This window comes from Tautonia marina (assembly GCF_009177065.1).
Classification (GTDB): Bacteria; Planctomycetota; Planctomycetia; order Isosphaerales; family Isosphaeraceae; genus Tautonia; species Tautonia marina.
On record NZ_WEZF01000001.1, the window covers coordinates 575,209 to 632,879 of the forward strand.

Consider the following 57,671-nt stretch of genomic DNA (forward strand, 5'->3'; position numbering starts at 1 on the left):
GCCGGACCACTGGCACGCGATCCCGACGATTGCCGCGGCGCACGCCGGGAAGGATATTTACTGCGAGAAGCCCTTGACGAATACCGTGGCCGAAGGGCGGGCGATCGTCGATGCGGTGGATCGCCACCAGCGGATTCTTCAGGTCGGCAGCCACGAACGATCAGGCGACAATGCGCGGTTCGCCTGCGAATTGGTGCAGAATGGTCGAATTGGCCGATTGCATACGGTACGGATCAACCTGCCCGACACCGACAATCACCACCAGGAGGCCAAGGCCCTGGCCGAGGTTCCTGGCCCGGAGCCGATTCCCGACGGGTTCGACTACGATTTCTGGCTCGGCCACACCCCTCGGGTACCGTATGCCGAGGCCCGATGCCACTTCTGGTGGCGGTTCAACCTGGCCTACGGCGGCGGTGAGATGACCGACCGAGGCGCCCATGTGATCGACATCGCCCAGCTTGGCCTGGGCACGGATCACACCGGGCCGGTCCACTTCGAGGCCAAGGGCCGACGGGGCGAAGGCTTGTATGATGTCTTCTGGGATTATGAATTCACCAATACTTACGCCGACGGAACGAGACTCATCGGCTCGACCGAAGGCCCCCGCGGCCTGAAGTTCGAAGGGGAAGACGGCTGGATCTTCATCGAGATCCACGGCGGTCGGCTGGAAGCCTCCAGCCCGTCGCTGCTGGAGGAAACGATCGGGCCGGATGAGGTCCACCTCGGCCGCAGCCCTGGCCACCAGCGAAACTTCCTCGACTCGGTCCGCAGCCGACAACGCCCGGTCGCCCCTGCCGAGGTCGGCCACCGCACCGCCACCATCTGCCACCTGAACACCCTCGCCATGCTCACCGGCCGCCCCCTCACCTGGGACCCCGAGGCCGAACAGGTCACCAACTGCGAGGAGGCCAATCGCCTGCTCTCTCCCATGATGCGCAAGCCCTGGTCCCTTTGATCTCTGCTCATGCTCGGCGTCGCCCGTTCCTTTCTGCGACGCCGGGCTTCCTTCCCTGCGTGCGAGTGCCCCGGGCACGTCTCCACCTTCTTGACCCGGCCACCCTCGCGGATTACCATGCCTGAAGATGATTGGTCGGAGCCGATTGCCAGGTTCATTCATTTCCCGCTCCTCAGCATCAATCATTCCACAGCGGGCGTAATTCAGTGGTAGAATGCCAGCTTCCCAAGCTGGACGTCAGGGGTTCGAATCCCCTCGCCCGCTCTGACTTTGGACTCCAGTGTGAATTAGGTTCTGCTGACAATCACGCCAAGAGGACCATGAGGAACGCAAACTGGCAGAAGGCCAGTTTTTTTCGCGATGTCTTCGCGTAGCGGGTCGCCTCGTGTCGGCACTCTTTCAGTCGGCCAAAGGGCGGGTCGACCTGGTCCGTTCCCGGTAGAGGTGGGTGTCCAATTCTCGGGGTTCACGCCGGTTGGACCGCGAGGGAATGACCACCTTCGCCCCGGCCGCCACGATCCTCGGGACGAAGGGGCTGGCCGCTGTTTTGCCCCTGATCCGCGATGACATGTTCGGATTCGAGCCCATCGATCAAGACTCGGGCCCGGAATCTGTCGTGCGCCTGGCCGCCGGTAAGGATCAACCGCTCGGGATTGCGTTCGGTCTGCGCCGTGACCTCGGAACTCCGAGCTTGATCGCCCGGGACCAATGAGGGCAAGGTGAGAGGAGTCAAGATCGTCTTGGACTGCGGGATGCCCGGTTTCTCTGAAAGCCGAACCTGCACGTGGCTGGCTCTCCGGATCGACCAGGCGTATGCTTGCGTCGAGGAAACAGATTGATGCGTTCACCCGCTCCTCGTCCTCTGTCCGCTCCCAGCTTCAGGAGAGCGCACGATGAGCAGAGCAAGGCTGACGACCGGAGTTGCGATCACCCTGCTGCTCGGTGCCATTGCCCCCGCGGTCATCATCTGGCTGGCCGATCTTCGCTTCGCAGACCGGCGGTGGGTTCACGTCCCGTTCCATTCCGTCGTCGAGGCGTTGGGGGCGTTCGCCGGGCTCACGCTGGCGGTCGTGCTCCGCTTCCTGTGGCTGAATAAGGCCCGCTCGGCGCATTACCTCTGGACCTCGAATGCCCTGATCGGCATGGGGGTGCTGGACGGATTTCATGCCGCCGTGGAGCCCGGCGAATCGTTTGTCTGGTTGCGGAGCACCGCGACCCTGGTGGGGGGATTCCTGCACCTGCTGGTCTGGTTGCCAGAGCGGGCCACCCGAACCGGGGCGGTTGCCGCCCTGTCAGGCCTGATTCTGGTCGTGACGGTGCTCTTCGGCGTCCTCGCGATCACCACTCCCGGCATGATCCCCCTAATGGTTGAGGTCGACGGGGGAGCGTTCACGGCCACCGCCAAGACGATCAACGTGTTGGGAGGCCTGTGCTTCGTCGTCGCGGCGGCGCGATTCCTGATTTTCTACTGGCGGACGGGCCATTCGGATGAACTGCTCTTCGCCAATTTACTGTTGCTGTTCGGTGTGGCGGGCCTGGTGTTTCCGTTCTCCCGGATCTGGGAGTCTGACTGGTGGTGGTGGCACCTGCTCCGCCTGTTGGCCTACGTCATTGTGCTTGGGAATACGTTCCAGATTTATCGCCGGGCCGAGGATCAGCTCCGGACGGTCAACCTGATGCTGGAACAACGCGTGGCCGAACGCAGCGCGGCCGCCGAACAACGGTCGCAGGAGCTTGCCGACACCGTCAACACCCTGCAACGGGAGATCGCCGAGCGCCGGCGGGCAGAGGGAGAGTTGCTCAAGGTCTCCCGCGCCGTCGAACAGAGTGCCAACCTCGTGGTGATCACCGACGGTCAGGGCCAGATCGAGTACGTGAATCCCGCTTTTGCGCGGGTCACCGGCTACTCGATGACCGAGGTTCTCGGCAAAAATCCTCGGATCTTGAAATCGGGGCGCACCCCGCCCGAGGACTATCGTCGGCTCTGGCAGACGATCACCTCCGGCCAGGAGTGGCGGGGGGAATTTCATAATCGGAAGAAGGATGGCCAACTCTACTGGGCATCGGCCTCCATCTCCCCTATCCGGAATCCCCAGGGGGGCATTACGCATTACGTCGCGATCGAGGAGGACATCACCGAGCTGAAGCGGGTCGAGGAGGGCTTGCGGGCCTCGGAGCAACGCTACCGACAGCTCACGGAGGGGACCCAGGATGCGATCGTCGTGGCCGACCAGCAGGGGTGCATCACCCTCTTCAATACGGCCGCCCAGCAGACCTTCGGCTACACGGAGCGGGAGGTCGTGGGGCAGCCGCTCACCCTGCTGATGCCGGAGGAATCGCGCGACGCCCACCAGCAGGGCTTGCAACGCTACCTCGAGACCCGAGAACCACGGGTCATCGGCCGCACGGTCGAATTGCGAGGCCAGCGCAAAAGTGGAGAAACCTTCCCTCTGGAACTCTCGTTGTCGGTCCTCGAACTCCCCGAAGGGCTCGCCTTCCTGGGAGCGATCCGCGACGTGACCGAGCGCCAGCAAATGCACGCTCGGGTCGTCCAGTCGGAGAAGCTGGCCTCGCTCGGCCTGCTCAGCGCCGGGGTCGCGCACGAGATCAACAACCCCCTGGCCTACGTGGCCAATAATCTGGCCGTGATCGAGCGGGATCTGCGGGGGCTGATCACCCTGGCAGAGGTCTGCGAGACGATCCGACCGGAACTGGAAGCGAACCAGCCAGAGATCGCCGCGGAATTGCTCGACCTCGCCGAGACGATCGACCTGCCATACCTGCGTGAGAACCTCGGCCCGATCCTGGTCAGCACTCGCCAGGGGGTTAAGCGGGTCGCCGACATCGTGCAGAACCTGCGCGGCTTTGCCCGGCTCGATCAGGCGGCCGTCGACCGGGTGGATCTTCACGAGGCGATCACCAGCAGTTTGGAACTGATCCGGGGCCGGCTGAGCCGGCGACACATCCAGGTGGACCAGGATCTCGGCGAGCTCCCCCCGGTGGTCTGCGCTCCAGCCCAGGTCAATCAGGTGATCCTGAACCTGCTGGTCAATGCCCTGCAGGCGATTGAGGCGACCGACCGGGGGGAAGGCCGGATCGAGATCCGCACCCGGGTGGCCGACGACGGGGTCGTTCTCGAGATTGCCGACGACGGCTGCGGCATCCCGGCCGAGAACCTCGCGCGGATCTTCGACCCCTTCTTCACGACCAAGCCGGTCGGGCAGGGGACCGGCCTGGGGCTGGCGATCAGCCACGGGATCATTCAGGACCACGGCGGCCGCATCGAGGTCCAGAGTACCCCCGGCCAGGGAAGCCGGTTCCGGGTGATCTTACCTCTCGAAGGAAAGGGACAACACGATGACCGCACCGCACAAGCCCTGCCTGCTGGTCGTCGATGACGAACCGGAGGTCTGCAACTCGGTCTCTCACCTGCTGCGTCACAAGTACCACGTCCTGCGTGCCCACAGCGCCGCCGAGGCGATCGAGCTGATGGCCCAGCATGAGGTCGAGATCATCATGACCGACCAGCGGATGCCCGAGGTCTCCGGGGTCGAAATGCTCCAGAAGGTCAAGAGCCGCTACCCCGAGGCCATCCGCATGCTGTTCACCGGCTATGCCGACATCAACTCGGTCATCGCGGCGATCAATCAAGGGCACGTCTACCGATATCTGAGTAAGCCCTGGCAGCCCGAGGAGCTCGAGGCGGCAGTGGATGATGCTGCCGCCGAGTATCGTAGACTCGTCGAGTGGACCGAGGAATTGGTGCACTGTCAGGAACGGATCGCTGACCTGGAGCAGGAGAACCAGCAGCTCCGTGCGTTGCTGAAGGATCGTCCTTGATCGCGTGTGTGGGATGCACCGTTACGAAGGGTAAAGACGTCGAAAACTTCTTGGAAATTGTTGCGACGTCAGTCGGACCATCGTCTTGCTCCTCTCGGTCGTCCGCTCATCATCCCGGTCCAGGTGTCGGTGCGGGACAACCGACCGACGGCCGCCTTTTATGCTACGTTGGTCCAGTTCCATCGTAACCGCGGGAAGCTGCCCCGGGCCTGCTCCGGCAGCGAGTCGATCTCGTCGCGGTCCTGCGACTGGAATGGCGTTGCTTCAGGATCGGGAGCAGTTGCGAAGAGGCGAGGTCGCGAATCATCCCCAACACGATTCGAAAGTCTTTGTGTAATCCTCTGGACGTGATCCCAAACCACCAAGCACGGAACCCCTTATTTTTTTTGCTGATTCGGAAAAATGATTTGCGTCTACCAGTAGACTTTTATAAATTCGTGAGAAATCAGTATAAGAGTATAGTACGAATAAAAATTTGTCCATAATGTTTGCGGTGTCCTTCTGGGCTTCGCTCCAGATAATCTGCGCCTTGGCATTGGAACAATCGATCCCGGTGGCGTGCCAAGACACGCACGATTCGAAGTTGTTTGATTCTCTGCTCTGTGTCACTCGTAGTGCATTTTATTCACAAACTCTTGTCTCGGAGGAAAATCGACCGCTGATCAATTGGCTTGTGTTGATAGGAAAGTGAATTGTGTTGGACGCGACTCCCACGATCTCAGGGAGTTGCAGGAGACAGGATGAACCATCCACGCACGTGCATAAGGAACTCGGAACGGAGTCGGATTCGGGGGGATGAAGGATGGTGGGCAGGCTGCCCGCAGGACTATCCATTCGCCCCGGTTGAACCACCTCGTCGCACGATCATTATATTTTGATGATCTCAAGACAGTTTCGTGCCTTGATAGGTCTGTCTCGTTGGTTCTTTTCCCAGGATCGCGCTTCGCTCACAACGTGAATTCACCCCCTCGGTTGCACATCTCTTGCGAGGAAGGAACGGACGATGAAGCGTTTCTGGAACCGTCGTGTCACTCGTGGTCAGGATGTTCGGGGAGCCAGGGGAACCAAGGCCGTGAAGCCGGCCCAACATCTCCGGAATCCTGAGGAATTCCACGTGGAAGCCCTGGAGCAGCGCGTTCTGCTCAACGGTGATCTTCCGTTCCCGGCCAGCCAGGTGCAGGCGTTGCGCTCGGGGCTGGACACGATCGCGTCCTGGGCCGATTCCATCGACCAGTTCGAGAACCTCGCGCAACAGCTCCCATTCGTCGGAACGACTCTGGGAGAAAGCCTCGACATCGGCGGGTTGCTCCGCAGCCAGATCGTCACCCCTGCACAGACCTATCTCGACTCGATCGACCCGACGCCGAACGGGCTGCGAGACCTGCTCAACTCGCTCGGGCTTGGTGAGGTCAATCAGCTTCTCGACGACGAGGTTTTGACCTACTCGCTGGCCTTCTCACCAAGCCGCTCCGAGGTTCTGCCGATCAATCTGGGCGAGAATGACTTTGGGTTCGATCCGGGAGCCCTACCGTCGGCGGCGTTCGAGACCTCGCTCACGTTGGACTTCACGTTCGGGCTGGATCTCACAGAGGGCCTCGCAAATTCTGAGGCGTTCTTTGTGGTCGTCGACGCCTTCTCGGCGGGCGGCTCCGTGTCGGCGGCCGACCTGGCGTTCGACGCGAACCTCGGTTTCCTGGCGACGACGATCAGCGACGGTGAGGCCGAACTGGCGGCCAGCGTCGAACTGACGCTCAACGACCCCGACGCCAACGGCCGCATCACGCTCAGCGAGCTGGTCGGTACGTCGCTCGACGAGCTGGTGGACCTCTCGCCAGCGGGGACGCTGGCCGTGAGTCTTCCTGTGGCCGCGACCATCGGTACCTTCAACCTCGACGGCACGTTGCTGCTCAACGACAGTGACCTGTTCGATGCCACGCCCCCGCAGTTCTCACAGACGGGCCTCGACGACGGGTTGAACTTCAACCAGCTGACCCCGGAGAGCATCCTGGGGGCGGTTCAGTCGATCCGCGAGAAGCTCGAATCCCTGCGCAATTCGAGCCTCTTCAACTCGCCGATCCCACTGACCTCGGGTACGACGCTCGGCAGCCTCCTCCCGCTCGAGAGCATCCTGGAAAGCGAGCTGATCGACCGGATCACGAATTCGCCGACACCGAACTTCGCCACGCTTCAGCAACTCGTCGAGAATCTCGTCGATGTCCTCGCGCCCGGAACGGGCCTCGACTACAACCCGATCACCAACGAGCTGTCGATCGCCTTCGACTTTAACCACGTGCTCGACACCCAGACCGTACCGATCAACCTGGACCTCAGCCTCGGCTCGCTTGGGGAGTTCAGCACGTCAAGTACGATCGAGGTTGACGCGGATCTTGATCTGGCCTTTACGGTGATCATCGACCTCACGCCGTTTACCGATGAGTATCCGGTGCCGGATGAGGATGACCCACTGAGCCTTGGCCTGTACCTGCTTGAGCGGCTCTCGCTCGACAACGTGTCGTTTGCCGCCAACCTCGCCATTGCCGCGGTAGATCTTGCGGCCACCGCCCAGTTCGGGTTCCTCGGTCTGGAGCTGACCGAGGGAGCAGCAGCGGCGAGCCTGGCCGCCAGCCTGGCGCTGCACAAGCCGAATCAGCCCGGGGTTTCGCGGCTCACACTCAACGAGCTGACAAGCGGCATCGTGGTCAACCCCGCCAGTCTGGGGGCGTTCGACATCAACGGCAGCGGAAGCCTTAGCTTGCCGCAAATCACCATCGCGGACAACGTCATCCCACTCAACAGCTCGCCCTCGGCCAGCTTCGAGTTCCCGGATCTCACGAACCTGGCAAACTTTACCCCGACGTTTACCAATTTTGACGAACTGCTCAACTTCGAGAACGTCGGCTTTAGCACCTTTGTTAACGCCTTCAAGGCGCTGACGAGCTATCTCGACAGCGTGCAGAGCTTCTCGTTCCTGTCCTACAAACTTCCCCTAGTCGATCAGAGCATCAGTGAACTGGTCAGCTTCGTCGACCAGTTCGACAGCTTCGTGACGGCGCTCGAATCGGGGCCGTCGGCCGGCACGCTGCAGGTTCTCGCCGATCGGCTCGAAACGGCGCTTGGGGTCGCACCCGGTACGATCGTCCTGGTGCTCGATGGCCCCGACGTCCTGCGGTTCGACCTGAACCTCGAAGCGGTCTCCGACAGCGGTCCGATCCCGTTCAATCTGGATCTGGACGCCATCGCCGGTGGCAATCCGTTGCTGGCGGGGATCACCTCGCTGATCGACGTCAGCGGCTCGGGTCTGATCCAGGTGGAAGCGGGGGCGACTTTGGCCCTGCATTTCGGACTGGATCTATCGAATCCCCTCACGCCCGCGCCGTTCATCGAAGACACGACCGGGCTGGAGCTGACGGCCCGGCTGGTCGCGGAGGATCTGGATTTTTCCGTCGCGATCGGACCGCTTGGCGCGTTTGTCGTGGACGGTGTCGCGGTGCTCGATGCCGACGGTGATCTCGCGACCACCGATCCGGCGGCCTTCACGGTCGATCTGAATTCCGTCACCGGTGGCCGGTACTTCCTGCCGGATCTCGACACCAGCATCGTCAATGTGACGCTCCAGGGAGGTGCGGAGGTCTCCCTGCCGCTGTTCTTCCCGGACCAGGGCACCCCGCTCGGTGGAACGACCAACGATGAGGACAGCAACGGCGTGCCGGACAACGTGCTCGCCATCACGGTCAGCGACATCACGGACCTGGGCAGCGCCTCCGTCATCACGCCCGACATCGCCAGTGCAGTGACGGATTTCCTGGGCAACCTGGATCTACTCAACCAGCTTGGCCTGCTCATCGACGGGCTGGACCTGTTGCTGGGAACGATCGAGGACGGACTCAAGAGCCGCGTGTTCAACGTCTCGATCCCGCTGATCGGCACCAACTTCAAGGATGCAGCCACGTTCATCAGCGAGATCCGGAGCAATGTGATCCAGAAGCTGAAGGATGCTCCCGACCAGGCCTTGCTCACCGTGCAGACGGCGATCTTCGAGGCGCTCGGCCCTCCGGGCCTCGACATTCTCCAGCTCGATCCCGAGACGGGTGGGGACCCGAACGCGATCGATCCCGAGGACGTGCCCTACGAACTGGACAGCGACCAGATTCTTTTCCCGTTCCTGTTCCAGAAGACCTCGACGGTGCTCAGCGAGTCGTTCGCGTTCGACATCGGCCTGCCTGGGCTGGGCTTGCAGGCCGCGCCGGGGTCCACGGTTCAGGTTGAGCTGGGGTACACGTTCCAGTTTGGCGTCGGTGTGAGCAAGACGCACGGTTTCTTCTTCGACACGTCGGCGATGAACGAGCTGGAGGTTGAGCTGGCGTTGAGTGTTCCCGGCATGGACCTGAGCGGCTCGCTCGGATTCCTGACGCTCCAGCTCAAGGATGCCGACGGCAGCGATCCGGCACGGCCGCCGAGCGAGGTGTCCGGTTCGTTCACCATCGACCTGCTCGACCCGAGCAACGACGGCCGCTTGACCTTCACCGAAATCGCCTCGGCGGCGTCGAACCTGGGGAGTCTTGTCGACGCCGGGTTCGAAGCCAGCGTCGACATTAACCTCGATGCCCGGGTGAGCTTCGCCGGTTCGGCCGTGTTCCCCTCGCTGCTCTCCGACATTGACCTGACCTGGTCGATGAGCGGCAACACCGCCGAGAGTTCCGAAACCTTCGGTGGCGGCGCGCCGGATCTCGCGTTCAACAACGTGCGACTCGACCTCGGCTCGTTCTTCTCCGATTTCGTTGGGCCCATCCTGGGAACGATTGACCAGATCATCGAGCCGATCCGGCCGGTCCTCGAAGTGATTAACGCCCGATTGCCCGTCTTCTCCGACGTCGGGCCGCTCCGAGACCTGATCATTGCCGCAGGAGGGGACTCGACGCCCGTCGACGAGATCAGCCTGCTCGATCTGGCCCTGGCCTTCCCCTCGGAGGTCGCGCCTCAGGTCGGAGCCATCGCCAGCGCGATCGAGATCATCAATCTGATCGACCGGGTCGCTTCGCAGGTTTCGACCATGTCGGGCTCCGACAACATCTTCATCCCATTGGGGAACTTTGAACTCGGCGTCGGCACCGATATCCGAGCGGCGGGCTTCAGCCTCTCGACGATCGACCCGAACGTGGTCGGTGGTCTCGCCGACAGCGCGCTCGACTATCTGGCAGGACTGGCGGGAGATTCGGTGGCCGACGAGGCTCGGAGCCTGATCGAACAGTTCGCGGGCGACGCAATCGGCGGCGCCGGCAATGCGCTCTCGTTCCCGATCCTCGACGACCCAACGATCGCCTTCAAGCTCCTCCTGGGCCAGGATGTCGAGCTGATGGCCTTCGACATGCCTCGCCTGAGTCTCGACTTCACGACCGAAATCTTCTTCCCGATCCTCGGCCCGCTCGGTGTGCAGTTGAACGGAGCGGTGAGTGCCGCCGTCGATTTCGTCTTCGGTTATGACACCCGAGGCCTTCGCCTCTTCGCCGATAGCGGGTTCGACGACCCGGAGAAGATTTTCTACGGATTCTACGTGAGTGACACCGCCAACGCCTTCGGCACCGGTCCCGATATTCCCGAGGTCGAGCTCAGGGCCAGTATCGAGGCGTTCGGCGCGATCAACGTCGTCATCGCCTCGGCGGGCGTGGGTGGCGGTCTATACGCCGAGATCGACGGGAACCTCAACGATCCCAACAGTGACGGCAAGGTGCATCTCGATGAGCTGATCGAGAACTTCCCGCTTTGCATCTTCGACATTGATGGTCGGCTCACGGTCGGGCTCTCCGCGTTTGTGAAGGTCGGGTTCGGGCCGTTCAGCGTCAAGAAGACGTTTGAGATCGCAACCGCCACGCTCCTCGATTTCAGCTACAGTTGTGAAGAGCCCAGCTTGTACACGATCGAAGGCGATACGCTGATCCTGAACATGGGGCCTCGCGCTGGAGACCGTGAAGAAGGCGCAGTGGACGACGACGAGTTCTTCACGATCACGCATGTCAGCGGATCGGCGGGCAGTGAGGTCATCACGATCTCGGCCTTCGGGATCACGGAAACCGTCAATGGCGGCTTCTCGAAGATCGAGGGCGAAGGCGGCGCGGGGAACGATAACGTCGTGCTCAACGGCGTGCTCACCGCGACGGAGATCTGGGGCGATTTCCGCAGCGGCGAGACCGCTCAGGACGGCAACGACATTCTGCTCGTTGAGGGGGCCAATGTCGGGCCGGTCACGCTGCGCGGCGGTGGCGGCAACGACGAACTTCAGGGCGGCGACAACGACGACGAGATTCACGGAGGCTCCGGCGACGACACGATTCAGGGCGCCTTCGGGAACGACTCCCTTTACGGTGGCGCGGGGATCGACCGCATTCAAGGCGGCGAGGGGAACGATTCTCTCGACGGAGGCGATCAGGAGGATGTGCTGATCGGTGGCGAAGGCAACGATACCATCCACGGCGGCGCAGGCCACGACGAGATCGATGGCGGCGAGGGAGACGACGAGATCCACGGCGGTTCCGGCAACGACACCATCTTCGGGGGCGCAGGTCACGATGAGATCCACGGCGACGACGGCCACGATGAGATCTACGGCGAGGCCGGCAACGATACGATCTTCGGCGAGGACGGGGATGACGAAATCCACGGCCAGGAGGGGGACGACGAGATCGATGGCGGCCTCGGCAACGACACCATCTTCGGTGAGGATGGTCATGACCTGCTGTTCGGTGACGTCGGCAACGACTCGATCCTCGGCGGCCTCGGCAACGACACGATCCAGGGCGGCGCGGATACCGACACCCTTCGTGGCGAGGACGGCGATGATCTGATTGAGGGTGGCACCGGCAATGATCTGATCTTTGGCGGTCTCGGCAACGACCGTCTGATCGGCGGCAGCTCCGACCCAGCCGATCTCCCGGACGGGAACGACACCATTCACGGTGACGCCGGCAACGACACGATCCTCGGTGGGAACGGCATCATCGGCTCGATCACCCTGATCGGCGGCGCGGGTGACGATCAGATCTTCGGCGGAGCCGGGAATGACCTGATCTACGGCCAGGCCGGGTACGACACCATCGAGGGCGGCACAGGCGACGACACCCTCTTCGGCAACGCCGGCAACGACGTCATTTACGGCCAGCAAGACAACGACCTGGTCGAGGGTGGCGCGGGGAACGACACGATTCTCGGCGGGACGGGTGGTGATGTTCTGATCGGGGGTTCCTCCGTGGTGGTCGGTGATCTGATTGATGGCGGACTCGATGGGGCCGACTCGATCGTCGGCGACGCCGGTGACGACTGGATTCTCGGCGACAATGGCACCATCAATCGAGCCGCCGGCCTCCTGGTCACGAACCCGAGCGGCGGCTCGGGCAACGACACCGCCTTCGGCGGGCTGGGGGACGATGTCATCTTCGGCGGCGGTGGCGCGGACCATCTCGTGGGCGACGCCGCCGGTGGTACGGGGCGTGATCTGATTGTCGGCGACCAGGGCAGCCGATCCAACACGCAGTATGTCTCCTTGTCTACCACTGGAGTCGGCTCCTTCGGGAACGACACCCTCTTCGGCAGTGGTGGCGACGATACCTTGATGGGTGGACCCGGCGACGATTCCATTTTCGGCGATCTCGGCAACGACATCATCTTCGGCGATCAGGCCACGATCACGTTCGTTGCCGGGGTAATCCAACGCCTGTTCACGTCTCAACCCGAGTTTGGCGGCAACGACACGATTCAAGGGGGCGCGGGCCACGACACCATCTTCGGAGGCCGGGGCGACGACTCGATCCTCGGCGGCACCGGCAACGATATCCTCCTTGGCGATCACGGCGTCGTGGTGCTGGCCGACGGCTCGCTCGAGGAGCACGACATCTTCACTACCGATCCCCAGTACGGCGGCAAGGACACGATCGAGGGTGGTGACGGCGACGATACGATCCTCGGCGGCACCGGCGACGACGACTGGCATGGAATCGGTGGCGACAGCCTGAGCGGCGGCTTGGGCAACGACATCATCATCGCCGACCACGGCATCATCGTGCGGAATGAGTCCCTCAACGTCCTCCGAATCGAGACGACCGAGACAACCATCGGTGGCGATGACGTTGCGTTTGGTGACGGAGGAGGGCGAGATACCCTGTTCGGCGGCTTCGGCGACGATTCACTGGTCGGCGGATCGCTGAATGACATCATCTTCGGCGACAACGGCGCGGTTGTGTTCGATGACGGCAGCCCCGAGGCGTTCCGGGTCTTCACCACCGCCCCGGCGGACGGCGGCCAGGATACGATTGAGGGTGGCTCGGGCGACGATATCCTCATCGGTGGCACCGATGCCGATTTGATCTCCGGCGACAACGACGCGGATGTCATTCTCGGCGACCACGCGCTCATCATCCGAAACGCGACCGACGAAATCCTCCGGATTCAGACGATTGAGCCGACCGACGGCGGCAACGACACGATCCAGGGTGGCGACCAACCCGACACGGTCTTCGGCGGCTTCGGCGATGATGTGATCTTCGGGGGCGAGGATGAGAGCACCGATGTCCTCTTCGGGGATCATGGTGTGGCCGTCCGGTCCGATGGGTCCGCCGACGCCAACGACCTGTTCTCGACCGACCCCGATTACGGTGGCAAGGACACCATTGACGGGAGCGGGGGGCACGACATCCTCATCGGCGGTTCGGGTGGAAACGACACAACCGGCGTCGGCGGCGACCTGCTGCTCGGTGGGCTCGGTCATGACGTCATCCTCGGAGACAATGGCTGGATCACCCGCAATGCCTCCAACGTCATCGAGCGCATCGAGACGATCGCGCCGCAGTACGGCGGCGATGACTCGGCGCAGGGCGGCGACGGAAACGACTCGATCCTCGGCGGATACGGAGAAGATTCCCTGGAAGGCAACGACGGGAACGACATCCTGCTGGGCGACAACGGGGCGCTGGAGTTCAACGACGATGCCGACCTCACCACCCTGGACTTCATCACCACGACCGACCCGCTGTTCGGCCACAACGACACGATCGAGGGCGGCAATGGCGACGACATCGCCCTCGGCGGCACGGCGGATGACTTGATCGCGGGGAACGATGGCAACGACATCCTGCTCGGTGATCATGGCCGCATTGACCTGCAGAACAACATCATCTTCCTGGTCCAGACGATCGATCCCGGCCTCGGTGGGCGGGATCTGATCTTCGGGAACGACGGCGACGACATCGTGCTGGGCGGCTTCGAGGGCGACACCCTCGACGGCGGTCTCGGCGACGACGTTCTACTCGGCGACAACGGACGGCTCGAATGGCTCTCCTCCGGTCGACTGGAGGACATCACCGGCATCGACGTCGCGGTCGAGAACCCGGCGCTCGCCGCGGCCTTCGCCGTCCCGGACACCGACATCAGCACGCTGGACCTGATCACCACGACCGACCCCACCCTGGGCGGACGCGATCTGATCGTCGGTGGCAACGACCGGGATGTCGTCTTTGGCGGGACGGATGCCGACCTCATCCACGGCGACGATGGCGACGGCATCGGCGATCCGGGCAATCACGACGTCCTGTTCGGCGACCACGGCCGGATCTATCCCCAGTTCAGCTCCCTGGCTGGCTTCAACGCCCGGAACTTCTTCTCGATCGACACCGGGGCCGGCGATGGCGGTGAAGGGGACCGGATCGTCGGCGAGGAAGGTGACGACATCCTCATCGGTGGTCAGGGCGACGATCGCCTCTTCGGCAGCGATGGCGACGACGACATGACCGGCGGCCACAATGTCATCGGCGGCGTCGATGAGCTCATCGCTCCGGCGATCCACGCAATGCTCACACCGATCGGCCCCGTCAACGATCTTATGGACGGCGGCGCAGGCAACGATGTCCTGGCGGGCGACAACGCGATCATCTGGCGGCGCGGCGACGACCTCAGCCCGCGGTTCCGGTTGCTCGCCACCGCAACGATCTACACCACGACCCATGAGACGATCACCACGAACGTCGGGGCGGACCCGCAGCGCGATCCGGCGGGATCGGTCGGCCGCGATGTCCGGCTCCTCGATCACGACGAGGCGATCGAGACCAATCCGCAAGGCCGCTTCGGCAGCGACGTCATGGCCGGCGGTCCCGACAACGACCTCATGTTCGGCCAGCTGGGCGATGACCTGATGCAGGGCGACGGCGCCATCGCCCCCGACGACGGTGATCCGGACACCCTGAGCCACGCGCTCCAGGTTTCCGATAGCGGCTCCAACCCGAACACCGCCGAGTTACTCGCCTTCAACATCGCCGAGGCCTCGACCGACGGCGACGACGCGATGGAAGGCAACGGCGGCAACGACCTCATGTACGGCGGGCTCGGCCAGGACGACATGATCGGCGGCAGCTCGTCCCTGTACGGGCTGACCACCACGACGCAGCGGCCCGACGGCTCCGACACCATCTTCGGCGGCGCGGGGAACCGGATCAGCCGCAATGACGTGGGCGATCCTGAGTCGCTTGGCCCGGCGCGCGATGCCGATGTGATCATGGGCGACAACGCGAATCTCTTCCGGCTTGTTGCCGGGGGATCGAATCCGCAATTTCTGACGTTTGTATACGACAGTGCGTTCGACGCACGGATCATCCCTCGCGCCGTGCAGCAGCTCGACTACACGCTCGGCGGCGCGGATTATCAGGGCGATACTTGGGAATACGTCAACGGCGTTGCCCGCAGCAAGGACGGCTCGGTCTACGACCAGGGCGCGCCCGACATGATCCACGGCGAAGACGGCAACGACTCGATCTTCGGCATGACCGGCAGCGACGTGCTGTTTGGCAATGCCCAGGACGACGACCTCATCGGCGGCTACGGGCACGACTGGATCTCCGGTGGGACCGGCAATGACGGCGTCATCGGCGACGACGGCCTGATCTCCACCAGCCGCAACGGCAGTGCCGAGCCGCTTTATGGCATCGCCGCGACGACCGAGCAAACCATCAGCACCCCGGGGCAGATTCAGTACGCCGTGATCAACCCCACCGGTGCGATCAAGAAGACGGTCGACCTCACTCCGTTCAGTGTCGACCCGAACTGGATCGGCCTCGACGACGAGTTCCCCGACGCCCTCGGCAACGGCCCCATTCCGTTCGCTGATGACATCATCTTCGGCGGCCTGGGCAACGACTCGCTCCACGGGGGCTCCGGCGACGACGCGATCTCCGGGGCCGAGGTGCTCAGCAACGCTTCTGTGCCGACTTATGATGATCAGGGGAACCCGACCGGGCTGCTCAACCTGGGGTATGACGCGGTGACTCTCGTGAATCTCAACCCCGGTAATGTGCTGGCGTTCAATCCGGTCGATGTTGACGCCCGTCAGACCAACAACCGCCTCCGCGCCGGCGAGTTTGCTCTGTATGACGAGTATGATCCGCTCCGCAAGATCGTCCTCAACGCCGACGGCTCGCTGAACAAAGGGGAGCCGGGTCCGGTGCATCCGTTCCTCTTGAACTTCGAGAAGACCGAGGGCCCGGAACAGCCGGGCGGCACCACGGGCGGCCCCAAGGGCACGTCGTATGGCCCGGTCAAGAGTGACGGCGACGATGCGATCTTCGGCGGCACCGGTAACGACTGGCTCGGCGGCGGCACCGGCCGCGACAACGTCTACGGTGGCTGGGGTAATGACCTGATCAATCTCGATGACGATCAGGACACCAACGGCGGCCTGAACGACCAGCCCGACACGCACCCGACCTACGAGGACCGCGGGTACGGTGGCGCGGGCCGCGACATCCTGATCGGCAACACCGGCGGCGATCGCCTGATCGACTGGGTGGGCGAGTACAACAGCTACCTCGTTCCGTTCGCCCCCTTCGGCATGGCGACCGTCAGCCGCACGCTCCAGCCGCAGTTGGCCGAGTTCCTCTACGCCCTGTCGGCGGCGGACGGAGCCGACCCCACCCGCGCAAGCGATACCGGGGCCGACCCCGCCCGCAACGGCGAGCCGTTCGGCGAGCTGGGCCTGGTGCTCCAAAAGGACGCCGCTTGGCGAGACCAGACCGGACCCCCCGCCGATCCGCAGGCCGGCAACATCCCGGGCGGCAAGCGCGACGTGCTCCGCTCCGCCGACTTCAACAACGGCCAGGCCCAGGGCTTCGCGGTCGATGTCGGCACCTGGTCCTTCAAGGGCGGACGCTACGAGGTCGCCCCCTCGGAAGCGGGCGGGGACGCGGTGAGCGTTTTCTATGTAGACGACTACATTCCTAGCTATTTCGAGACGATGGCGGTTATCAATACCGTCAAGCCCACCCGCGGCTACAACGCCAATGCCTATCTGGTCTTCGACTACCAATCGCCGACCGACTTCAAGTTCGCGGGTGTGAACATCTCTACAAACAAGCTGGAGATCGGCCATCGAACCGCGCAGGGCTGGACAACACTCGTGCAGGAAAGTGTGCAAGGTGGTCTGAAGGACGGCGCGGATTACACGGTCTTCCTCGCCGTGAACGGCTCGGCGGTCACGCTGGTCGTGAATAACCTCTTCACCCTCAGCCATGCGTTCACACCCCGCGTCGACGAGACGGGCCTTACCTATGCCATCAACACGGGCCTGGTCGGACTGGGTGCCCGCAATGCCCGCGCCCAGATCGACAACGTCGTCGTCCAGCGCGTCCCTCCCGTCGTAACCCTGAACGAGACGCTCGACTTCGATGCGCCTTCCGCGCTGCTCGATGCCCCGCTGACAGGCCATTGGGACTTCGTCGAAGGGGATTACATCGGCACGGCCGACGGAGCAGAGGCCGCGCTCAACACGCTGACCCTGCGGGTTGGCCCCAACGCCATGCTCGACCTGTCGAGTAACCTCCGCCCGACCGGTGCGGGTGGGCTCGCGTTCGATGTCTACAGTGCCGATGACTACAAGGTTGTAAGTTTCGATCGTTCAACCCGGCAGCTTTCCCTGAGCCACCGCTCGGCACGCGGCTGGTTCGTGGACGCCTCGACCACGGTCGCGGCTTCCGACACCCTCACGCTCGGCCTGGTGCTCAAAGGCACCACCGCCAGCGTGACGCTCAATGGCTCGCCGATCCTAAGCAAGGTCTACAACGCAGTGATCACCGATGGCGGCTTCGGCCTCTGGAGCCGATCGGGATCGACTGCGTTCGAGACCTTCACGGTCAAGACCGATGACTCCAGGGTTCTCGGTGGCGGCCAGAACCAGCTCGCCGTGTCGGGCTCCAGCGACCCAGCGACGGCGGTCGTACCCCTCGGCGTGGCCGACCTCACGCCGATGCTCACGGAAGCGATCCGACGTTGGTCCGAGTTCGCCCCGGATGCCGACCGGCTCTCCCGCGTGCCGGTCTGGATTCAGGACCTCCCCGGCGATCACCTCGCGTATGTCGTCGACGGCGCGATGCTCATCGATCCAACGGCGGCCGGACAGGGCTGGTTCCTCGACGCGACTCCTCATCTCGACGAGGAATTCGGACCAACCCACGCCGATCGGCCGACCCCTCAGGGTGTCGACCTTCTGTCCGTGCTGATGCACGAGTTTGGGCACGTTCTGGGGCTGCCTGATCTTGACGTCGATCAGCACGGGGATGATCTGATGGCAGAGCTTCGTTCGGCGGGTGTCCGTCACACGCCTCGTGATGCCTCGGGCCTCCCAACGCCGGACGCGGTCGCAATCGACCTGGCTGACACGGTGTCCGGCGCGTCAACAAGCACTCGGGTGGCCCTCCGAGGCACCTCGGCAGGCCGTCCGCCGCTCTGGATTCCCCTCGCGGAGAGTGGGCGTCCCGGCGCCCCAGGGGCCGGATCGATGGTGTCTCCATTCGCCTCGCGAACCTATCAGGAACTGGTTGAGGACATCCTACCGTTGCGGCTCCGCCGCCGCCGTTGACCAGTTCCACCTTGCCATCTCCCCAAAACCGGCGAGCATGGACGCTCGCCGGCTGCCACGCGGGGGAGGGCACTCGACCCATGCGACCCTTGAACGGGGCGCTGGGAGCGTGGGTACTGTCCTCGAGCGATTCTCGGCGTCGTTGGGCGAGATTCGCCGGTGTCATGCGGTGAGCAACTGATGCACATTCTCTTCGTTCATCAGAACTTTCCAGCCCAGTTTGGCCATGTCGCGACCCACCTGGCCCGGCAACGGGGCGTCCGTTGCACCTTCGTCTCGGAGAGGGCTCCGGGGCAGTCCGGCGGCATCGAGCGCATCCAGTATCGGGTCCGCGGCGGCGCGATCCCCAGAAATCACTACTGCAGCCGAACCTTCGAAAACGCCGTCTGGCATACGCACGCCGTCTACGAGGCGTTGAAGGGCCGGCCCGATCTCCGCCCGGATCTGATCGTGGGCCATTCCGGCTTCGGTTCCACGCTCTTCCTGCGAGAGCTCTACGGTGACGTGCCGATCGTCAACTATTTCGAATATTTTTACCAGCCGCACGACTCGGACATGGACTTCCGGCCCGATTTCCCTTCGACGGAGCTTAACCGCCTGCGGGCAAGGGCCCGTAACGCGATGATTCTGCTGGACCTCGAGAACTGCGACGTCGGCTACAGCCCAACCCACTGGCAGCGCGATCGGCTCCCGACCGCCTACCGCGACAAGGTCCAAGTCGTTTTCGATGGCGTTGACACCACGATCTGGCGCCCGATGCCCATCCCCGATCGTCGACTCAACGGCATCGATCTCCCCAAGGACGCGAAGCTCCTGACCTACGCGGCTCGGGGTATGGAATCCATGCGTGGATTCGATGTCTTCATGAAAGTCGCCAAACGGCTTTGCGAGCGCCGCGACGATCTCCACGTCGTCATTGCGGGCGAGGACCGCGTTTGCTACGGGGGCGATCACATGGTGACCGGCGGCGCATCGTTCAAGCAATGGGTCCTGGCCGCCGACGACTACGACCTCTCGCGTTTTCATTTCCTTGGACTGATCCCGCCGGCCGATCTGGCCCGGCTGTTCAACCTGTCCGACCTGCACATCTACCTGACCGTCCCCTTCGTCCTGTCGTGGTCACTGATGAACGCCCTGGCCTGCGGGGCCACCGTCCTGGCGTCGGACACGGCCCCGGTACGTGAGGTGATTCAGCACGGGAAGAACGGCCTGCTGGCCGGCTTTTTCGACATCGAAGGCATGGCCGACCTGGCCGATCGTGTGCTCAATGATCCTGGCGGGTACGCCCACCTCGGAGATGCCGGTGTCGCGATGATCCGCGATCGCTTCAGCATGGAAGTTTGTCTGCCGCGACTCCTGTCTCTCTACGAGCGAGCTATGGCGAACAGGAGAGATGAAATTGCGTAGATGTTTGTTATCAGTGAATGGTCCTGCCACTGTCCGGGGCCACGGGCCGCTTCCGCCTGCGACCTCGGTCGGGTCATGGGATGAGGCGTACGAGGGGAATCCGCCCAGCTTGGTCACGGGATGGGACCGACGGTCGTTCGCATGATGCCGGAGTCGTTCAATCGGAGGTTTCTACCGTCGCGTCAACCTCGCTGGGATCGTGGAGCGCTTCAGCGAGGCGATCGGCGCCGCCGACGACCGGAAGTTCCAGTGAGGTGGCGTTGAGATCGATGGTCAGCTCGGTCCCGGGCTCGGGCCAGAGTGTGAAGTCGCGGTCGCTGGAGAAAATCATCAGGGCGATTTGCTGCCCGGGGGGGATGATCTGGTCGTCCGGCTGGAGGTCGAAGCTGAGCTCGACGAACTCGCCCGGCGTCAGAGGCTCGCTCTCGGTGAGTGATCGGGAGTTCTGAGGGTCGGCCCAGCCGCGGGTGATGATGTTCTCGGTGATTCTCGACCGCGGACCGGACTCCCAGGGCAGGGCGACGAGCCAGACGGAGAGGTTCGCCGCCGGCTTGTTCGCGGTCAGTCGGATGGTGAGCCGAGGCGTGCCCGAGAGGTGAACCTCGCGGCTCAAGGGGGGGGTGGCGTAGAGCAGGCGATGATTGGTCCATTCGGCCTTCGCGAGCGTGGCGCCGTCGAACGAGACGTTGTCGACGAGCGTCTCGGTTCCCCGAGCGGCCTTGGGAGCGTCGAGGACGAGCCCCCCGGACTTCGGCGCGCCGGCGGTCGGGTGCAGGGCAACCGGTTCGGCGTCCGGGTGCGGATAGTCGGGATACGCGGTCGGCTGGGTGCGATCGTCCTGCTCCCGCACGATCCAGGCCAGGGGTTCCTGTTCCACGCCGTTTTCGATGCCGAGCAGGTATCGGGTGAACCATCGGTTCACCTGATCCGGGGGCGGCCCGCCGCCGTGCCCGCCTTGATGGAAGTAGATCTGCGCCGGGACGCCCTTGGCCTTGATCGCCTGGTAGATCCGAACGCTGTGCTCGGGCATGACGTTCCAGTCGTTGAAGGCGTGGGACATGAGGGTCGCGGCCTTCAGCGGGCCGAGGTCGTTGAGGTAGTCGCGGCCGGCCCAGAAGGCGTTGAAGTCACCGGTCAGGCGGTCCATCTGCCCGGTCATCTCGGTGTCGCGGACGGTGCAATCGCAGTGGGGCCGTCGTTCGGGGTTGCCGCTGCGGACGAAGTCGTAGAGAACGTCGATGTCCTCGCCGAGATACCCGCCCGGCGAGCGGATCAGGCCGTGGGATCGATAATAGTGGTAGTAGGACGTGTTCGGCGCGATCGGAATGATTGCCTCCAGACCGTCGACGCCGGTCGTCGCCGCGGCCAGGGCGAGCGTGCCGTTGTAAGACGTGCCGGTCATCCCGACCTTCCCCGTGCACCAGTCGGCCGAGACGGTCTCGTCGCCGTCGGGGGAGGTGAAGCCCCGAGCCCGGCCGTTGAGCCAGTCGATGACCGCCTTCGGCGCGAGTGACTCGTTGTCGCCGCCGATCGTCACGCAGCCCTGCGAGAGGCCGGTGCCCGGCGATGACGAATGCACAACCGCGAACCCGCGAGGTAGCCAGGTCTCGACCTCCGTGTTCGAGATGATGGGGCGGTTCTCGCGGAGGTGGATTTCAGGTGGCTCGGGACGTGCGGGCGGCTCGTCGCCTAGTTCGTGCCGGACATCCCACATGAGCGACTGCGCCGAGCCCGCCGTCCCGGCGAAGTAGGGGCTGGAGACATAGATGGCCGGCACCTTGAGGCCCTCCGTCTCGGTCTGCTTCGGCCGTGTGACGCCGACGTGCATCCGATCCGGCTTCCCGTCGTCGTCGGAGTCGAACTCCGTCTCGACCCATAGGTCGTGCCGAACCCAGAGCTCCGGGTCGCTGAAGGCCGGCACGTCCTGCGCCATGCCGTCCTCGATCTGATGGGTCGCTTCGGGCGTTGCTTCGCCGGTGGCCAGGCTTCCGAACCCGAGCAGCATCGCCAGAGCGAGGCCGAATGCCCGACGCCTGAAGTCCGGCCCATTGCTTGAGAACCATCGGAAGCGGATCGGCTTGTCGCCGGATTCGTCCTGAAACGCGAACATGAGTCCTCCGGGCATCTCGTCGGGAGTTGGGTTCATGGGGGGCCGTCGGAGTCAACAGATTGAGAGAACGGACCGATGGGGCAGACCTCGCCGCTTCCGGTCAGGTTTCGATTGTAACGCTCGTGGGGTCGAATATGGGGACCGATGCTTCGTCTGACCACCTGGAGTTTGCGTCGAGGAGCGGGAGTTCGACAGGGCTGGCGGAGTCTTTGGTCGGATCGCAACGGGATGGGCCGCTGGTTGTTCCGCGATTCGTTCGGTGAGGGCGGTTGAGCCTCGAATCTGGAGAGAGCCGGATCGTAAACCCGGCCCTCGCCGGTTGCAAGGAGCTTCGGGGCCATGCCCTGCTTGCGGCCTCGCCAGTGCCCGACGACTCTGGCGAAGCCCCTGCGGGTCGGTCAAGGGGAGCGATAGGGAGAGTCGGTCAAGGTGATCGTCTGATGGGTGTCGGCGGCGAGTTGGGCTTTGAGGGCGATTTCGGTAATGCGGCAGGCTTCGTGAAGGGTCAGGGGAGGGGGGCTCTCGCCGCGCAACGATCGGGCAAAGCGGGTGAACAGATCAACTTGAGGGTCGGGCGAGAGGGCGCGAGGCGGTTCCTGGCCGGTGGTGAGCGTGACCTTGCGATCCGCCAGCGCCAAATCGACGACGCCGAGCGTTCCGGCAATGCGCAATCGTTCGTCGCCGTGGGTGGGAGCGGACTCGGGGCGGAGGTAGTCGAGGGTGACGGTGGCCACGCCGCCATTGCGCATGGAGAGCAGGAAGGCCGCCTGGCTGGCACAGGCGGGAACGTCGGGGTGCGCTGCGGTTCCCTCGTGTCCCGAAACCTCGGTGAAGACGTCTCCCAGGATCCAGTGGAGCCAGTCGAAGGCATGGATGCCGGCCCAGGGGGCGATGCCAGGGAAGGTGTCTCGGCTGCGCCAGAAGGCGGGGCGCGATCGGCCCCACTTGTAGCTTTTCTGGCTGAAGCTCAGGAGCGGATCGCCGATGGCACCGGCATGGACGACGCGGTGCACGGAGGCCAGTTCGGGCACGCCTCGCATGGTGTGCATGGGGACAAGTGAGGCTCCAGTGGCGCGAGCGGTGTTGAACAGGTCTTCAAGCGTCGTCAGATTCATGGCCAGGGGTTTTTCGGCCATGACGGACAGGCCACGCTCAAGGCAGAGTCGGGTCCAGACGGGGATGCGGTCGCTTCGGCCACAGACCTGGACCAGGTCGAGCCGTTCGGCGTCGAGCATCCGGCGGGCGTCGTCGTAGCGGCGGGTCTCCACGGTCAGGCCGGGGGCGTGGTCGAAGGCACCGGTCGATTCCTCCGGCCCGGCCGCAGCGACCGCAACGAGTTCCAGGCCAGGAATGCGATCGAGGGCCGGGGCATAGCTGTGCCAGTGCCCGGTCGATCCGATCAACCCGAGACGCATGGGGGGCTCCTCTGCCGATGCCAGCGGACGACTCAAGCCTGGCTCGGGTCGGTGGCGGCCGAAGGGGATCGGCGCGACCCGGCCGAGAGACCGATCGGGAAACGTGCCCGCTCCCAGGGGGATTCTCAACTCACTCTATCGGTCCTGCGCCAATGATGCCACCGGAAGGGAGCAGGCCAGGCGGAGCGGTCGAGGGAGCGATCCGGATGGCATCGGGTGGGAACTGCCTGGCGGCGGTGGCTTTCTTCACGAGGGACTCCGGGGCATACTGGGACCGATCGTGCCGTGCCGAATCGCTGCGCGGATCGCGATCTGATCGAATCGGAGCCGCCCCCCTGCAAGTAATGGGCCGCAACGGATGCCCATGATGAGGAGATGACAATGGCTGGTGTCTTCCTTGGAACGAAGCCGATTCGGATGGGTGGAGTGGTGGTAGGGATTGCCCTGGCCGCAGTGACGATTGCCTCGGGAGACGATGGGGGGCCTCGGCCGGATGAGCAGCAATTGCCTTTCGCGATGCATTCGGAAATGACCGATCGCCCGACAATCTCGGTGGGACGAGCGAACGCGGACCTGATCGGTGCCGACAACCGAGCCTTGCAGGCGGCGGTGGACTATGTGGCGGGCCTCGGGGGTGGGGTTGTTTCGATCGGGGAAGGGGAGTACCTGATGCACGACTCACTGCATCTTCGGAGCGGAGTGACCGTGCGAGGGGTGCCCGGGAAGACGATTCTCCGCAAGGCGAGAGCCGCGGTCTCTCCCTTGGTGCTGGACGGTGATTTCGGAGAGCAACAGATCACGGTCGAGCAACCTTCGGGGTTCGAAGTTGGCCACGGTGTCGCGGTCTGGGATCAGCGATCGGGAGGATTTCACACCACGGTCGCACGAATTACTGGAGGACGTGACAACACGTTTTCGATCGATAAGCCCTTGATGGCGGACTGCATGGTCTCCAACGGCGCGATGGCCGCCACGGTGTTTCCGGTCGTCAGCGGGGTGGACATCCAGGGGGCTCGGGTCGAGGACCTGGTGATCGAGGGGAACAAGGACGAAAATCCTTACCTCAACGGATGCCGGGGTGCGGGGATCTACCTATATCGAGGGTTCGGGACGGTTATTCAGGGGTGCATCGTCCGGAATTATCATGGAGACGGAATCAGCTTTCAGCAATCGAATGATGTGTCGGTGATTAACTGTATCAGCGAGGAGAATACGCACCTGGGACTTCATCCGGGAAGCGGGTCGCAACGGCCCGAGGTGAGGGGATGCCTGGCCCGGAGGAACGGGACGGACGGGCTGTTCCTTTGCTGGCGGGTCCGGCACGGGACATTCGAGGAGAATGTGCTGGAGGAAAACGGGCAGTTCGGCATCTCGATCGGCCATAAAGATTCGGATAACCTGTTGCGAGCGAATCGCGTGGTGCGCAACGCCGAGAACGGCGTGTTCTTTCGAAATGAGTCGGCGGCGATGTCGCCGCATCGCAATCGCCTGGAAGGGAATGTGATCGAGGATAACGGTCGAGAGCCGGGGACGGCGGGGATTCGGGTTCGGGGTGAGCCGTCGGGCTTGATCTTCGAGCAGAATCTGATTCGAGACACGAGGCCCGACGCGGAGCGGACCCAGACGGTGGGAATCCTGGTTGAACCGCAAGTGGGGCCGATTCAGGTGGGAGCCAACCGGATCGAAGCGGCCACGACGATTGATGACCGTCGGGATTCACTTGAAGGGACGCCGGACCCCTCGGTGCCGTGATCGTCACAGATCAAAGCGAGGGCGAGAGGGTTGGATGATCGGGAAAAGCCAATAGGTCAACATATGAAAAATTCTCAAGATATTCCGTTTGAAGACGTTGCGCAATGGCGTGATCGTGTCCGAACGGGTGTGAACCGGGATCGGCTGCTGGCGATTGCGGAACGCTTGATCTCGGTTCCAAGCCCCACGGGAGCGGCCGGGGCTGCGGCTGACGTGCTGGCCGATTTTCTGGTGGAGGAAGGGTTTGCAGTCGATCGGCCCGAGGCCGGACATCCGGCGTCTCCTGCGGTGGTCGCCCGGCTGCAAGGGGAACGGCCAGGGAAAACGCTCCAGTTCGACGGGCACCTGGATACGGTGCATCTTCCCTTTGTGCCGTTTGCTGTGGATGGGGATCAGATCCGCGGCAGCGGAGCGTCGGACATGAAGGGAGGGCTGGCGGCGGCGGTGGAGGGGATGCTGGCCGCTCGGGATGCAGGAGTGCTGGAGGCGGGATCGATCCTGCTGACCGCGCACGATTTGCACGAGGCACCCTGGGGATTCGGTCAGCAGTTTGACCGGATGCTCGTGGAGGGGATCGTGGGCGATGCGGTCTTGATTCCGGAGCCGCTGTGTGGGCATTTGCCGGTGGCGGGTCGGGGTCAGGCGTGCTGGAAAATCACGATCCGACGCGCAGGATCGCCTGTTCATGAGGTGATGCGCGACCCCGAGGCCCCAAGGGTGATACCGGTCGGTGCGGAGCTGGTACAGCGGCTTCATGAACTGGACCACCGCCTGGCTGGCCAGGTAGATGCCGTTGCCGGACGGTCGAGCGTGTTCGTGGGGCAAGTTCACGCGGGAGAAATTTATAATCAAGATCCAACGATCTGCTGGTTGGAAGGAACCCGGCGCTGGGTTCCTGGATACGATCGACACGAAGTCGAGGCCGAGTTCCGCGGGATGCTGGCAGCACTGGCCGCGGAAACCGGAACCGAGATTGAAGCGGAGTTTCAGCTCGTTCGTGATGCGTTCGCCCTCGATGTCAATTCCACGCTTGTGAGTGCGTTTCAGGCGGCTCGGACCGCGATGGACGGGGAGCCCTTGCTGACGGGGCCGAAAGCGTTTGTGGACGACGGGAATAGCGTGTCTGCGCTGACCGGCGTGCCGAGCATTACGCATGGCCCTCTGGCAGGGGGGCAACATACGGTCGAGGAGTGGGCATCGATCGACGACCTGATCCGCGTGGCCAACCTTTACGCCCTGACCGCGGCTTTGTTCTGTCCCCGAGGATGACGACCGATGGCGACCGTGTCTCACACCATGCCCGACCTGATCAGCGAGGCGCAGGCGTTCGAGGAACGCTTTCTGCGCCAGATCTTCGTGCGAGACCAGATGGCGGAGTGGTCGAAGCATCCGTTGATCATGGCTCGGGCCGAGGATGTTTCGTACTGGGACGTGAACGGGAAGCATTATCTGGATGCCCTGTCGGGAATCTACGTGGCCTCGATCGGTCACAATAACCGGAGGGTGATCGACGCGATCAAGGAGCAGTTCGATCGCTTGACCTTCTCTCCAGCGATGCACGGAACGAACCCGGTGGCCGTGCAATTGGCGAACCTGCTGGCTGAGTTGGCCCCCGGCGACCTGGGAGCGGTGAAGTTTCAGTGCGGTGGTTCGGAGGTAACGGAGGCGGCCATCAAGCTGGCACGGCAGTACCATCGTCTGACCGGATCGCCAGGAAAGTACAAGATCATCAGTCGGTATCAGTCGTGGCACGGATCGACGCTTGGATCACTGTCGGCCTCGGGCCTGAAGGCGCGGAAGACGGTCAACGAACCGATGGCGCCGGGCTTCCTGCACGTATTCCCGCCGACCTGCTACCGATGCCCGTTCGGCAAGACGTATCCGAGCTGCGAACTGACCTGTGCGACGATCATCGAACAGGTGATCGCGATGGAAGATCCGGACACGGTTGCGGCGATCATGGTCGAGCCGATCGGCCACACGGGAGGGGTGATCGACCCTCCCGAGGAATACTTGCCGATGCTGCGGGAGATTTGCGATCGAAACAACATTCTCCTAATCTTTGACGAAATTATTACCGGATTCGGCCGGACGGGGCACCTGTTCGCGGCGGAGACGTTCGGCGTGGTGCCCGACGTGCTGTGTGTGGCCAAGGGGATGAGCGGTGGTTATGCGCCGTTGTCGGCGATGATCTGTCGGAGACCGATTGCCGATGCCTTCTGGGGGCCGATTGAGTCGAACCCCGGATTTGTCGAAGGGCACACGTTTGAGGGGAACCCGATCTCGTGCGCGGCGGGAATTGCTGTGATTCGAGAGATGATCGAGCGCGACCTTTGCGGCAATGCGAGGGAGCAGGGGGCTCGGCTCCGCGCTGGGTTTGAGCGGTTGGCGGAGCGTCACGGAATCATTGGTGACATCCGGGGGAAAGGCCTGTTTCAGGCGATCGAGTTCGTCAGAGATCCGGCAACGAAGGAGCCAATGCCCGACGCCTTCGGAGTGCGGGTCGGTCGGAGGGCGCTGGAGAACGGGTTGTTGTGTCGGTTCGACCCGAACTGGATCGCGTTCGGTCCACCGTTGATCGTCACTGCGGAACAGATTGATGCGATGGTGGCGATCCTGGATCGGAGCCTCGGCGAGGTGCTGGCCGAGGCCGGAGCGTGACGGATTTCAAAAGGCCGAGGCCTTGTCGAGCGACAAGGCCCCGGTCGGCGGGTGTCGGGATCATCAGGCAAGGATCTCGTGGATTGGCTTGCCGTGGTCGATATCGAGCCGCTTGAAGCCGGGGACCTCGAGCTTTCGGGAGTCGAGGCCGAGCTGGTGCAGGACGGTGGCGTGAATGTCGGTGACGTAGTGGCGGTTCTCGACGGCGTGGAATCCGAGTTCGTCGGTCGCGCCATGAACGACGCCGCCCTTGACACCGCCGCCGGCCATCCAGGCAGAGAAGCCGAAGGGGTGGTGGTCGCGGCCGTCGCCGTTCTGGGAGCCGGGGGTACGGCCGAACTCGGTCGCCCAGACGACGAGGGTGTCGTCGAGCAGGCCACGACGCTTGAGATCCTTTAACAAGCCACCGATCGGTTGATCGACCTGTTTGCAGAGTTTGGAGTGACCGGGTTTGAGGCTGGAGTGGGCGTCCCAGGCCCCCGCGCCGCCGTTGGAGCCGTGGAAGATCTGGACGAATCGGACGCCGCGCTCGACGAGCCGGCGGGCGGTGAGGCACTGCTGGCCGAATTCGCGGGTTTCAGCGCGGTCGAGACCGTAAAGTGCCTGCGTTTCGGCGGTCTCGGAAGCGAAGTCGACCACCTCGGGAACCGACATTTGCATGCGGAAGGCCAGTTCATACGATTTGATGCGAGCGCGAAGCTGGGCGTCGTCGGGGTACTGAACGGCAGAGATCCGGTTGAGGCGGTCGATGAGACTGAAGGAGTCGGCCTGTTCCTCACGGTAGACGTCGGGGCCGGGGGCGGCGAAGGGGAGAGGGTTCTTCGGGTTGATTTCAAGCTGAACGCCGTCGTGCTCGGGGCCAAGGTAGCTGGCACCGTGGCCGTTCATGCCGCCGCAGCAGTCGGCGATGGGAGTGCCGAGGACGACGAACTGAGGGAGTTCCTCATTGAGCGAGCCAAGGCCGTAGTGGACCCACGAACCGATGGTCGGGAAGGGGCCTTCGAGCGAGTGGCGGCCGGTGTGGAACTGGAGCTGGGCGCCGTGGTTGTCGTTGGTGGTCCAGAGGGAACGGATGACGGCGAGTTCGTCAACACATTCGCCGACCTCGGGCCACCAGTCGCTGACCTCGATGCCACTCTCGCCGCGCTTGGAATAACCGACCTGGAGCGGGTAAAGCTCGTGGCGGATGTGGCCGTTGGCGTCGTTCTGGATGGCGATTCGGACGTTCTCGGTATACGGAGATTCGAGTACGTCCTGATGCGGGGTTTCGTTGATGGTTTTGCCGGCGTAGCGGTTCAGGGCCGGCTTGGGGTCGAAGCTTTCCAGGTGGCTGGTGCCGCCAATCATGAACAACCAGATGACGCGCTTGGCCTTCGGGGCAAAGTGGGGGAGGCCATCGGGCGGGGCCCAGGAGCCGAACTCGTCGGCGCGGGCGATACCGTCGCGATAGAGCATGGCACCGAGTGCCAGGCCAGTAAAGCCCATGCCGAGGTCGGCCAGAAAGGCGCGTCGAGACGATTGGGGAGCGAAGGGATTCATGATGGATCGGGGCCTCCCGGGCCGCGTGGGGAGCGATCAGCGGATCGTGAGGAAGTCGGAGTGGTTCATCAGCACATGAACGAGGTTTTCGCGGGCGCGCTGATGAGGGTTGGTCGAAGGGGGGATGGCACTCTCGGGGCCGCTTTCAAACGGGGTGAGTGATTCGGCCTCGGCGAGCTGAGCGGGCTGCGTTTGCAGATAGGTCAGGCAGGCATCGCGTTCCTCGGGGCTGGGAGCGCGGCCGAGGACCTGCTCGAAGGCGAGGGCGATAAAGGAGGGATCGGCGTTTTCACTCACCGACTCGGAGAGTTTGCCGGCGAGGAGCCGGGCCTGTCCGAGCGTTAACGGGCTGTTCGAGAGCGCAAGCGCTTGCTGAGGGGCAACGCTCACGTCGCGGCGGTAGCAGGAGGTGACGTTGGCCGAGTCGAACAACTTGAGGAAGGTGGCCCGTTTTTCCTTGGCGTGGCGGAAGTAGAGACTCCGGCGCGGGGTGTCGAGGGCCGATTCCGGCGCGAGGTCGGGGCCGCCGAGCGTCGGATCGAGCGATCCGGCCACGCGGAGCACGTTGTCCCGAACCAGCTCCGATTCCATGCGACGCGGATTCATACGCCAGAGGAAGCGGTTTTGGGGGTCGATACTTGTGTTTGGGTGGTCGGGGTCGGACCAGGACTGCATCCGGTAGGCACGCGAGGTGACGATCAGGCGGTGCAGGTGCTTGAGGCTCCAGCCGGAATCGATCAGCTCGACGGCGAGCCAGTCAAGCAGTTCCGGATGGGACGGGAGTGAGCCCCCGATGCCGAAGTCGAAGACGGATTCGACGAGCGGCTCGCCGAAGTGACGCATCCAGACGTGATTGACGGCGACGCGGGCCGTCAAGGGGTTCTCCCGGTCGGTGATCCAATGGGCCAGGGCGAGCCGTCTGCCGGTGCTGGTCGCCGGTCGTACGGGACCGAATGGGGAATAGGAGGAGGGCAAGGGGCCGTCGAGCGCCTGGGCGGCCTCCTCGGCGGCCTTGGTCGCGTTGGTGAGGGCCTTTTCGGCCGCGGTGACGGCCTGGGCGGTCTTGGGATCGTCGTCGGAGAGGGCGGCGCGGGCGTCGGCGAGAGCCTTTTCGGCGAGAATTCGATCGTGTTCGGTCCGAGCCAGGGCGGCACGACGTTCGGCCAAACCGGCACGGATGGTCAGGAGTTCGATCTGGCGATCGTCGGGGGCTTCGGCGTATCGGGCGTCGTCGGCGGCGAGCCGAGCCTCGACGGCGTCGAGGTCGGCCAAGGCGGCCTTCAGCCCCCGTTCGGCAAGCCGGAGGGGGGAGAGGGGATCCTCCGAGGTTTCGGAAGTCCCTTCTTCGGATTCCGTCTGAGCCTTCTCCAGTGCCGTCCGAGCGGTATCGACGGTCGCTCTGGCGGTGTCGAGGGCTTCGCGGCGGACATGCTCGCGGAGGCCGGGATAATAGGCGGTCGGAGGCAGGGAGACGGGAGCGATTTCGGGAGCGTCGTCGAACATCTGGGGGATGGCGGGTTCGAGAGGGCGACTCTCGACCGGCATCGATTCCTCGCCCCGTTCGAACAAATAGGTGGGGCGGTCGGCGTGAGCGTCGAAGACGCGGACGAGGCCGTCCTTGGAGGTGTCGGACTGGTCGGGGATGCGGTCGGTGGCGATCTCGTGAGGTTCGAACAGGGCCCGGAAGCGGTAGTAGTCGGTCTGGGGAATGGGGTCGTACTTGTGGTCGTGACACTTGGCGCAGTTAATCGTCAGGCCGAGGAAGGCCTTGCCGGTGTGTTCAACGGTGGCGTCGAGCCAGATGTTGCGGTTGAATTTGTACCAGTTCCGGACGAGGAAGCCGGTGGCGCGGAGGGTGTCGGGGTCGTCGGGGGCAATCTCGTCGGCGGCGAGCATGGCCTGGATCATCTGGTCGTAGCCGAGGTCGTCGTTGAGCGATTCGACGATCCAGTCGCGCCATCGCCAGATGTGCGGCTGGCTCTCGCGGACTTCCTGACCGTAACCGTCCCAGTCGCTGTAGCGCCAGACGTCCATCCAGTGACGGCCCCAGCGCTCGCCGTAGTGGGGGCTGTCGAGGAGGCGATCGACGGCGCGGTCGTAGGCGTCGGGGCTGGGGTCGTCGAGGAAGGCGTGGAGCTCATCGCGGGTCGGGGCAAGGCCGGTGAGGTCGAGCGCAACGCGACGGAACAAGAGGGCGCGGTCGGCCTCGGCCAAGGGGGAGAGACCCAGACGCTGGTGCTCGGCGGAGAGGAAGGCATCGATCGGGTTCGATCCCCACTCCGGGGAGGAGGCTTCGGGCACTTCGGGGCGGACGGGGGCCTGAAAGGCCCAATGATCCATCGGATCTTGCTGGGGAGTCTCGTCGTCGGGGGCGGGGGCACCGGCGGCGATCCAGGAGCGAATGGCGTTGATCTGTTCGTCGGTGAGGGGTTCCCCCTCGGGGGGCATTCGAAGGCCGTCCTCACCAGTAAGGACGTACAGGAGGTAGCTTTCCTCGACGTTGCCGGGTTCGATGACCGGACCGGCGTTGCTACCGACCTGCATCAGCTCGACCGTATCGAGGCGCAGCTTGGCCTCTTGCTTCAAAGCGCCGTGGCAAGAGTAGCAGCGTGCGGTCAGCACGGGCTTGATGTCGCGGAGATAATCGACCTCGATCTCGTCCGCTCCTGCCAGGGTCGGCACCGCCATCCCGGTCAGGATCACCGCAGCCGTGAGACGCAACACCATATCGCTCTGCCTCCGAGGCGGAATCCGTGAGGCCGGGCGGCCAGCCGTTCCAACCTGCCCGCATGGGTGGACAACAATTGTTAAGAATACCGCACTCTCGCCGGCAGGCACAAGGCGCGACCGAGAGGCGCAAGGTGGTGTCGGCACGGCCCTCTCAGTCTGACGCAAAGGAAAGGAGGGGGGGTGGGATGCGGGGCCGCCGGGGATCGACGGAGGATCACTCGGGAGGATGATTCTCAAAGGCGTTTGCGTGGTCGCGATCGAGAATGCGGAGGAACGTGGAGACGATCTCGGGATCAAGCTCGGTTCCGGAGATTGCGAGCAGTTCCGATCGGACCTGAGCCGGGCAGAGCGCAGCCCGATACGGGCGATCGGAAGACAGGGCGTCCCAGATGTCGACAACAGCAAAGATGCGCGCGGCGAGGGGAATTTGTGATCCTTTCAGGCCGCGAGGATAGCCACTGCCGTTCCAGCGCTCGTGGTGGCAATAGGGGATGTCGAGGGCCGGTCGGAGGAACTCGATCGGGGAGAGAATCGCGAAGGCGTCGTCGGGGTGCCGGCGGACGATGGCCATTTCGTCCTCGTCAAGCTTGCCGGGCTTCAGCAGAATGTGGTCGGGAATTCCGACCTTGCCGATGTCGTGCAGCAGGGCTCCACGGCGGATCTGGACAAGCTCGTCGCGGCTGAGCCCAAGCTCTCGGCCGAGTCGAACGGACATCTCGGTGACTCGGAGGCTGTGCTGCTCGGTTTCATGGTCGCGGAGGTCCATGGCCCGGCTCCAGCCCTCGATGGTGGCCTCGTAGCCGACCAAGAGGCGATGATTGGCGCGCCGAAGATTGTCGATGAGCGTGGCGTGCTCGATGGCGATGGCGGCCTGACCAGCCAGCGTTTCCAGGTAAAGGAGCCATCGGGAGTCGGGAGCGATGGTTGATCGATGGCCGACTTCGAGGATTCCCCAGGGTTCGCCCCGAACCACGATGGGGACGGCCCAGTACGACCGAAACGCTTCGTGTTCGAGCTGCAAGGGGATCGGGGTGTCGTGTCCGGGACCGAATCGGACGGCGCAGGTGTGACGTTCGAGAAAGGCGGTGGCACGCGGCCCGTCGGTCAGGGGATCGACCTGGTCGGGATCGGGAGGGTCGAAAAATCCCCTCGTGGTTGCATATTCGAGCCCTGGCCGGTGGGGGGCACGGAGGAGAATGGCCGCCGCATCGACGTCGAGTTGCGCAAGGCCCTGATCGAGCACGATGTTCAGAAGGGACGGCAAGTCGAGCCCGCTGTTGATCGCACGGTCGATGGTTCGGAGCGACTGAATCCGATCGAGCTGCATTTCGACCTCGGCGTTCAGCGCGAGGTTCTCCTGCTCGACCCGACAGTGATCGGTGATGTCTTCGGCGACGAATGAGAGGCGGGCGGTCGATAGCTGGGTGCCGATAATTGGGCAGATGATGGTCGAGAAGGTGCGGGGGCCACGAGGGGTTTCTTCGAGATACTCGAATCTTCGGGGAGTTCCTTGTTCCAGGCTCCTGGTTCCGTGTTCGACCCAGATTTTAATCCGGTCGGCGGGCAGGGCCATCTCGGTGGCCCATCGTCCGGAAAGCTCCCAGGAGGATCGTCCGAGGGCTTGCGCGGCGGCCTGGTTGACCGAGACGAAGCGCAGGTCGTGCGCGTCGAGTTCAATGACACCGATGGCGAGCGAGGGCATTTCGAACACGCTGCGGAGAATGGCTTCATGCTCGTCACGCGACTGTTCGATCAGACGGCGTGCGGTGACGTCGGCATGAGACACGACCACGTAACGAGGCTGGGAATCATCGGAACTGCGAAGCGGCGTGACCCGACCCCGGCCCCAGCAGGCGCGGTGCGGCTCATGGCAGGGGTAGTCGAGACAGAAGGCATTGCGACGACCACTGAGTACGTCTCGAATTCCGGTCGCGAAGGCGAGGGCCGAATCTCGATCGTCGCCCTGAGCCGAATCGCAGACGGCCAGATAGTTTGCCCCTTCGGCGATGACGGAGCGATCGGCGCCGTGGGCGTGGGCATAGTCGAGCCAGGCTCGGTTGACCGATCGGATGGTTCCTGTGTCATCAACCAGAGCGATCCGAAGCGAGAGCGCGTCGAGAATGTCCTGGGCGTTGGGCTCAGCGTGCAGAATAGACACCCGATTCTCCTCGGTCCGAACCGGTACCGTTGGTCAGGGAGTCGTCGTCGTCATCGGACTGCCAAAGAATGCGAATGAGGACCTTACCCTCACGAGTGCTCAGGTCGATCTCGGGTAGGTCGTCGGTTTCGATCGTTGCTTCCAGATAGGTCGTCTCGTCTCCTTCCCATCGCTCGAACGCATTGGAGTTGAGCAGGGAGGAGTCAACGTCGTGGCCAGACGCGATCGCGGTCAGTTCGATCAGCATCTGCTCCAGGACACTCCGACGGGTTGTCTTCGATCTGGAGTGCGTGCTGGTCTGGGAGTTCGGGATGACCAATAGTTCGGGTTTCATCGGCCAGGGTCCTTTGCGATGGCTTCTGGCATGGTCCCGAGCGTTCTGACGTCACTCTCGCGAGAGGAACGATCGGGGGGGCTCGAACACGATTCGAGCGTATTCCCTGCGGATGCCTCGGCAAGAGAGCCCGCTGGCAAGGATCGGCCAGGAGCCTTGCCGAAGCAACCCGCAGAAAAAATGCAACGGCCGGAACGGCTTCGTTTGCGTTGATCAGAGATCCGCGTCGATCTCGATCAGGGCACCTTTGCATCTTCACCATTGAGTATTCACGCGCAGGGGCAGAAAGTCTCTCAGGTCTTCTCCTGAGAACCGGTCGGGAATTTCCCTGTCTCCCCTGATTGAAGGGTGCCGGGATTACTCGTCGGGAGTGACCAGACCGACCCGGATGGCATAGCGGACCAGGCTGGCGATGTCGTGCAGGTCGAGTCGTTCCATCAGCTGGGTGCGATGGGTGTCGGCGGTCTTGACGCTGATGTTCAAGCGGCGGGCGATGGCCTTGGTGGTCAGACCTTCGGCGATGAGCCTCAAGACTTCTCGCTGGCGGGCGGTCAGAGGGTCGGTCGTGGGCTCTTTGAGGTCGGCACTCTGCGAGTAATCGGAGATCAGATGAGAGGAGATGATCGGGCTGAGATAGGTTTCTCCCCGGGCAACCGTTCGGATCGCCAACTCCACCTCATGCACCGCCGCATCCTTGACGAGAAATCCGGCAACGCCGGAGCGAAACGCACGCTCGGCGTATTCCTTCGAGGCGTGCATGGAAAGGATGATTGTCCGGGTGCTGGGGAAGTCGCGTCGGACGCGATCGGCCAGTTCAAGGCCGGTCATGCCCTTCATGGAGATGTCGGTCAAGAGGATGTCGGGGTGGTGGGTTTCGAGCTGTTCCAACGCCTCCTCGGCCGAGGAAACATCGCAGCAGACCCAGAGATCCTCGACGGCATCGAGGATGGCGCGGACTCCTGCTCGGAAGAGGTGATGGTCGTCAACGACAAGAATTCGGAGTTTTGTCATGACGGTCTCTCCCTTCGAGCGATGCGTTGGCCGGGGGGAAACTGAGCCTAATCTCGGTTCCGGCGTGAGGTTTCGACTGGATTTGGAGGACGCCGCCGGCATCTTCGACACGCTCTCGCATTCCGATCAATCCCAGGCCGGTTGCCTGGTCAGGATCAAACCCTACACCGTCATCGCGGATGAACAGGTCGAACTGGTCGGTTTGGCAATTCAGTCGCACCGTGACGCGCGAGGCCCGGGCATGCCTTGCCACGTTCGTCAACGCTTCCTGAGCGGTTCGGAAGCATGTGGTGGCGACGAGGGGAGAGACGGCGAGCCCCTGGGACTCGGAGTGCAACTGTGCCTGAATCCCCGTTCGCTCGGAAAACCGTTCCAGGTACCAGTTCAGGGCAGGGACCAATCCGAGATCATCAAGCAGCGACGGTCGAAGGTCGAGCGAAAGGCTTCGGACCTGATCGAGGGTCTGGTCGAGGAGTGCCTTTGCGTCGTTGAGTCGGGGGGTCAGGACCTCGGGCCGCATCTGGGCAGTCTGAAGGTTCATCTTGATGGCCGTGAGGCCCTGACCGATTTGGTCGTGCAACTCTCGGGCAAGGTTGCGCCGCTCGGCTTCCTGAAGGCTCAGAAGGCGGCGAGTCAGTTCTCGGAGACGGTTTGAAGACTCGGTGAGCTGATATTCGGCTTGCTTCCGATCGCTGATGTCGCGGATGAAAACCAGGGCCCCCGTCTCACGGGAATATTCAATTGGAATGGCGCTGATCTCGGTCTCGATTTGTCGGCCATCGGGCCGCAAAATGATCCGTTCGATCCGACCTCCGGTCTGGCGATTCTGGTTGATCAACGCAATGCGTTCCCTGATGGACTCGTGTTCCGAAGGGTGAAACCAACGAATCACGTCCTGGCCCAGCATTTCGTTTGCCTCACCGGCGCCGAACAGTTTGACTGCGGCGGAATTGACATAGGCGAATTTGGATTGTGTTTGGATGAAAATTCCTTCGGGAGCCGACTCGACGACCATGCGGAAGCGTTCCTCGGAGGTTCGAAGCGCATCTTCCGCCTGCCGACGGTCGGTCACGTCTCGGGCCATGCTGATCATGAGGCGACGACCATCGTTCAGGTGGCCGAGGGGAGCGGAGCTGAACGACCAGATCCGGACGGAACCATCTCGAATGCGGATCTCAAAATCCGCCTCATCGATGCGTTGATCCATCGTGAACAGGTTCTGGATGATCTCCTCGGCCATTGCCTTCCGCGCGCCGTACGCCCGTTCGGTCCAGTCGGAGATGGATTTCAGTTCCTCGGGCGAATAACCCGTCGATTCGAGCCAGGTCTGGTTCAACAAAACAATCTCGCCATCCTCGGCAAAAATAATCACCGGGATGGGGGCATCGACAATCGCTCTCCGGAATCGCTCTTGCACTTCGGCGAGGTCACGGCGGGTTGTCTCCAGACCGACAAGCGTTTCGGTCATCTTCCAGTAGAGGATCACGGCCGTGAATAACACAAACGCGATCCCCTTCAGCATCGCAAGAGTCGCCATCGAAAGCGATTCCCACTCAAGCCCTGCGAGGAACAGGTCAGAGGTGAAAATCCAAAGGGTCGCCGCACAAATATAGGCAAAGACGATGCGTCGGACCGACCGAACCGTCTCGCCTCGCGGAGCGTTTATCGAAGCGACCAGAAGTTTTTCGGAAGAATCACCACTTGATTGAGATCCTTGCACCGTACTCCAATTCCTGTCAGATTCACCTGCGCTTGACGAAGCGGAATTCGGGCCAGGCATGTAGGGTAGAGTGAGATGGCAGGCATTGAAACAAAAAAGCCAAATCGTGTGCGAAATTGTGGTTGATTGCGTGATTGTGATCGTGCTTGTGTGATTGGTTAATTGTTTCAGTGGTTTCCTGGTGGGTCGATTCATTTTTCCATATCGAGATCTTCGTGTTTGACCTCTCGTTTTGAAAAGCGGTGGGGTGTGGTGTGTGTCCGGCCAACGTCAGTTGTCTCTCATTCGGTAAAGATGACAATATTGTCTATTTTAGCGGGGGGAGCGAGGTGGTGCCAGGGTTGGATCAACGTAGACATCAGATCGATTGAAGGTTGGATCGGGAGAAGGAAAGGGGGGAGAAGAAGGTTGGAGGAGAAGTGGGCTCGTTCCGCGACCCCGAGCGCGAGCAAGTTCGTGAGAAGCATCCCGAACGCCGCCCACCGACCTCGAAGGGGGAGAACGGGAAACAGGGGCTGAAACGCATGAGCCCAGATCTGGGACTGGGAGGCCGATTTCCTTCGGAAGTTGCGTGGGCTGATGCGCGAAGTGGTGAACCACGCTTCCAACTTTGGCATGATGGGAGGGTCAAACCGTCCCGGGCGGCGAAACATCTGATCTTGTGGTTGTCATTGGCCGTGGGGCGGTCGAGGGTTGACCTCCACATCGTGGTGAGGTTTGCACGATGAATGTTCGCAAGACACGACAGGGTCAGGCGATTCGACGCGTGATTGCGGAGTCGGGTCGACCGCTCAGTCCGGCTGAGATCCAGGAAGCGGCGAAACATGAGATTCCGTCGCTGGGCCTCGCGACGGTTTATCGGGTGATCAAGCGAATGGCCGAGGACGGGGAAGTGGCTGCCGTGCAGCTTCCAGGCGAGCCGCCTCGTTATGAAGATCAGCGCGTGGCGGCAAACCACCATCATCATTTCCACTGCAAGCGCTGTGGCCGGGTCTTCGACGTGCCCGGGTGTCCGGACGGTCTCGACGCGCTGACGCCGCCGGGGTTCCAGGTCGATCATCATGAACTGGTGCTGTACGGCCAGTGTGTCTCTTGTCAGAGAGCGCCGACGACCTCGTGACCGAGCGGACGATGCCTTGACTAGTCCGCGCGGATCTGATCGATCACGCGACTTCGAAAGAGGATTCGGGAAGGAGCGTCATCAAAACGGATTTCTCCGCCTACAATCGCATCGGTGACCTGAACGATCGTGGGTCAATCGGGTGAGCGCACGCTCTGAAGATGGTGGCCATCGTTTTGGCCTTCAGAGGGCGTACCTCAACGAGGCGGAAGGGGACCACACGAGGAGTCATCTGGCGATGGTCGAGGAGCAGGGGCGCATGATTGGGAAACGTTGTCTCGTGACGGGAGCGACCTCAGGAATTGGAGCAGTGACCGCCGAAGAACTCGCCCGACTCGGGGCCGAGGTGATTCTGGTCGGGCGCGATCCAAAAAAGTGCGAGGAGATGCGGAATCGTCTCGAGCAGCGGACGGGCAATGACGCGGTTCACTCGATGGTCGCGGATCTTTCGTCGCAGGCCGAAGTCCGTCGATTGGCTGAGACTGTTCGAGAACGGTTTGATCGGCTTGACGTGCTGGTCAACAACGCTGGAGCCTTGTTCCTGGAACGCCGCGAGAGCGTTGACGGCATCGAAATGACCTTTGCCCTCAATCATCTGGCCTATTTTTTGCTCACGAATCTGTTGCTCGATCGGCTGAAGGCCGCGGCGCCGAGCCGGATTGTCGTTGTGGCGTCCGATGCCCATCGAGGAGCGTCGATCAACTTCGATGATCTTCAGTCCCAGAGGAAGTTCAAGGGGCTTCGAACCTACAGTCAGTCGAAGCTGGCCAACGTCCTGTTCGCCAGAGAGCTGGCCAGGAGACTTGAAGGGACGGGAGTGACCATCAATGCGCTCCATCCGGGAGTGGTGAACTCCTCCTTCTTTTCCTCGGGGGAGGGGCCGGCCTGGTGGGTCATGCGTCGTGTTGCGGGACTCATCGCCATCTCGTCGGAGCAAGGAGCGAAGACCTCGGTCTACCTGGCCAGTTCTCCCGAGGTTGAGGAGGTGTCGGGTGCCTACTTCGTCAAGCAACGCAACGTGAAACCGGCCTCAGCGGCCCAGAACGACGAGGTGGCCAGCCGCTTATGGCGCGTGAGCGAGGAAATGACAGGGCTGGTCACATCCTCGTGAGGAAGTGGTGGTCTACTCGAAGTTGGAGAACGCATTCCAATTGTGGTCGCAATGGCTGAGACCATCGGGAATTCCTGCGAACGAAGGAACGACGAAACCGTTGAATGATTCTGAGGAGGAACCAAGACAGGAGCGATTCATCATGAATGATGTCTTCTTGATTGTGGGAGTCATGGTTGTCTGGTTTGTCGTTGCGCGATGGGTGCTGCCGGCGTTGGGAGTCCCGACCTGAATGGGGGGTTCGTGTGCGGTGTTACCGCACGACGACGCGGAGCGTGGGGCATCTTCGGAGGCTTCCGTCGGGACTGACCAGGAGGCGATGCAACCCGACGACCAGGCAGAGGTGCGTTAAGTTTCGAACAGACAAGAACATCGTTTGCCTGGACGGTCAAGCAAACACGCCCCGCGATGGTTCGGAATCAGTTGCCGGGCTCCGAACGGTCCATGCCCGGCGGTGAACTTCCTCGCACTGGATCGGCAAAGCCGAGGGAAAGAGGGGACGTCGTCGTTTCCTCGGTCTTGTCTGAACAAAGGAGTTCGTCATGTTTTTTCACCAGCGGTTTATTCCGGGGCTGGCCATCTATTCGTATCTGGTCGGCGATGAAAAATCGAAGCGGTGCGCCGTGATCGATCCGACTCGGGACTGCGACGAATATTTAAGGATTGCCAAACGAGAAGGCTTGCGCATTACCCACGTCCTGGAAACCCACGTGCATGCCGATTTTGTCAGCGGCTCGGCGGAGTTGAAGGACCGCTTGGGAGCTGAGGTTCAGATTGTGTCGTCGGGCCTTGGTGGGAAGGAGTGGGTTCCGCCTTATGCAGATCACGTCGCCGGGGATGGCGATGAAATTTCCCTCGGAAATGTTCGCCTGAAGGCGCTCCATACGCCGGGTCATACCTATGAGCATCTTTGCTGGTCGCTGTACGACGACACCCGGAGCCGGGAAACTCCGTGGCTGATCTTTACCGGAGATTTCCTGTTTGTCGGTGATGTCGGCCGGCCCGATCTCCTGGGAAAAGACGCCCGCCAGAAACTCGCCCATCAGCTTTACGAAAGCGTTTTTGGAGTCCTCCCGGGATTGCCGGAATTCACCGAGGTCTTTCCGGGGCATGGGGCAGGTTCTCTTTGCGGCAAGGCGCTTGGATCGCGCGGATCGACCACCGTCGGCTTCGAGCGACGCTACAACGGATCGCTTCAAAAGCGATCGGAAGCGGAATGGGTTTCCTCGTTACTGGAAGGGATGCCGATCGCCCCGCCTTATTTTCTTCGGATGAAGAAGGTCAACGCTGAGGGGCCAAAGATCATCGGTCCCGAGTTGCCGGGCCAGCGCCGTTTCTCGGCCGAGCAGGTTCACGAACGGACCTGTCAGGAATGCCTGATTGTGGATGTGAGAACAAAGGAAGCCTTTGCCGCCTCGCACATTCCCGGATCGATCAACATTCCCCTTGGGCAGAATCTCCCGACCTGGGCCGGCTGGGTCTTGCCTTACGATCGCCCGACGCTGATCGTGCCCGACGATCCGCTCGATGTTCCCGAGGTGGTGACGCACCTGCTCCGGGTCGGCTTTGACGACGTGCAGGGCTACCTCGAAGGGGGGATAAACGACTGGCAAACCCACGGTTACCCGATCAATCGCCTGGAGACGATCTCGGTTCATGAGCTGGCCGATCGGCGGAAGGCGGCGTCGGGGCGGCTCTTTGTCCTTGATGTTCGGACTGAGGCTGAGTGGGACGGCGGACATCTTGAGGGCGCACATCATATCCACGGCGGGACACTCGAAGATCGCTTCGCCGAAATCCCTCGCGATCGTCCCGTGGCTGTGGTGTGTGGTTCGGGTTATCGGGCCTCGATTGCCTCGTCCTTCCTGAAGCGAGAAGGGTATGAGGACGTGATGAATGTTCTCGGCGGGATGAGTGCCTGGAAGGCGGCCAAGTTGCCCACAACGACCGAATGACCCAATGGGTTGATCCGTACGCTGCTCCCTAATAATGGAATTCCTGAAACGGGTTCGAATTGGGGAGCAGTGACGGACTGCTCATGGAATCAGGCAGAGGGCAACGGGTCGAGCAGTTGAGGGTTTGAGGCTGGTTGAGAGGCTGACCGTAATGGCGAGTTCGATCGGTAGGCGGCCGAGCAGGTGTTCCGCGAACCGGACGCGGTCACCGGGGTGGTGGAGTTCAATCGGTTTTCCGGAAGCGAGTTTTGCACTGAGTAAATTCATTTCATTTGAATTGAGATGTGAAAGTTCGTCCGATTTGCTGTGTAAGTGAAGCGGTCGGTGACAACGGCTCAGTTCAACCTCGTGAAGCACGGTTTCAGGCTCGGCTCGGTATCGAAAGACACCGAGAGCGAGCGCATCAAAGTACAGGGAAATTGGGACGATTCCCCGGCGTTCGATCCATTGGATTTCGAAAATAATGATATGCGTGTAAATTTGGCGTCCGCCTCGACCGCTGTATTCCGGCGGGCCTTCGCACGAGCGAGAAACTACCATCCGTCCTTCAGTCAAAGGGTGAATGTTGACGCTTGCCCGGTTAGTCTCATCGACAATGAGCGCACCGTGGGAAGGGCACCACGAGGCCAGAGTTCGGGCATCGGATTCCGAGACGCCTGGCGATCGGCTGACCACGTGATAGCCTTCCCGGCCACTCCGGGGTAACGAGGTGTAAATCGCCTGGTCCGCCCTCATGACCGCGTGTCCTTCAATCGTCGATCGCCTGGCTCGAAGACGGCGAGGCACCCTGCGAACGTGTCCTTGTGGGCTGTTCCCAGGGGACCCCGGAGGTGGCACTTGCTGAGAGAATGTCGCGTCAGCGCAGAAGGCCGGAAAGCCACGCAAACGGCTCAACGACGCCGCGGGGCTCCACCCGCAAGGGGATGAGCAACTCGCTTCCATCACGGTCTACCAGTCGTCCGCACGACCCCGCCACGCTGGAGCAGAAGAACTTGAAGTGGCGAAGTCTCGCGTCGCACATGCGCCAGAGGGCCGAGGCATGGGCTCGGGCAAACGCTAGCGGGTCGTCGATCGGTTCTTCACACAAGTCGACCTTGGTGAAGACGAGCGCGACGGGAATCTCCATCTTTCGCCGCCGCTGGCCGTGCATGGATTCGAGGTAGGAAATGAGCTGCATGGCGAACATTTCCTGAGCCTGCCCCTCGGCAATCACGCCGACGGTGTCAATCAGAACGACCAGCCCTCCGCATCGTTCGATCAACGTACGCACGGTTGTATGTGTTCCTGGACTTTCCAGTTCGCTGGCCACCGCCTCGCCGGCGACATCGGGCGTCACGACATCGAAGCCTCGACGCTTTCCGGTCGAGACCTCGCAATGAACCCATTGCCAGCGGTCAGCCTCGACCGGGGTCTTGTCCGGGAAGCGTTGCCGCTCCAGGGCGAGCATCACCTGGCGTTGCAGAGCCAGAGAGAAGGGTCCGCGGGCCATTCCGTGAAAGGGGCCAACTCCATGCGAGAGGAGGTCGAGCAACATGCCGAGATAGACGGTCTTACCGACGCCGCTTGGTCCGAGGATCCCGACAATTTGCGGGAATGTTGGCCGTCCGAGAATCGATTCGATCACTTCGGCTGGGGCGAAGCATTCGATGCAGGATTCTCCCCGCAGGCTTCCTCCACAGAGCGGGCAGGGGATCTGGCTCCCGAGCCGCGTGCTCCGATCGAGATAACGGACACCGGTACTCATCGCAGGGGCTCCTCAAGGGTTTGCCAGGGGCCAATCGGTCGTGGGAGACGCACGGCCACTCGACGGTGTTTTGCAGATTGCGGGATTGTTGGGCTCAGTGGGCCGGTTGCTCTCGAAGTCGGTCGGTTGAAAGGGCGCAGCGGAAGCCGATGTTCGGGCGACGGTCGAGCGTGCCCTGACCGGTCACGAAGTGGCAGGTCGCCTCTCCCGGCAAATACGTGTCGAAACTGCCACCGACAATCCGACGCATCGGTTTCCACGGATGAAACTCCGCTCCCGAGTCGCAGGGGACGGCGTCGAGCAGATCCTCGATCCATTCCCAGACGTTGCCGCTCATCTGGAGAATGCCATTCGGGGTGGCGCCGTTGCGGTAGGCATCGACGGGGACGGTGTCACCGACCCCGCTGGATCGGAGGTTGGCGCGGGCCGGGTCAAACAGGTCGCCCCACGGGTACCGGGTGCATCGGCCTCCGCCGAGGTGTTCGGGCCAGCCGCCGGCCTTTTGCCACTCGGCGGCGGTGGGGAGTCGCTTACCGACCCAGCGAGCATAGGCCGACGCTTCATACCAGCAGATACCGACCACCGGATGATTGGCCCGGTCGCTCGGATACATTCCGTTCGACCAGTCGGACGGTCCCGGTTGGCCGGTACGGTCGGTAAATTGCAGGAGGCTGGGCCAGACCTCTCTCGGCCAGAGTTCCAGGCAGTCGTAGCAACCGGAAGCCACAAAATGCTGGAACATCCGGTTCGAAACCGCATGGCGGTCGAGATAAAAGGCGGGGACCTCAACCAGTTCTTCGCCCCCGTCGCTGCGAGCCACAACCAGTCTGCCGAAAGGAATCAGGGCCATCCGGCGTTCCAGGGATTCCCAGGCGCGTCGGGCGTCGTGTTCGGTGACATGATCCGCCGCCGATTTGAGGAGAGCAAAGGCATCTCGCCCATCAGCGATCAACTCATCAATAAAGTGCCCGACCGTGGCTGCTTCGGGCGAAGGGCCGGCGGCCGGAGTGGGAGTTGAACGACCACCGAGCCACCGAAAGCCCCAACCTTTGCGGGTCGACTCAGGCGAGGGTTTGACCTGAACTGACATCGAAGTTCCTTTGAACCCTGGGGGACGCTGGGTACTCGAAAGTGTCAAGGGGACGCGTGCCCTCGGGATTCCGCGGTTCGGCGGACATCCCGACGCAGGGCTTCAAACTGTCGGAGAATGGCCTGATCGACCATGTCGTCTCGCTCGGCGGAAGGGCCGGCGACCGGGGGAGGCGCGGGAGGTCGGAGCGGACGCGACGGCTCGACCTGTGATCGAGGAAGAGACAGGGCGGCGATCTGTTCGTGTTCGAGGCGTTCCCAGGCTTCGGCGAGCAATCGGCGATCGTGGTCGAGTGCCTCGACCTGGGCCTCCCACTCGCGCTGGTGACGTTCGATCTCGGCTTGCAGGGCGGCCCGTTCCTGCTCGGTCGCGTGGTCGATGTCCGACGTGGCGTCGGCCAGTGCTTCAAGACGATCGAGCCAGTGATGAACATGGCTGCGAATGCGATCCATCGCCGCGGTGAGGGTTGCCGGATCGATCGTGATGCACGGGCCTTGTGGTTCTCGCAGCCGGTTGGATCGGAGGTCGTTGGTCGAGGGTTGCATCGGGGAGTCTCCGGAGGGATGCGGAATCGGGCCGGCTTAATGGTGAGACCCGATTCGCCCGAGCAACCGGGAGATCCGGTTGGAGAGCTGACGCTCCTTCCGTTCCTCCTCTTCCCGCGCATGGACCTCGCTCAGATGTTCGCGGAGGGCCCGGACTCGCTCGCTCGGGGTCAGGTCGGCGGCCGACACCGACGGGACAGCCCGACCAGTGCGCAACTCGGTGAGTTCTGCCTGGTGGCGAAGTCGCTCGCTTTGAAACTCGTTGCGGCACGTGTGGAGTTCTTCGCGGGTTGATTCGAGTTGAGCCTGAAGCAAGGTCACCCGATCATTGAGTCGAGTGGCTTCGGCTTCGAAGGCGGAGAGGCGCCGGCATTCGTCGCGGAGCCGATGATTCTCCTGCTGGAGATCGTTGAGGGCCGAGTCTCCCGCCGCGTTTGTTGCGTCTTGAAGGCGAAGACGTACCCGCGCAAGTTCAGCCTCAAGTTCCTGTCGCTCCTGGTCCCATCCTTGACGATGGGCTTCTAGTTCGTCTCGGAGAGACCCGGCCATCTGTCCATTCGAACCAGGCTGGGTGTGGAGGTCGTCCGATTCGCTGAGGCGATGCTCCAACTCCTCGACCCAGTGATGCAGTTGCTCCCACTCGGCCGATCGGGCCGCCTGAGATTCCTCGATGGCCGAAAGATGTTCCCAAAGGAGGGTGATGGTCTCGTCACGCTCTTCGAGCAGATGAGTCAATTCTTCAATGCGTTGGTTTGTTTCGGTGTCACGCTGTGAGTCGGAGAGTTCTGGGTTCGAATTTGCGGAGGCATCGGTCACTGCGTGGAGTTCCGCTTCGAGCCGCTCGATCTCCTCCTGGAGCAGTGCGACCGTGTCGAGATAGGCCTCTCCGTGCGTCTGGTCGTGAGGATCAAAGGAAGTGGTCGGGTCCATGAGGAGTGCCTCTCGGAGCAGCGTTCATGTCGAGAATTCGGAGTCCGGAATGGGGTCCAAAGGTTCAGGCGAGCACAACGCCTCCCGACGGGGAGAGAAGATGGTCAAGCGTGGCCTTCAAATCCGACTCGGCCAGGGGGCGGTGAAGAATCCCGTCAAGGCCCATCGCGTCGAGTCGTGTCAACTCTTCTTCATCGGAGAGACCGACCAGACCGATGAACCGGGTCGTCTCGGAGGCTTGCACCCGGCAGGCATCGAGGATGGGTTCCTGGTCGGGGCGATCGAGGGCGATGAACACCAGGTCAAACCGTTGACGACGCATCAAGAGCTGGGCACCAATGCGATCTCGGACCAGCTTGAGCTGACAGCCGCAGCCCTCGGGACCAAGGGCCGCCTGAATCATTCGGGCCGATTCGGGCTCGTCGTCAATGACCAGCACGGAGGCGCCGGGCATGGCCGTTCGGCGTTCCAGGAGTCCGGCAAGCTCCAGTCCCCGGGCGATGTCGGCCACTGCGCCGAGAGGCATCCCGATTTGTTCCGCCAGGGCCGAAGTGGTCTGAGTGCCGTCGAACATAGACGCAAGTTTCAATTCCAAGGGGGCCAGGCCGGCTCGGTCGAGGTTACCACCCCTCGGGGTTTGTCGAGCGAAGAGGATCGAGGCGAAGGGATCGAGGTCGGTGGTGGGATCGCAGCGACGGACTCCCTCGACGGCCAGGGCCGGCAGGCTGAGCTGCAACGGAAACGCCTGGAACATCGGTGGGATCGTTGCGTCGGGTTCAAAGAGGAAACGGCCGGGCTCGGCAGTGAGGGCCCAGTAGGTCAGAATCGAGGCTTGCGATCGGAGCAGGGCTCGCAATTTGCGCGGGTCGGTCAGGCTCTTTTCCAGCATTCGGACCAGGCCGGACATCGACGGATCGAGCCGTTCTCCCAGGGTCGCGGCCAGCAAGGGAGCCAGCTCGGCCAGGTCGGCCGGTAAGGCATCGAACAATCGATCCGGGCTGATGGTCGGCGAGCAAACCGCCTGGATGCGGCCGCCACTCAGGTTGAATCGGATCCGGTCCTTGTCGAGTTCGAGTGTCAGTCTGCCCGAGCAAAGGGAGTTGTTCAGGAAGTCAAGGATGGAACGCAAGGGGAAGGTGGACGTCTTGCCCTCGAGGGAGGCATCCGGCTCCTCTCCGACAATCTCAGGCATGGCGCAGCCGGTCTGCTGCGCCCGGACGACCATGGCCCCGACCTGAAGCGCATTGGCCACGCCAGTCTTGAGCAGGTCGGGGGTAAACGGCTTGGGAATTTGATCGACCACATTGGGTAGGTCGGTATAGGACGCAAAGGCGCGATTGCGCATGGCAGAGCTGATGACAACCGGGATCTGCGCCGTCACCTCGTTCTGCAGCAAGGCGCGGCAGACCTCGTCGCCGGTCGTGCCGGGGAGCTGGTGGTCCAGCACGATCAGGTCGGGACGAATCGCCGCGGCCGCCTCGATGCCTGCCTCGGCATTCGGCGCGGTGGCGACGCGATAGCCGGCCTGCGAGAGGTGGCATTCGACCATCTTGAGAATGGTCGGGCTGTCGTCGATGACCAGGATTTGCGGGCTCTCCATGATGGCCCCTCAGGCAGACAGGTTGGGCGATTCGGTGACGACGCCGGGCGAGACACTGCCGAGCGTTCGATGGTGGATCACAGGACCAACGGCGGCGGCGAGTTCTTCAGGATCGACCGGCTTGGGAACGAAGGCGGCGGCTCCGAGCTCGAAGACTCTGCGACGGGTGGCCGGATCGGAGAGCGTGCTGGTCACAATGACCCGGCTCGACTCCAGAACTCCGGTTCGTCGCAGTTCAGCCAGCAAGGCAAAGCCGTCCATCCGAGGCATTTCCAGATCGGTCATCACCAGGTCGAAACGATGGGTCCGCAGCTTGCCGAGCGCTTCCTCACCATCGGATGCCTCCTCCGGAATGAACCCGAGGGCTCGAAGGTGGCGCGAGGCAATCCGACGGACACTGAGCGAGTCGTCCACGACCAGAGCGACCGGCTGTTGACCAACCGGGTCCGGATCGAAGGCGATCGGCGCGTCGCCTTCGCGAGCCAGCCGAAGCAAGCCCGCGACATCAAGTGCAGGGATGACCTCACCTCCGGTCGAGAGACCGGCCCCGGAGATGGCCGGATTGCCGGCCAGCAACGAGCCAAGCGGCTTGAGGACCAACTCCTGAGGACCGTCGATCCCATCGACCTGGAGCGCGACGGCTCGCATCTCGGAGGTCACCACCAGAACGATAGGACACGATTCTCGGGACGGACCGGAGAACCCCAGGACCGGCCCAAGGTCGATCAGCGGAAGCCGGCGGTCGTCGATCCGGGCGATTGGGCCGTTCCCCTGACTTGCCGGCTCGATCGCCGATGCCCGATGCACGGCGTCGATTGCCGAGGTTGGCACGGCGAACGCCTGGCCACGGATGCGAATCACCATCATGTGTTCGAGAGCGATTCGGGCCGGCAAGCGGATGGCCAGCCGCGTTCCTCGGCCGGGCTGCGAGGTCAATTCGACCCGCCCACGAAGGGCCTCGACTTCCCGGGCGACCACGTCCATGCCGACTCCCCGTCCGGAGACGGAGTTGGCCTGGCTCCGGGTCGAGAAGCCGGAATGGAAGATGAGAGCGCTCAGCCGCTCGGCACTGGGTTGCTCGTGTGGGCCGATCAGCCCGAGCCGCCGCCCTTTCTCGGCGATGGCTTCGTAATCGAGCCCGCGGCCGTCGTCTGTGACTTCCAGGACGACGGTATTTCCCTCCCGGCGGGCTTCCAGCGTGATCCGGCCTTCCGGCGCTTTGCCGGCCGATTGCCGCTCGTCGGGAGTCTCGATGCCGTGGCCGACGGCATTGCGGACGACGTGCAAGAGTGGCTCATAGGCTTTATCGAGCATCACGCGATCCGCGCCGGTGTCTTCCCCGATCAAGGTGACGTCGATCGTTCGCCCTTCGATGCGAGCGGCATCTCGGGCAACCCGGATGAGCCGTTGGAACACCCCCCGAACCGGGACGATCCGAATCGATTGCAAGCCGTCCCAGAGCCGAAGACTCAGGCGAGAGAGGTCCTCGGCTTCACTGGCCATGGGAACGGCGGCCTCGCGGGCCGTCGCGGCCAGGACGGCCAGGTCTTCGGCTTGCTCCATCATCCGACGAACCTGAACAGCGAGTTCGTCTTCACTCGGACTGGGGATCGACGTGCATCGGACCGCGTCGACCGGCAAGGCTTCTTCCAGGCGATCGACGCTTCCCCGGAGCCGTTGGCTGCATTGCCGACCTGAGTGGGCGAGTTGCTTCATCCGATCGGCCTGTTCCGACCAGACGCGACGACGGGTGAGCAGCTCGGAACAGAGGTCCATCAACTCCTCAAACCGCGCGACGGGCATCCGAATCAGGCCATCACCATCAGTCAACGACTCGTCCGAGGCGATCGGTTCAGGGGACGTGTGGAGGGGGCCTGGCTCATCCGGGGTGATCGCTCCTGTCGGCTCCGAGGGAGTGGTCCTTTCAGAACCTCGCAGCGCGTCCAGTGTTGTCTCGATCCAGGAGAGGGATTCCTCCAATCGCCCGATCAACGGCCCCTCGGCCGAACCGCCACCCCCCTCGATGGCGTCTTCCAGTTCGTGAATCCGAGTGGCCAGCGTGGTGAGCCCGACGCTTCCCGAGGCCCCTTTCATGGTGTGGTAACAGCGGCCGAGTTCGTGGAGCGTTTGCGAGTCGTCGCCGTGGCCGATTCGGAGGACGAGATCCTGAATCCTGGCGAGCAGGTCCGTCAGGTCTGCGATCAGGATGGTCCGTAATTCGGGATCAAGCTCCAACGCCGCGACCTCAGCGGCTGGGTCGGAGGGTGAAGGGGGCACGGCCGGTGCAGGCTGAGGACCGATCGGAGGCGAAGGGGTTTCGGAGTTCGAGGGTTCGAGAGGGCGGAACGAAGGCGGCTCGGTGGGGGCTTCCGGTTCCGAGGGCGTCTCGTCGATCATTCCCGTGAGGGATCGGATCAAGGCCGCGGCATCAAATCCACCTTGCTCGGCTTGCGGGATTGGGTCGGGTTCCGGGAGCAATTCCGGTTCAGGCTCCTCGGTAGAGCCCCCGCCCACGACCGACGGATCGATGATGGCAAGATACGCTCCCCAATGCTCGTCCGATTCCTGGATGATCCATGCCATCGCCTCCTCGGGATTCCCCTGGGTCAAGCTCTCGGTCAGTCGATCGACCGCCTCCAGGAAGAACGTCCGCAGGGTGTTGATTCCTTCAACGTCCTCGGGGTCGAGACAATCTCCGACCTCGGAGATCAGAACCAGCCTGCCGAGGGCTTCGGCGAGATCCGGTTCTCTGGAGAGGGTCTCGTCCGCCTGGAGTGGCTCGAGCGCATTGCGAACAGCAGCGGGCCACCCTTCGGACGGGGCTTCCGCCGCCGCAAGCTGATCCCGGAAGTGATTGAGCCGATCCACTACGTTGGCGTGTTCCGGCCGGTTCCGTCCTGGCATCATGAGGTTGCCTCGATCGAAAGCGGACGCAGCGACGATTCCGGCCGCCGATTCGAGAGTCGGCGTGCCTGCCCGTTGGTCGAACCCTCAACCGGCTTGAAGTTTGCCACCAGGGTTTGCAAGGTCTGCAATCGCATCGAAAGGGACTGGGCTTCCTGGCGGAGTTGCTTCGTCTCGCCCAGGATCAACTTCGAGATATCGGATACCCGCAGCATGCCCGACACCAGGTCGCGCGCTGCGAGCACCTGATCGTTGGCCGAGTGAGAGATGCCGTCGACCAGTCGGGCCGAGTCCTCGGCCATCCGGCTGATCCGCTCCAGCGCGGAACCGGCTTCCTTGACGCTCCGGGATTCCTGCTCCATCTCCGCCTGTTCCTCGGCCAGGCATCGAATGCTTTCGTGCGTATCGGCCTGGATGGCCTCAACGAGCGTGCCGATTTCTCGGGTGGCGCCCGCGGTTCGTTCGGCCAGCTTGCGAATTTCCTCGGCGACCACGGCGAAGCCGCGGCCGTGCTCGCCGGCCCGGACCGACTCGATCGTCGCGTTCAGGGCGAGCATGTCCGTGCGGTTCGAGACCTCGCTGATCAGCTCGACAATCGCGCCGATCTCGACCGATCGCTCTCCCAGCCGACGGGCCTTCTTCGCGTTCGACTCGACCTGAGACCTGAGGCGGTCCATGCCGGCGATGACCCCTTGAATTTGCGTCAGGCCGAGGCTGGCTTGTTGACGCGTTCGGTCGGTGGCGTCGGCGGCTTCCTCCGCATTTTGAGAGATCCGGTCGATCCGGTCGGACAGGGCCTCGACACTTTGCGTGGTGCGAGGAACGGCGTTGGTTTGCTCGATGGCCCCCTCGGCCATCCGACCGGCCGCCTCGTTCAGGGCCGAGAGGGCTGCCAGGATCTCCGTGACCGAGGCCCGAAGATCCTCCCAACGGTCGGGTGTTGCGTCGAAGGCGAATCGAGATAAAGAGGGGGTAAGGCCGGGATTGCCCGCGCCGGTTTCCCGAGGGGTGGCCAGGCCGCCGATGATTGCGGCTCCGGCCATGCCGACCATCGCACCAACGAGGCCGCCGATCACCAGGCCGACGTTACCTGAAACGACCGCGCTGATGCCCAGGCCCAGACTGACCGCGGTCAGCCCGACCAAGCCTCCGACTCCGAGGAGTGTTCCCAAACGTGCCGTGCCCATGATGCGAACTCACCCGGTCTGAGACCGCTCTTGAAAAACCAGTGACCCCGAAGGTGACGCCGACGGGGAGTTCAGGTGATGCCGGTCGAGTGCGAGGCCGTACCAGCGTTCGATCTCGGATTTCACGCCGAGCCAGGATCGCTCGAGCTCCAGAATCGCATGGGATACCCCACCGGCCTCGATCACACCGGCCGTCTGGAAGCCTCCCGGAAGCTCGACCCAATCTGCCGATCGAAGGGAGCCGGCGACTTCGACTCGCACCCCCTCACGATCAATCGCCAATCCCCAGAGACTTTGATGGGACTTGAGGATTAAAAAGGCTCGTCTTGTCTCGTACTCTCCTGCCGAATGAGCCCGGTTCCGCACGCCGAGGCCAAGGATGGGAACGATCTTCCCCCGGTAGGTCGAGAGTCCGAGGACCTGTCGAGGGCAAAGCGGCAGCGGGATGAGCCGACCGGCGGCGACGATCTCGACCACGCGCTCCAGGTCAACGGCCAGGGGTCTGGAGTCGCTTGAGAACAGGCAAAGCGCATGCGAGGAGCAGGGGGGATCGGCTCCGGTGGTCATGTTCGTGGCTCCCGTTCCGGATCGGTTCGATGGGGGGAGTTGTCCTCATCGGATCGGGAGCGATGAGGGTCTCGATCTCGGGCCCGACGCAACCGCCCTTCGAGACGAAGCGCCAGGGCATCGAGCCGTCGTTCCACCGCGTCGGAATCGTTCGCATCCGAGGATTCGGGTGCGATGGTGGTCGACGGATTCGGGCGACTGGTTGCGGCGGAAGTCGGGCTCGACGGCCTGGGCGCGGTCTGGGCGATCGGTTCGACACCCTCTCGAACGGGAGGGGGGCTCCCGGCCACGGACTCCCGCTCTCTGGCGACGTGGTCCTGGCCGTCTCCTGTGGGAACCGTCTGAGAAGACCCGGTCAGCAGGCGATCGAGTTCCTCGCCGATGGCGGCGTCCAGGGCGTTCCGCATGGCGGAGATGGCCTGTTTCAGAGGGGGAGCCGCAGTGGTTTCGTCCTGCACGAGTGGTCTCCCGTCCTTCGGGGAATGTCTCTTGGCCCTCATGGGCGGGCGGAGTCACACCCAAGCCTAGGGCGCATTTTCCGCCTCGTCGGGAGGGCACGGGGAGAACCGGCGCTTGGAGACCGTCCTGAAATCTATTGACAATTGTCCTGATGTCTCTCACTTGGCTTGAGAAGCCGGAAAGGAATCGGCAATAATAAGAAGAAGATGCCTTGCGTGACGCGGTCTCCTGACCGGGAGGTTGGGCTATGGTCATCCCCCAAGGAGCTCGAACCTTCTCATGACATCGGAGCAGGTGGGAACCCTGGCGTTGCTCAAGCTCGGAAACGCCGACGCCGATCTTGTGTACGCGCTCGATGCGGATGAAGTCCTCCTGGGGCGCGATCCCTCCTCGGACATCGTGCTTCGCAGTCGGATGGTGTCGCGGCGTCATGCCCGAATCGTCCGGCAGGGCCGTGAGTACCGGATCGAGGATCTTGCCAGTACGGGGGGAACCTGGCTCAACGGCAACCGGCTCGATCAACCGGCCCGCCTCCGAGACGGAGATCGCATCCGCCTGGGAGATTGCCTGATCGGGTTCTCGGCCGCCCCCGCCGACCACCCGACCGACTGGGATGCCAACGATGCCACCATCCTCGGCGAACGTGATGCGTCCGGCACCGCCGAGCGCGACCTGATCGACGTTCGGGCCGAGGAAAAGCTCTCGGCGATCCTCGACATCGGCCGAGCCCTGACCGGAACGCTCGATCTCCAGGAAGTGCTCGACCGCACCCTGGAAACGCTGTTCCGGATTTTTCCGCAGGCTCAACGTGGGTTTGTGCTGATGCGGGTCGATGACGAACCCGAGCCGAGACCCCGGGCGATGCTCGTCCGGGGTGATGCTCCGCCCGAGTTCTCGTTCAGCCGAACCGTCTTCGACCATGTGGTCGGACACGGCAAGGCGGTCCTTTGCACCGATGTGCACGAGGATGTGCGATTTGCCGGGAGTGCCAGCATCGACGAGGCTCAGGTCCGCACGATGATTTGCGTGGCCTTGCGCGATCATCGGAATCGGCCCGTGGGGCTCTTGCAGTTGGACACCAGCGGAGCGGGTGAACGGTTTCAGCGGGAAGACCTGGATCTGCTGGCCGCCGTGGCTGGTCCGGTAGGGGTGGCGATCGACAACGCTCGACTGCTGCGAGAGGCGGGGCGTCGTCAGCGGCGTCTGGAGTTTCTCGCCGAGGTGGGGGCGGTCCTTTCCTCCTCGCTGCAATATGAAACGATGCTCAACGGACTCGCTCGGCTGATGGTTCCTTATCTGGCCGATCTCTGCCTGATCGACCTGATCGCCGAGGATGGCTCGGTGCGTCGCATCACCTCGCGTCATGCGGAGCCGAGCCGCCAGCCGCTCGCGGACCGCTTGCTTCAGGGCGAAGCCAGGGGAAAGGGGGATCGCTCGTGGTGGGCCCGGGTCGTGAGTGAGGCCCGACCCGGAACGAACGAGATCGACGAGTCAACGCTCCACGCCCTCTTTCCTGATCCTGAGCAACGAGCGGTCGCCGATCGCTTGAAAGTGCGTTCTCATCTGGGGATTCCGCTGGCTGTTCATGGTCGGATGCTGGGAGTTCTCTCGCTGATCGGTCTCGGAGCCCCTCGCCGCTACGACCCGTCCGATCGGGCGCTGGCCGAGGAGGTCGCCGTCCGGGGCGCTCTGGCGATTGACCATGCCCGGATTTTCGAGGTCGCTCGGATCGCTCGGGAAGAGGCCGAGTCGGCCAACCAGGCCAAGGACCGCTTCCTTGCCGTGCTGAGTCACGAGCTGAGAACACCCCTGACCCCGGTGCTTGTGACGGTCACGTCATTGCTCGACGGCGAAATTGATCCGAGGCTTCGCTCGTTGTTGCTCATGGTTCGCAGGAATATTGAGCTGGAAGCTCGATTGATTGATGACCTGCTGGACTTGACCCGGATTTCCCGGGGAGAACTCCGGATTGAGCGGCGACCGATCGATGCTCATGAGGTCATTCGGCAATCGATCGAGATCTGCAAGGAGGCGATCGAGGCCGCCCAGTTGCACCTGACCGTGGACCTGGACGCCGAAAACCATCAGATCGAGGGGGATTCCGACCGGGTTCAGCAAGTCATTTGGAACCTCTTGCAAAACGCCGTTCGGTTCACGCCGTCGGGCGGTCGAATTACGATTCGATCCTTCAATGCTCCGGTGCTGAACGCACAGGATGGCGCCTCATCGCTGATCATCGAGATCCGAGATAGCGGCATCGGGATTGAGCCCGACCGCCTGGAGCGAATCTTCGAACCCTTTCAACAGGGGAATAACCCTCCGCAGCGTCGTGCTCCGGGGCTGGGGCTGGGGCTGGCGATCAGTCGATCGCTGGCCGAGGTGCATGGCGGAACCCTGAAGGTCGCCAGTGACGGCCCAGGTCAGGGATCGACCTTCACGGTCGTGTTGCCCACGCTTGGCAACTCGGCGGCCCTCGAACCGATGCTGACGCCCATCCCGACCGCTCAGCCGGCCGCTCCACTGCAGATTCTTCTGGTGGAAGACAATCGAGACACACTCAGTTCCCTGGCCCGGGCGCTCCGAGCCAAGGGGCACCGTGTCCTGACCGCTTCGGACTGCCTCGCAGCCCGTCGAGCCATCGAGGAGTATCAACCCGACCTGTTGCTCAGCGATATCGAACTGCCCGACGGTTCCGGACTTGAGTTGATGCGAGAGCTTGTTCGATCGACACGCATTCCCGGCATTGCCATGAGCGGTTATGGCAGCGAGGAGGATATTCGCCGAAGCGTTTCGGCCGGATTCACCGAACATCTGATCAAGCCGATCACGGTCTCCGGAGTCGAGCTTGCGATCCGTCGCTCGATCCTGGCTCGCGATTCCGCATCAGGACCAGACCATCCGCCGAAGGGGTCGTCGTCCTCGGCTCCATGAGGCATGATGGGGATGGTTCCCTTCGCCCGTCACCGGTCGAGTGAAGCCCGGCAGGACGGCTGCAATCCCAATCGGGCAAGGGAAGTGAGTCATCCCTCATGGTGTTGGGAACGGTCGGGTTGCCAGGGAGCATGATGGTGAATCTCGCGATGGGCTGGCTGGTGATGGTCCTCTCCGTGATGATGATGGGTTCCACCGACGAACCTCGCCCAAGGGCCCGAGATCTGGGCCTTCGCCCCGGTGTCTTCCCGACTGGCCCTCAGAATGCCATCACCGATGTTTCCGGGGTTCTCGTGGGTCAGGTAACACTCGTTGAGGGAGACGACGTTCGCACGGGAGTGACCGCCGTCTTGCCGCACGGAGGCAATCTCTTTGCCGAGAAAGTGCCCGGCGCGGTGTTCGTCGGCAACGCATTCGGTAAGCTGGCCGGATCGACCCAGGTCGAGGAACTGGGCACGATCGAGACGCCGATCGTCCTGACCAACACGCTTTCCGTAGGGACGGCCATCGAGGCGGTGGTGCGTGAAACACTCCGTCATCCGGACAACGCCACCATTCGGTCGGTCAACGCCGTCGTCGGCGAAACCAACGATGGCGGCCTGAATGACATCCGAACCGGCCACATCACCGCCGAGCATGTGCAACGAGCCCTTCGGGATGCAACCGATGGTCCTGTGAGCGAAGGGAGTGTCGGGGCGGGCACCGGCTGCGAGTGCTTCGGCTGGAAGGGGGGGATTGGGACCTCGTCTCGTGTGCTGCCCGAGCGGTTCGGAGGCTGGCGAATTGGCGTTCTGGTTCAGGCGAACTACGGTGGCGTGCTGACAATCGGCGGGGCTCCGGTGGGCCGTCGGCTGGGCCGTCACCCGTTTCAGGAACCGGATGAAGCGGGGAACGCGGGGGAATCCGGCTCCTCCGCGGATGGATCTTGCATGATCATCGTTGCGACCGATGCGCCGATCGCCGCCCGCGATCTGAAACGATTGGCCGCTCGGGCCGTGTTTGGTCTGGCTCGGACCGGATCGTCCTACAGCCACGGCAGCGGAGATTACGCCATTGCCTTCTCCACCGCTCCGACCCTCCGCGTCAGGCCCGGTGATCAACAGCCACAGATTCGCTCGGTGCTTCCGTCCGAATCCGTTTCTCCGCTGTTCCAGGCCGCGCTTGAAGCCACCGAGGAGGCCGTATACAACGCCTTGCTCCAGGCGAGTACCACCACTGGCCGGAACGGTCGAACGGTCGAGGCGATTCCGATCGAACCGCTCCGAACACTTCTCCGCGAACACCGCCTGATTGACGACCCGCGTGATTCCCCTTGATCCTGCCGACTCGTTGTGACGCCGAAACCCGAACGGCTTCGATCACGACTGTTGCTCCCTCTGCGGGGCTCCTCTTGACGAATCCGGGGAAGGTGGGTCAGCCTTGGCAGTTGAACCGTCCGGGAAGGTCGAGTCGTACGCGGAGTCAACTGAGTGGAGAAACTGATTCAGGTCGGGCTCCTCTCGCTGGGAGGTGCCTGCGGGGTCAACATCCGGTTCTGGTTCGGACTCTGGATCACGCGATGGTCGGGGCATCAGTTCCCCTGGGCGACGCTGCTGATCAATGTGACGGGTTCGTTTGCGATTGGTGTCCTCACGGTCCTCCTTGCTCGATGGCTGCCCCACCCAAATCATCGGCTCATGCTGATTACGGGGCTGCTGGGAGGCTACACAACCTATTCCTCCTTCGCCTTCGAATCGCTGATGCTCTGGGAACGAGGCGAACGAGTTCAGGGGATGCTTTACGTCGGCTCCACGGTGGTTGTCGGCTTCCTGGCCGTGGCGTTGGGAGTGGCCCTGGCCCGTGGGTTGACCATTTCGGAACATGAACGCGCCGCGAAGAGCGACACCCTGCCACCGGGCAATGCCGCGACGACGGACCAGCCTCGTGTCGAGGGTGAAGGGGAGGCGAGGGAGATTCCGTGATGCTTCCGGTCGATGCCACCTTGCTCAGGCTTTACGTTCACAACGATGAT

At 63.0% G+C, this 57,671-nt stretch carries 34 protein-coding genes and 1 tRNA gene (2 of these 35 only partly in view); 17 read left to right on the forward strand and 18 right to left on the reverse strand.

Features of this window, described 5'->3' with window-relative positions:
* The 7 genes from GA615_RS02190 to GA615_RS02220 all read left to right on the forward strand — a co-directional run.
* Window positions 1-955, forward strand: partial view of a Gfo/Idh/MocA family protein gene (locus GA615_RS02190; protein ID WP_152049604.1) — the 3' portion only. The gene continues 368 nt to the left of window position 1, outside the view; the window shows 955 of its 1,323 coding nt (coding positions 369-1,323); its start codon lies beyond the left edge, outside the window; its stop codon occupies window positions 953-955.
* Between the two features lie 192 nt (window positions 956-1,147).
* Window positions 1,148-1,219 (forward strand) — tRNA-Gly (locus GA615_RS02195).
* A 226-nt stretch (window positions 1,220-1,445) separates the two neighbouring features.
* Window positions 1,446-1,667, forward strand: a complete 222-nt coding sequence (locus GA615_RS02200; protein WP_152049605.1) for a hypothetical protein — start codon at window positions 1,446-1,448, stop codon at window positions 1,665-1,667.
* Between the two features lie 181 nt (window positions 1,668-1,848).
* Window positions 1,849-4,353 carry a PAS domain-containing sensor histidine kinase gene (locus GA615_RS02205; RefSeq protein WP_152049606.1) on the forward strand — a complete coding sequence of 835 codons (2,505 nt, stop codon included), beginning with the start codon at window positions 1,849-1,851 and terminating at the stop codon, window positions 4,351-4,353.
* Window positions 4,313-4,795, forward strand: coding sequence for a response regulator (locus GA615_RS02210; RefSeq protein ID WP_152049607.1), 483 nt, complete (start codon window positions 4,313-4,315; stop codon window positions 4,793-4,795). The genes GA615_RS02205 and GA615_RS02210 overlap by 41 nt, the downstream gene beginning before the upstream one ends.
* A 1,003-nt stretch (window positions 4,796-5,798) precedes the next feature.
* Window positions 5,799-18,680: an LEPR-XLL domain-containing protein gene (locus GA615_RS02215; RefSeq protein ID WP_152049608.1), complete on the forward strand. Its 12,882-nt coding sequence runs from the start codon at window positions 5,799-5,801 to the stop codon at window positions 18,678-18,680.
* 180 nt (window positions 18,681-18,860) lie between these two features.
* Complete coding sequence (locus GA615_RS02220) at window positions 18,861-20,087, forward strand: glycosyltransferase (protein WP_152049609.1); 1,227 nt, start codon at window positions 18,861-18,863, stop codon at window positions 20,085-20,087.
* Between the two features lie 157 nt (window positions 20,088-20,244).
* Here GA615_RS02220 and GA615_RS02225 read toward each other — a convergent pair whose 3' ends face one another.
* Together GA615_RS02225 and GA615_RS02230 are read right to left on the reverse strand one after the other, a co-directional pair.
* Window positions 20,245-22,092 (reverse strand): Xaa-Pro dipeptidyl-peptidase, encoded by a 1,848-nt coding sequence (locus GA615_RS02225; RefSeq protein ID WP_152049707.1) that lies wholly within the window; start codon window positions 22,090-22,092, stop codon window positions 20,245-20,247.
* A 503-nt stretch (window positions 22,093-22,595) separates the two neighbouring features.
* On the reverse strand, window positions 22,596-23,612 hold the full coding sequence (locus tag GA615_RS02230) for a Gfo/Idh/MocA family protein (RefSeq protein ID WP_152049610.1): 1,017 nt from the start codon (window positions 23,610-23,612) through the stop codon (window positions 22,596-22,598).
* Window positions 23,613-23,993: 381 nt separating this feature from the next.
* Between GA615_RS02230 and GA615_RS02235 the strand changes: the two genes are divergently transcribed.
* The 3 genes from GA615_RS02235 to GA615_RS02245 all read left to right on the forward strand — a co-directional run bounded on the left by GA615_RS02235 (window position 23,994) and on the right by GA615_RS02245 (window position 28,025).
* The gene (locus tag GA615_RS02235; protein ID WP_235905006.1) at window positions 23,994-25,364 is read left to right on the forward strand and encodes a right-handed parallel beta-helix repeat-containing protein; all 1,371 of its coding nucleotides are present in this window, start codon (window positions 23,994-23,996) and stop codon (window positions 25,362-25,364) included.
* A 63-nt stretch (window positions 25,365-25,427) separates the two neighbouring features.
* Window positions 25,428-26,633 (forward strand): M20 family metallopeptidase, encoded by a 1,206-nt coding sequence (locus GA615_RS02240; RefSeq protein WP_152049612.1) that lies wholly within the window; start codon window positions 25,428-25,430, stop codon window positions 26,631-26,633.
* Between the two features lie 6 nt (window positions 26,634-26,639).
* Window positions 26,640-28,025, forward strand: a complete 1,386-nt coding sequence (locus GA615_RS02245) for an aminotransferase family protein (RefSeq protein ID WP_235905007.1) — start codon at window positions 26,640-26,642, stop codon at window positions 28,023-28,025.
* Between the two features lie 63 nt (window positions 28,026-28,088).
* On the opposite strand, the gene GA615_RS02250 is transcribed toward GA615_RS02245, so the two are convergent.
* The 6 genes from GA615_RS02250 to GA615_RS02275 all read right to left on the reverse strand — a co-directional run bounded on the left by GA615_RS02250 (window position 28,089) and on the right by GA615_RS02275 (window position 37,334).
* A complete protein-coding gene (locus GA615_RS02250; RefSeq protein WP_152049613.1) occupies window positions 28,089-29,564 on the reverse strand; it encodes a DUF1501 domain-containing protein in 1,476 nt (491 codons plus the stop codon).
* Between the two features lie 36 nt (window positions 29,565-29,600).
* The gene (locus GA615_RS02255; protein WP_152049614.1) at window positions 29,601-32,291 is read right to left on the reverse strand and encodes a DUF1553 domain-containing protein; all 2,691 of its coding nucleotides are present in this window, start codon (window positions 32,289-32,291) and stop codon (window positions 29,601-29,603) included.
* 217 nt (window positions 32,292-32,508) lie between these two features.
* Window positions 32,509-34,452, reverse strand: a complete 1,944-nt coding sequence (locus GA615_RS02260; RefSeq protein WP_152049615.1) for an HD domain-containing phosphohydrolase — start codon at window positions 34,450-34,452, stop codon at window positions 32,509-32,511.
* Window positions 34,433-34,786, reverse strand: a complete 354-nt coding sequence (locus GA615_RS02265) for a hypothetical protein (protein WP_152049616.1) — start codon at window positions 34,784-34,786, stop codon at window positions 34,433-34,435. The genes GA615_RS02260 and GA615_RS02265 overlap by 20 nt, the downstream gene beginning before the upstream one ends.
* A gap of 357 nt (window positions 34,787-35,143) precedes the next feature.
* On the reverse strand, window positions 35,144-35,797 hold the full coding sequence (locus GA615_RS02270; protein ID WP_152049617.1) for a response regulator: 654 nt from the start codon (window positions 35,795-35,797) through the stop codon (window positions 35,144-35,146).
* A complete protein-coding gene (locus GA615_RS02275; protein ID WP_161602116.1) occupies window positions 35,769-37,334 on the reverse strand; it encodes a PAS domain-containing sensor histidine kinase in 1,566 nt (521 codons plus the stop codon). Before GA615_RS02275 ends, GA615_RS02270 begins: the two co-directional genes overlap by 29 nt.
* Window positions 37,335-38,241: 907 nt before the next feature.
* On the opposite strand from GA615_RS02275, the gene GA615_RS02280 reads away from it, so the two are divergent.
* The 3 genes from GA615_RS02280 (at window position 38,242) to GA615_RS02290 (ending at window position 41,703) form a co-directional block, all read left to right on the forward strand.
* Window positions 38,242-38,637: a Fur family transcriptional regulator gene (locus GA615_RS02280; protein WP_152049619.1), complete on the forward strand. Its 396-nt coding sequence runs from the start codon at window positions 38,242-38,244 to the stop codon at window positions 38,635-38,637.
* Window positions 38,638-38,896: 259 nt separating this feature from the next.
* A complete protein-coding gene (locus tag GA615_RS02285; RefSeq protein WP_152049620.1) occupies window positions 38,897-39,748 on the forward strand; it encodes an SDR family oxidoreductase in 852 nt (283 codons plus the stop codon).
* A 542-nt stretch (window positions 39,749-40,290) separates the two neighbouring features.
* Complete coding sequence (locus GA615_RS02290; RefSeq protein ID WP_152049621.1) at window positions 40,291-41,703, forward strand: MBL fold metallo-hydrolase; 1,413 nt, start codon at window positions 40,291-40,293, stop codon at window positions 41,701-41,703.
* Window positions 41,704-41,784: 81 nt separating this feature from the next.
* On the opposite strand, the gene GA615_RS02295 is transcribed toward GA615_RS02290, so the two are convergent.
* The 10 genes from GA615_RS02295 to GA615_RS02340 form a co-directional block, all read right to left on the reverse strand.
* Window positions 41,785-42,645, reverse strand: a complete 861-nt coding sequence (locus GA615_RS02295; RefSeq protein ID WP_390622210.1) for a GAP1-N2 domain-containing protein — start codon at window positions 42,643-42,645, stop codon at window positions 41,785-41,787.
* Entirely contained in the window at window positions 42,560-43,447 is an 888-nt protein-coding gene (locus GA615_RS02300; RefSeq protein WP_152049623.1) for a TRAFAC clade GTPase domain-containing protein, read from the reverse strand. The genes GA615_RS02295 and GA615_RS02300 overlap by 86 nt, the downstream gene beginning before the upstream one ends.
* 94 nt (window positions 43,448-43,541) lie before the next feature.
* Window positions 43,542-44,537: a formylglycine-generating enzyme family protein gene (locus GA615_RS02305; protein WP_152049624.1), complete on the reverse strand. Its 996-nt coding sequence runs from the start codon at window positions 44,535-44,537 to the stop codon at window positions 43,542-43,544.
* A gap of 44 nt (window positions 44,538-44,581) precedes the next feature.
* Window positions 44,582-45,082 carry a hypothetical protein gene (locus GA615_RS02310; protein ID WP_152049625.1) on the reverse strand — a complete coding sequence of 167 codons (501 nt, stop codon included), beginning with the start codon at window positions 45,080-45,082 and terminating at the stop codon, window positions 44,582-44,584.
* 36 nt (window positions 45,083-45,118) lie between these two features.
* On the reverse strand, window positions 45,119-46,012 hold the full coding sequence (locus tag GA615_RS02315) for a hypothetical protein (RefSeq protein WP_152049626.1): 894 nt from the start codon (window positions 46,010-46,012) through the stop codon (window positions 45,119-45,121).
* Window positions 46,013-46,076: 64 nt separating this feature from the next.
* Window positions 46,077-47,612 (reverse strand): response regulator, encoded by a 1,536-nt coding sequence (locus tag GA615_RS02320; protein WP_152049627.1) that lies wholly within the window; start codon window positions 47,610-47,612, stop codon window positions 46,077-46,079.
* A gap of 9 nt (window positions 47,613-47,621) precedes the next feature.
* Window positions 47,622-50,519: a hybrid sensor histidine kinase/response regulator gene (locus GA615_RS02325; RefSeq protein WP_152049628.1), complete on the reverse strand. Its 2,898-nt coding sequence runs from the start codon at window positions 50,517-50,519 to the stop codon at window positions 47,622-47,624.
* Window positions 50,516-51,661 carry a methyl-accepting chemotaxis protein gene (locus GA615_RS02330; RefSeq protein WP_161602117.1) on the reverse strand — a complete coding sequence of 382 codons (1,146 nt, stop codon included), beginning with the start codon at window positions 51,659-51,661 and terminating at the stop codon, window positions 50,516-50,518. Before GA615_RS02330 ends, GA615_RS02325 begins: the two co-directional genes overlap by 4 nt.
* A 51-nt stretch (window positions 51,662-51,712) precedes the next feature.
* Window positions 51,713-52,270, reverse strand: coding sequence for a chemotaxis protein CheW (locus GA615_RS02335; RefSeq protein ID WP_152049630.1), 558 nt, complete (start codon window positions 52,268-52,270; stop codon window positions 51,713-51,715).
* The gene (locus tag GA615_RS02340) at window positions 52,267-52,728 is read right to left on the reverse strand and encodes a hypothetical protein (protein ID WP_152049631.1); all 462 of its coding nucleotides are present in this window, start codon (window positions 52,726-52,728) and stop codon (window positions 52,267-52,269) included. Before GA615_RS02340 ends, GA615_RS02335 begins: the two co-directional genes overlap by 4 nt.
* Window positions 52,729-53,008: 280 nt before the next feature.
* On the opposite strand from GA615_RS02340, the gene GA615_RS02345 reads away from it, so the two are divergent.
* The 4 genes from GA615_RS02345 to GA615_RS27985 form a co-directional block, all read left to right on the forward strand.
* Window positions 53,009-55,660: an ATP-binding protein gene (locus GA615_RS02345; protein ID WP_152049632.1), complete on the forward strand. Its 2,652-nt coding sequence runs from the start codon at window positions 53,009-53,011 to the stop codon at window positions 55,658-55,660.
* A 134-nt stretch (window positions 55,661-55,794) separates the two neighbouring features.
* Entirely contained in the window at window positions 55,795-56,976 is a 1,182-nt protein-coding gene (locus GA615_RS02350; RefSeq protein WP_152049709.1) for a DmpA family aminopeptidase, read from the forward strand.
* 153 nt (window positions 56,977-57,129) lie between these two features.
* Entirely contained in the window at window positions 57,130-57,621 is a 492-nt protein-coding gene (gene crcB / locus GA615_RS02355; RefSeq protein ID WP_152049633.1) for a fluoride efflux transporter CrcB, read from the forward strand.
* Window positions 57,621-57,671: the beginning of a DUF190 domain-containing protein gene (locus GA615_RS27985; protein ID WP_235905010.1), read on the forward strand. Its footprint extends 309 nt past the window's final position; only the first 51 of its 360 coding nucleotides appear in the window; the start codon lies at window positions 57,621-57,623; the stop codon falls past the right edge of the window. The genes crcB and GA615_RS27985 overlap by 1 nt, the downstream gene beginning before the upstream one ends.

What these genes read in the sequence shown, in the direction of transcription:
- GA615_RS02200 (WP_152049605.1), top strand. Translation starts at nt 1,446, where the DNA reads ATGACCACCTTCGCCCCGGCCGCCACGATCCTCGGGACGAAGGGGCTG.
- GA615_RS02205 (WP_152049606.1), top strand. Translation starts at nt 1,849, where the DNA reads ATGAGCAGAGCAAGGCTGACGACCGGAGTTGCGATCACCCTGCTGCTC.
- GA615_RS02210 (WP_152049607.1), top strand. Translation starts at nt 4,313, where the DNA reads ATGACCGCACCGCACAAGCCCTGCCTGCTGGTCGTCGATGACGAACCG.
- GA615_RS02215 (WP_152049608.1), top strand. Translation starts at nt 5,799, where the DNA reads ATGAAGCGTTTCTGGAACCGTCGTGTCACTCGTGGTCAGGATGTTCGG.
- GA615_RS02220 (WP_152049609.1), top strand. Translation starts at nt 18,861, where the DNA reads ATGCACATTCTCTTCGTTCATCAGAACTTTCCAGCCCAGTTTGGCCAT.
- GA615_RS02225 (WP_152049707.1), bottom strand. Translation starts at nt 22,092, where the DNA reads ATGCTGCTCGGGTTCGGAAGCCTGGCCACCGGCGAAGCAACGCCCGAA.
- GA615_RS02230 (WP_152049610.1), bottom strand. Translation starts at nt 23,612, where the DNA reads ATGCGTCTCGGGTTGATCGGATCGACCGGGCACTGGCACAGCTATGCC.
- GA615_RS02235 (WP_235905006.1), top strand. Translation starts at nt 23,994, where the DNA reads ATGGCTGGTGTCTTCCTTGGAACGAAGCCGATTCGGATGGGTGGAGTG.
- GA615_RS02240 (WP_152049612.1), top strand. Translation starts at nt 25,428, where the DNA reads ATGAAAAATTCTCAAGATATTCCGTTTGAAGACGTTGCGCAATGGCGT.
- GA615_RS02245 (WP_235905007.1), top strand. Translation starts at nt 26,640, where the DNA reads ATGGCGACCGTGTCTCACACCATGCCCGACCTGATCAGCGAGGCGCAG.
- GA615_RS02250 (WP_152049613.1), bottom strand. Translation starts at nt 29,564, where the DNA reads ATGAATCCCTTCGCTCCCCAATCGTCTCGACGCGCCTTTCTGGCCGAC.
- GA615_RS02255 (WP_152049614.1), bottom strand. Translation starts at nt 32,291, where the DNA reads ATGGTGTTGCGTCTCACGGCTGCGGTGATCCTGACCGGGATGGCGGTG.
- GA615_RS02265 (WP_152049616.1), bottom strand. Translation starts at nt 34,786, where the DNA reads ATGAAACCCGAACTATTGGTCATCCCGAACTCCCAGACCAGCACGCAC.
- GA615_RS02270 (WP_152049617.1), bottom strand. Translation starts at nt 35,797, where the DNA reads ATGACAAAACTCCGAATTCTTGTCGTTGACGACCATCACCTCTTCCGA.
- GA615_RS02275 (WP_161602116.1), bottom strand. Translation starts at nt 37,334, where the DNA reads ATGGCGACTCTTGCGATGCTGAAGGGGATCGCGTTTGTGTTATTCACG.
- GA615_RS02280 (WP_152049619.1), top strand. Translation starts at nt 38,242, where the DNA reads ATGAATGTTCGCAAGACACGACAGGGTCAGGCGATTCGACGCGTGATT.
- GA615_RS02285 (WP_152049620.1), top strand. Translation starts at nt 38,897, where the DNA reads ATGATTGGGAAACGTTGTCTCGTGACGGGAGCGACCTCAGGAATTGGA.
- GA615_RS02290 (WP_152049621.1), top strand. Translation starts at nt 40,291, where the DNA reads ATGTTTTTTCACCAGCGGTTTATTCCGGGGCTGGCCATCTATTCGTAT.
- GA615_RS02295 (WP_390622210.1), bottom strand. Translation starts at nt 42,645, where the DNA reads ATGGAAGCGAGTTGCTCATCCCCTTGCGGGTGGAGCCCCGCGGCGTCG.
- GA615_RS02300 (WP_152049623.1), bottom strand. Translation starts at nt 43,447, where the DNA reads ATGAGTACCGGTGTCCGTTATCTCGATCGGAGCACGCGGCTCGGGAGC.
- GA615_RS02305 (WP_152049624.1), bottom strand. Translation starts at nt 44,537, where the DNA reads ATGTCAGTTCAGGTCAAACCCTCGCCTGAGTCGACCCGCAAAGGTTGG.
- GA615_RS02310 (WP_152049625.1), bottom strand. Translation starts at nt 45,082, where the DNA reads ATGCAACCCTCGACCAACGACCTCCGATCCAACCGGCTGCGAGAACCA.
- GA615_RS02315 (WP_152049626.1), bottom strand. Translation starts at nt 46,012, where the DNA reads ATGGACCCGACCACTTCCTTTGATCCTCACGACCAGACGCACGGAGAG.
- GA615_RS02320 (WP_152049627.1), bottom strand. Translation starts at nt 47,612, where the DNA reads ATGGAGAGCCCGCAAATCCTGGTCATCGACGACAGCCCGACCATTCTC.
- GA615_RS02325 (WP_152049628.1), bottom strand. Translation starts at nt 50,519, where the DNA reads ATGATGCCAGGACGGAACCGGCCGGAACACGCCAACGTAGTGGATCGG.
- GA615_RS02335 (WP_152049630.1), bottom strand. Translation starts at nt 52,270, where the DNA reads ATGACCACCGGAGCCGATCCCCCCTGCTCCTCGCATGCGCTTTGCCTG.
- GA615_RS02345 (WP_152049632.1), top strand. Translation starts at nt 53,009, where the DNA reads ATGACATCGGAGCAGGTGGGAACCCTGGCGTTGCTCAAGCTCGGAAAC.
- GA615_RS02350 (WP_152049709.1), top strand. Translation starts at nt 55,795, where the DNA reads ATGGTGAATCTCGCGATGGGCTGGCTGGTGATGGTCCTCTCCGTGATG.